The organism is Bartonella sp. AP19HLJMH (genome assembly GCF_042196245.1).
Taxonomy (GTDB): domain Bacteria; phylum Pseudomonadota; class Alphaproteobacteria; order Rhizobiales; family Rhizobiaceae; genus Bartonella.
In genome coordinates this window covers 1-57,671 of the sequence record NZ_JBHIPX010000011.1, presented here as the reverse complement: position 1 = coordinate 57,671, position 57,671 = coordinate 1, and the positions used below count along the sequence as shown (strand labels likewise).

Below are 57,671 nucleotides of genomic sequence, written 5' to 3'. Positions count from 1 at the left end.
AGTCTTGCACGCACAATACTATAGTCCTTTCCCACAAGCGAAAGAATAAGAACAATAAAAAATATCAAAAGTGGTAGATTGATAAACCCCGTCAAACGTTCTAGCCAAAAATGCTCTGTTCCTTCATGAGCACTGCCACGCCCCCGTACTTTTCCAAGTTCCGTTCGAAAATCTTTTTTCATGTCTCTTTTCACCCCCAGCTAAACAACGGTATATCCAATAATCCAAATCGCAAAAGTAACAATAAGAGAAATAAACACTGTCGCCCAAGCAGTGACTGTTGCCTTTTCTTTTGCCAAAAGGCAAGGCTTCAGATCCCAAACAATGTGGCGAACACCACCAACCATGTGATGAACCCCTGCCAAAGTATAAAGAAACAAAATACACAATCCAAACCAAGAACTATAAATTTCGTAAACTGTTCTAAATGTCTCCTCGCCACACGCAATAGCAATTAACCAAACAGCAAGAAAAACCGTTCCAACATAAAGTGCCATACCCGTAATGCGGTGTGCAATGGACATGGCCATAGTAATTGTCCAACGATAAATACTTATATGAGGGGAACGAGGGCGCTCTTTTATCCTAGTTGTCTCTATCATAAAATATCCTGACCTGGTTTATCATAAAATATCCTGACCTGGTTTTTGCAACCGCAATGAACGAGAAAGTTCGCGCAAAACGACTAAACATACTCTCTCGTTTTTACTTGTTTGGCATCTCAAGATACCGATATTACAGGTCGGTTGTCTCAAATAACGGATTAAAGGTCACGCATAAAAAAACCGATTACTCCCCGGATATGATCCGCAAAACTCGCCTTAATCTAATACACTTTTATCTTCACGTCAAAGGTCTAAAATCTTTTCCAAATATAAACAGACATTTTTTCAGATTAAACTTATCCTTTTGAGTATCCACGATATATGCAATGGTCTCTTAAATTGCACCCATGATTAAGAATAAAAAGAGGAAAAATTGATAGATTAAACATTTTTATGTCCCCTCCAAGCCTTTTAAAAGGCAAAACGAATCAAGAAAGACACAAATAAGCGGCATAAAAGCCGCTTTTGCATAAAGTTTAGCCGATATAATCTTTACTCAGAAACTTGCTTTTCAACATCTGTGCTGACAGATGCTGCTTCTATTTTCTCAACAACCTTTTCAGCTTTTTTCCGATAATCTCTCTTTTCAGCGATACGTGCAGCTTTACCTCTCAAGCCACGTAGATAATAGAGTTTTGCACGGCGCACTTTACCACGGCGCACCAGCTCAACACCTTCAATCAAAGGAGAATAAACAGGAAATACCCTCTCCACCCCTTCGCCATAAGAAATCTTGCGTACTGTAAAGGTCTCATTCAACCCACCGCCTGAACGCGCAATACAGACACCTTCATAAGCCTGAACACGCGTCCGTGTACCTTCTGTCACACGCACCATAACACGGACTGTATCTCCTGGCTGAAATGCTGGAAATTGGCGCTTTTCTTCAATTTTTGCACATTGTTCAGCTTCAAGCTGTGCGATAATATTCATTTCTTTTATCCTTCATGTTCTTTATCGAACAGTCAGAGCGCTCAACTCTTACCAAAAAAGCCTTTATTAAGAATAAGGAGCTCTTTAGGCTATGTCTTACACAGGAGCGAATACACCATTCCTTCATTTTAATTTTGGAACTACAGAAAACCTTTTATAAAAAACTCTCTAAAAAGAGAGCCATGCAATACACCACCTTATCATATGAATCAAGTTTTCTGATGATTTTTATTATAACGCGCATAAAGATCAGGGCGACGTTGACGTGTTAACAATTCGGCTTGGCTTTGACGCCAATCTGCGATCGCTTTGTGATGACCTGAGAGCAATACAGGCGGAATACCCCGCCCTTCGAAAAGAGAAGGGCGGGTATATTGCGGATGTTCCAGCAAGTCATTTTCAAAACTTTCACACCTTGCAGAAGCTGCATTCCCCATCACTCCAGGCAGAAGACGTATAATAGCATCTAAGATAACCAATGCAGCTGTTTCACCCCCTGAAAGAATATAATCACCAATAGAAACTTCTTCTAATTCTCGTGCTTCTATGACTCGCTCATCAACCCCTTCAAAACGTCCACAAACTAACGTTACACCCGTATCACGAGCCAAGCTATGCGCGTAAGCTTGGTCAAAAGGACGCCCACGTGGACTCATCAACAATCTTGGCGAATCCTGTGGACAGCAATCAAGAGCAGCCGCCAATACATCCGCCCGCATTACCATACCAGCTCCCCCACCAGCAGGTTTATCATCAACGCTATGGTGTTTGTCTAAAGCAAAATCCCTAATCTGTACCGTCTCCAGTGACCAAATTCCACGCTCTAAAGCTTGCCCTGCTAAAGAATACCCTAAAAAACCAGGAAACATTTCAGGATAAAGGGTTAAAACGCGCGCCTGAAATTTCATTTTATTTCTTATCCTTATTTTCTTAAACAGACTCTTAATAGCAAAAATAGCACAAACAAGACTTTTAACGCTATAGCGTTAATCTGAGTCTTCTTGATCTGCGCCATATTTAATACGATCCTTCTAAATACTTGCACTAAAAAAGACTCTAAAAATTCAGGACTATTTCGAGATAAAGCGCTTACAATATCTGCTCAAAAGAGCATTTTTAATATTTTCACACATTCCACTTTTTATTGACGAAATTCATCTGTTGTTTTTTACCTTCATCTTTATTTTTAGATTCAAGCTATTTCCTTTTTATCATTGTCTCCCCCATCAATTAAACCAGCGGCCATGGGATCAACAACAAGAAAACCAGAATCCATACAAATTTCTGGTACCGCCGCCTTACTAAAGGGAATAAGAACTCTTTTACCCCTATCCAAACGTATTTCAAGCAAATCACCAGCCCCGAAATTAAAAAAACCACACACTTCACCTAAGATTTTCCCCCCACAATCTTGGACACACAAGCCTATTAAATCGACTTGATAAAACTCATCCTCCATCAAATCATCAATTAATTGATCACGCGTCACATAAAGGCGAATCCCTTTTAAAGACTCAGCCGCATTACGATTTTCTACCCCTTTAAAACGTACAATCGCCTTATTTTTTTGTATGCGAAGAGTTACAATTTCATAAGAACGCCCCATATCATCATAAAGAGTGCTGTAAAACTTGAAACGCTGTGGCTCAGCACTTAGAATTTTAACAAAAACATCTCCTTTTATACCATGAGGCATACCAATAATGGCAAGATAGACTTTATTTTTAAGCTTTTCTTTATTATACTTCATGCAAAAATATTATCTCTCAAAAATGAACCCTTCAATCTTATAGTTTTCTATTCAATCTTGTTGCCATATGAGACAATCTTCTAAAAGACCTTTCTTGGTAACAAAAAACAAATTAATAAAGGAGAAAGTCTTATGGCAAATATTATGCTATTTTACAAAGATATCACACCAATCAACAAAATTTCCCATAAAAATCTAAAATTTGCTCCTCCAACTGATATGTCTTTTGCCAAGGATACTCATTGGGTTCCTTTAGCAAGTACTGAATATTTTCAAGCAGCGCTAGACTATCCTATTTTATTTATGTGCGCCGAAGATGAACAAAAAAAACGGCACTACACATCCGCAGCTCTTGTCGGTCTTTCTAATGACGAAAATGACTATATCGCTTCTGATAAAAGTTGGAAAAACAATACTTATGTTCCAGCTTTTGTCCGTCGCTATCCTTTTGTTTTGGCACAAATTAGCAATGAAAAAGAACTTTCTGTCTGCTTTGATCAACAGTCCGGTATGTTTAATGAAGTTGCAGGAACAGAACTTTTTAATTCCGATGGCTCTATTTCTCCTTTTATGGAAGAACGTATTCGCTTTCTTGAAAGTTTTAAAATCGCTATGGAGAAAACCTCTGAGTTTATTGATGCTCTTGTAGAAATGGATCTTCTAAGCCAAAAATCCATCAATGTGAAAAACGATAAAGGTCTCTCAGCGCAATTGGAACATTTTTGGGTTGTTGATGAAGAAAAATTGAATAAATTATCAGCAAGCCAACTTGCCAAACTTCATAAAAATGGCTTTTTAGGATTAATTTTTGCGCATTTGATGTCAACACACAATCTTGTGAAAATACTCTCTCTCAAAGGTGAAAAGCAACTTATCAATCGTGAAGAGCAACCCCAAAACAAGAATGGTCATTCTAACGATGAAAAAGCTAAAAAGAAAGAAACTCTCAACTAGATAATGCCCATCAAAAACGACAAGAGAAAAGATGAAAATATTCCTCTCATTCCAGCAGACCATGCAATTTTAAACGCAAGGAAAAATTGGTTAGAGTGTCTTACCCAAACACGTCGTATGTCAGCACAAACAGTGCAAGCCTATGAACGTGATACGCGGCAATTTTTGTCTTTTCTCTGTCAACACTTAAGCCATACACCAACCCTTACAGATCTTGCTCATTTACGCATCAGTGACTTGCGTGCTTATCTTGCTTATCGGCGTACAAACAATGTAAGTGCGCGCTCTTTAAGCCGAGGGGTGGCAGGCATCCGTTCTTTTTTCAAATACTTATCACGTGAAGGAATCGTCAATGTTCCCGCGGCTCAACTTATCCGAAGCCCCAAACACCCCAAATTGCTCCCAAAACCTTTAGCGATAAAATCAGCACTTCACATAGTCAAACAAGAAAATCAACTGGAAAATGAACCTTGGATTAGCGCTCGTAATGCTGCTGTCCTCATGCTTCTCTATGGCTGTGGAATGCGAATATCAGAAGCCTTAAGCCTCACACCAGAACAATTTTCTGATCCTGAAAAAACAAGTTTATTTATAACAGGAAAAGGCGGCAAAACACGCCTTGTTCCTCTCATCAAAATTGTTTACGAAGCTGTACAAAATTATCTCAAATGTTGCCCATATCCTTTAGTGGATAACCAACCCATATTTCGTGGGGCGCGAGGCGGTCCCCTACAGCCCGCCATTATTCAGAAAACTGTACGCAACTTACGAGCAAGCCTTGGTTTACCAGAAACTGCAACGCCTCATACACTGCGCCATTCTTTTGCCACCCATCTTTTATCACGGGGGGGAGATTTACGCACGATTCAAGAACTTCTTGGGCACGCTAGTCTTTCCACCACACAAATCTATACCCACGTCGATACAGACCATTTGTTAAAAATCTATCAAAAGGCCCATCCCCGTTCCTAAAAACGTCTCATCAAAAAATTAGAGTGTTTCAACCTCAAGTGCCAAAGCATGAACACAAGTAGCTAACTCTTCTTGTAAAACTTTATAAATCGCTCGATGTATTTCTACGCGTGTCATATTAGAAAAAGAAGAAGATAAAATTTTCACTCGAAAATGTGTTTCTCCTTTACCATCAAAAGCATGTTCATTATGAGGATGCCCCTCATGAAGATGACTTTCGTTAATCACTTCAAGCTTTTGCGGATGAAAAGCATCCTGAAGCTTTCTCTGAATTATTGTTTCTATAAACATTTTTCATTCCTCAAACAAAATGAACGTGCAAAGATACACCTTTTTCATAATAGAATAAGTGTGAAAACAAATTTTTCAAAAGTCAATTCTTGTAAAATTAATCAATTTTGCATAAACCAATAATATGACAATAACATCTAAATTATTCGATTCAATTCGCATAAGCTCAAATAAAAAACAAAAAGCTGAGCCAGAAGCACAACAGTGTCAGTGGGAAGGTTGTGAAAAAACAGGGGCCCATAAAGCACCAGCAGGTCGAAATCACGAAGGACAATATTTATATTTTTGTATTGAACACGTACGCGCCTATAATAAAAATTTTAATTACTTCTCTGGTCTTAGCAATAAAGATATCGCAAAATTTCAAAAGGATGCTCTCACAGGACATCGTCCGACATGGCCTACAGATCTGAGCAATGGTACATCGAAAAAAACAGCCGCGAATTATGCAAAGATTCGCTCTGGCACAGCTGCCTATCAAAATCGCATGCGCGATCCCTTCACGCTTTTTACTGGGCAGCATTCAAGCAATAAGTTCTCACGAAAATTAAAGCCCTTAGAAGCAAAAGCTTTTGATACACTGGGACTACAGGCAAACGCTTCAGCAGAAGACATCAAAATGAAATATAAAGAGTTGGTAAAAAAGCACCATCCTGATTCCAATGGTGGTAATCGTGCTTCAGAAGAGCGCTTTCGTGATGTTTTACATGCTTACAATTTGCTAAAAAAGTCTGGTTTGTGCTGAAAACATGCGCTTATATGAGTCTATTTTCATTTAGACCATCATTATTTGCGCAAAATGTTACTTTTTTTGCAAAACATTATAGAATACGTAAAAAAATCTTTCTTCAATATCTAAGGCTCTCATTATAGAGCATTGCATAAATACTTTAACTCTTGTATCGTTTCTAATGAATAAATAGCGTCCTCTCCCTTCCAGAAACATAATGACAAATCTTACCGTTGAAAATTTGCCCGATATTACACTTTGTGCTTGCGATCTATTTCATATTGAAACAGATCTGAAAGTCCCTGCTTTTAGCACAAAAAGTCCCCATGTTCCTGATATCGATCCTGATTATCTTTTTGATCAGCAAACAACTTTAGCGATTCTCGCAGGTTTTACCTTTAACCGCCGTGTAATGGTTTCTGGCTATCACGGTACAGGGAAATCAACGCATATTGAACAAGTTGCTGCACGTCTTAACTGGCCTTGTCTTCGAATTAATCTCGATAGTCATGTAAGTCGTATCGATCTTGTAGGAAAAGATGCTATCGTTTTAAAAGATGGCTTACAAATCACTGAATTTAAAGAGGGCATTTTGCCATGGGCTTATCAAAATAATATTGCTCTTGTTTTCGACGAATATGATGCGGGGCGTCCCGATGTTATGTTTGTTATCCAACGCGTTCTTGAAACCTCTGGAAAACTAAGCTTACTTGATCAAAGCCGTGTCATCTCTCCCCATCCAGCATTTCGTCTTTTTGCAACGGCAAACACCATTGGTCTTGGTGATACAACCGGTCTCTATCATGGTACCCAACAGATCAATCAAGCTCAAATGGACCGCTGGTCTATTGTTACGATACTCAATTATTTACCCCATGATAAAGAGGTTAATATCATTTGTTCAAAGGTCAAATCTTTTCAAACGGCTGAGGGAAAAAAGACAATTTCACAAATGGTTCATGTTGCTGATATGGTACGCCAATCTTTTATCAATGGAGATCTTTCAACTGTCATGAGTCCACGTACCGTCATTACTTGGGCAGAAAATACAACAATTTTTCAAGATGTCGGCTTTGCCTTCCGATTAACCTTTCTCAATAAATGTGATGAACTCGAACGTGCCACTGTTGCAGAATTTTATCAACGCGCCTTTGGACAAGAGCTTCCCGAATCACTCATTCATGGTGTTTCGCCTTAAGGAATCTATCACTCATGGCTACCGATATTGGCGACAACAAAAATCCGGCAAAAGACTCTTCAAACAACACTCTTAATACTGAAGCTTTTAAAAAAGCACTTTCCACCTGTATGCGTGCAATTGCAGGCACAAACAACCTTGAAGTTTCCTTTAGTCATAATCGACCATCTTTAAGCGAAAGTTGTGCGCGTTTACCAGAATTACCTCAATACGCAACGAATAAAGACATCACCATTACCCGCGGATTAGGTGATTCCATGGCTCTGCGCAAAGCATGGCATGACAACCGCATTCACATGCAATTTGCTCCACTAGAATCAGAAGCGCGTGCTATCTTTGAAGTCCTCGAACAAACACGTGTTGAAGCAATTGGTACTTTAGCCATGGAGGGACTTGCAAAAAATCTTGATGTCATGCTCGCCGATAAATACAAAAGAGCCCATTATCATAAAATTAGCAACCAAAGTGAAGCCCCCATCCAAGAAGCGATTGCACTTTTATTGCGTGAAAAAATAACAAAGCGCGCAGCTCCAAGAGAAGCGGGTTCTGTCTTAGAATTGTGGCGTAAAGAACTCGAACAAAAAGCAGCATCACAACTCAATGAACTCCCACATCATATTTACAACCAAAAGGCTTTTGCGCAGATCGTTTGCCAAATGCTTGTTACACTCAAAATGACAGTGCAACAAGATGAAGCTTCTAATAGTGAAAATAATAAAAAATTAAAAAACGAATGTGAACCTCAAGACCAAGCAGAAGAAGAAAGTAAAAACAAAAAACGCGCTCAAAGTGAAGAAAAAACCAGCACTAAACAAGAAAGTGATGTGCAAGATGATGGAAAAACACAAGCGACACAATCAAACAACAATGATCAAGCTGACGGCGAACAAAAAAATGGACCTTGGCAAGAAAAGCCGAGCAAACCCAAACACCTTTTTTCTGATTCGGAACAAATGGAAAGACTTGGCAATTATAAAATCTTCACCCGTCAATTTGATGAAATTTTGGAAGCAACAGATTTTTGTTCTGAAAACGAGTTAGATCACTTACGCCGTTATCTTGATAAGCAAATCAATCATCTCCAAAACATCGTTGGACGTTTAGCAAACCGTCTCCAGCGCCGCTTGATGGCGCAACAAAATCGCAACTGGAACTTTGACCTTGAAGAAGGATATCTTGATACAACACGGCTTCCACGTCTAATTATTGACCCCATGCAACCTCTTTCTTTTAAAATGGAAAGCAACACCCAATTTCGGGATACAGTTGTTTCACTTCTCATTGATAATTCAGGCTCAATGCGCGGACGCCCCATTAGCGTTGCTGCAAGTTGTGCTGATATTTTGGCACAGACTCTTGAGCGTTGTGGTGTCAAAGTTGAAATTTTAGGTTTTACCACCAAAACTTGGAAAGGGGGAAAATCGCGCGAACAATGGCTTACCCAAAACAAACTCCATAATCCTGGACGCCTCAATGATTTATGCCATATCATCTATAAAAGTGCTGATACCCCATGGCGTCGCGCACGACGCAATTTAGGTTTAATGATGCAAGAAGGATTATTAAAAGAAAATATCGACGGAGAAGCTTTAATTTGGGCTCATCAACGCCTTTTATCACGGCGTGAACAACGTCGCATCCTCATGGTCATTTCTGATGGCGCTCCTGTTGACGATTCGACACTATCGGTCAACTCCAGCAATTATTTAGAAAAACACTTACGCGCAGTGATTCAAGAAATCCAAACACACTCCCCTATCGAACTCATTGCCATTGGAATTGGTCATGACGTCACACGTTATTATCAACGTGCTGTAACAATTATGAATGCTGAAGAACTTGCCGACGCCATAACAAAACAATTAGAAATACTTTTTAGTGATAAAAGAACTCATATTCATAAGAAATAAACCTGCCTTGAATCAGCAACGATTACATTTTAAAAAATTATCTCTATCATTAAACCATCGGAATTTGATGGCTAACAACCTGAGAAGATAATCCCACAAATTGAATATCGAACTTTAAAGAAGCTTCTACTTTACTGGATGCATTATGAATTCTAAAAGAAATGCTCCAACCATCTTCAAAAATTGTAATGAGTTTGTTTTTACTTTCTGGTTATATTGCGACTGATAAAGTTTTGCTTAGAACTTTCCATTTACGACCATATCCCAGAGTACCCTTCAAATTAAAAGACTGAATAATCACCCATTTTTGTCTCGATCTTGTGTTATTTTATTATATTTAAATATTCAAATACACGTATATAGAAAAGTATCTCCTCTAGACATAGCTCTAAAATGCTGCTCTCACAGAAAATATAATGCCTAGACTTTCACCTTCAGTAACACAAAAAGATAAAAGCTGTATTTATTATACGCAAAAGAAGAATCATCCAAAGAGGATATTTTAAACACTAAGAATTATTTTATAAAAGAATCGGCATAAATGGATTCATAGCAATTTTTCGGCAAAAATCGCTAAAGCAAGCGAAAGCCAACCTGTTCCCTAACCTTCCCAAAACAGTACTCACCACGGGTGATCTATCAACATAAGCTCCCATCTCATGGATAAAAGAAAAAATCTTTACTCACATAAAATATAAGAAAAACACGAAAAAAATATTACTTCATTCACGAAAAAGAACACACCATTATATATCTTATCCGCACTCCTACTTTAAAGAAACATTCTTCCTTGCTTTCAAGCTTATTTCACGACAGCGCCCATATATGGCATAATGCAAAATCCAGAATTATCCTTTACTTTACAAGCTACAAGCCAAAAGCAGAATCCTACTTTCAAGTTTCCAATGTTTTTAAGATAAATCAATATACTTTCAGCGCCTAATATTGCACTTTTATTGCATTAAAGCTCTTCATAAGAAGTATTTCTTTCTCAAATGACGTTGTCCGCACGCCAATTCCTCTTATAACATAGGCAAGCAAATGATTTTTATTAACTCAATATAAGAGTATTTAAAACGCGTAAAATTTTATGATATTGGGCTCTTTCACTCAAATGAAAAATATAAGTTATCATTTTAAATCAATCTATTAATAAACATCAGTTGCAATTTCTGTCACATTGAATCATTTGTAAAAAGCATATTTAGCCCCTTCTCAAACAAATGACTTTATCTTTTCCTCACAAGAGAATTTTGAAATAAAAAAGCGTTTTGTGTTGGAGTTCTTACTTAAGTTGGTAAATGATAAAGTATCCATTATAACTAACGTGTCACACCAAGCATAGCGTACAATTTTCTTGGCTTCAGGAAAACAAAAAGACAAAAATCCTTATTTGTGACAAACAAAAGAGGAATCATCTTTTGAATGACATTGATAAAGAGGAAGCTTTACGATGTTAAGAATTGTCCCATAAGGAATCAACATCAACAGACTCATAATAATTTTTACCGAAAAATCACCAAAAGCAAGCGATAGCCAAACTGGCATGCCTATCCCTCCCAAAACAGTACTCTCCACCAGTGAACTATCTGCATACCCTGTTATCTTATCAAAAACAGCAAACGAGCTAGAAAAAGCAAGAGCAAAAAACAGCACTGTATCCAAAGCTGAACCAACCAACGCTGCTGCTAAAGGTGCTTTCCACCATGTTTTACGTCGCAAAGGAGTAAAAACCACAATATCAAGGAGTTGCCCAAATAAAAATGCAAAACTAGAAGCAAGTGCAAGCCGTGGTGTCGCCAATATCCAAGAAACAAAGACACCCGTAAAAAAACCAGCATAAACCACACGCCGCGCAGCAGATGGACCATAAAAACGATTGGTCAAATCATTGATTAGAAAAGCAAATGGATAGGTAAAAGCCCCGTAAGTCAACAGCTCATTCAAATCAAACCAATAGACAGGATATTGAACTAAAATATTAGAAGCCGTGACAGCAAGGCACATTGCAAAAATAGAAAAAACAACATACCTTTTCTTTTGCTGTTCTAATAAAAGACCGCTTGAAGACATTTTTTTTAACCTGGGATATGGAACCAATAAAATGAAACGATCAACCTGCAAAAAACTTAACTTCTAGAACAGAAAACCGAAATCAAAGCGTTAATAAACCAAAAAGAATGGCGCTAACAATTATGCTGCCTGTTCAGCCTTTTGCTCACCTTCTTGCTCAGCTTTTTTCTTAATGATTTGGCGTTTTAGCAAACGCGCACGTTGCGACAACTCTTTATCGTCTGCTTTAATCAAAAAACCATCAAGACCACCGCGGTGCTCAACAGAACGCAATGCATTTGCTGAAATACGCAAGCGATAACTTTGCTGTAACACCTCTGAAATCAATGTCACATTGCAAAGATTTGGTAAAAAACGACGCCGAGTCTTATTATTCGCATGGCTAACATTATTACCATACAGAACCGTCTTCCCTGTCAATTCACATGCACGAGACATAAACTTCACCCTTAAACTCTAAGAAACTTTCAAATCCCCATACCCAAAGGACACAATGAACGCAAAACACGCGCAATGCAACCTTGAACGGGCATCATTGGGAAGTTTCTTTCTAATAGGGGGTCGACAACAAAAGGTCAAGTCTTTTATAAAACCTTTTTCATCTCTTGTTGGCTCATTTTTCATCTTTTTCCTCAATAAGGCGTGCAAATTCTGCCAAAAAGCGTACAAAATGTTTTTTTTAATACATACCATGTTAGAATAAAAACCTATTGTCCTGAAAGGAAGCATAAATCATGAGCAAAAAAGAGCCCCCTATGACAAAGCTTCAGGGAAATTCTTGCCGTTTTTCTTCTTTTTTATTTGGAACTTTATGTATTTGTTTTTTTCTTCTTTTTAGCGCATTAGGTATATGGCAAATACAACGGTTAAACTGGAAAACAAATCTTATCACCAATGCCAATCAGCGCGTTCACTTGCCCCCCATAAAAGCCCCTCCAAAAAATCAATGGTCAGATGTTACTTTTGAAAAATATGAATATCAACCTGTTATTATCACAGGAAAATTTTTAACAGATAAAAATATTTTAGTCACTGCTGCCGCTCAAAATACTACAGGCTATTGGGTTTTGACTCCTTTACAAACTGCTGATAATACACTGATCTTTATCAACCGTGGCTTTATCCCCATGGATGAACGTAACAATTTTCAAAACACAGAGCAATCACATACAAATGCCTTATCTCAGCAAAATTCTACCACAGACACAGAACAAACAACGATTATAGGTTTATTACGCATGAGTGAAAAAAATGGATTTTTCCCGCGTAAAAATAATCCTGACAAAAATTTATGGTATACGCGCGATCTCCCCGCTATGGCACAAAAACTTGGTTTGTCCACTGTTGCCCCTTATTTCATTGATGCCAGAAAAACATCTCCACAAGCAAAACTTCCCGTCGTTGGTCTTACGATTATCCATTTTCGAAATAATCATCTCGTTTATGCAATCACGTGGTTTATTTTAGCTGCTGGTGTGTTAGGAGGTTTTCTTTTTCTGCTACGGCAAAAAAACTAAAAAAATACCTCTTCCATCTCAAGTAACAAAAATTTTTAGAATCTTGAAAACTGATAAAGAGAATAAAATCTACCAACTTGCGCCTTTGTTAAATAAAGATCATAGGCATACAATAGATCTTTATACCATCCACAAAAGATTTACGCGACACTCTTTAAAAAATCATCATAAACGCTTTTGAAAAATATAAAGTTAAATTTAAAAATGATAGGAAAGATGAGCACTCATTTTTGCCTTTATAATTTTATATTCTTGCTTCATTAGATTATTTCCCATTTCAGAGATTACTCCAATTGATATACGCAATACTTTCGCCTTCATCTAGTATAAAGGCTAATATAGCAGAGAACATACGGATGCATTTTTTGTTTCAAAACTGCTATGAAGATGAGATATTGAGTTATAAGCAACAAAAAAATATTTAATGTCTCAATGAGACTTTTATACCTATCACCACACCTCAAATGAGAGGTTTTTACAGGATAATAGAAAAAGGTGAATCATCCTATATTCTAAAAAGACAGTTTATCCTTTCAGTGTATTTTGCTAAAGGCTTATGCTATAAATGTATAAGCGTGTTTTACTAGAATTTTAACTCTTTCATTTTTAAGGCTGCTGTTATGGGTGTTGTTGCCAAAAATTTTCCCATACCTGATCTTCATCGGGTTCGTCGTGTTCTCTTTTCTGTGTCTGATAAAACGGGTGTGGTTGCTTTTGCACAAGCCCTTCATGCTACTTACAATGTTGAATTAATTTCAACAGGAGGAACAGCAAAAACCCTCATAGCGGCTGGTTTACCCGTAAAAGATGTTGCTGAAGTTACCGGATTTCCTGAAATAATGGATGGGCGTGTAAAAACACTCCATCCTTTGATTCATGGTGCTTTGTTAGGGGTAAGAGAAGATCCTAACCATAGGGAAGCTATGGAAAAGAACAGCATTCATGGAATTGATCTTTTAGTGGTGAATCTTTACCCTTTTGAAGAGACGATCCTTTCGGGAGCTGATGGGCAAACGACTCTTGAAAATATTGATATCGGTGGACCGGCGATGATTCGCGCCGCGGCAAAAAATTATGCTTATACCGGTGTTGTAACAGCGATAAAAGATTATGATTCGATTCTAGCTGAATTAAAGCAGCATAATGGATGTTTAAGCTTATCTATGCGTCATCAGCTAGCAATGCGCGCTTATGCACACACCGCTGCCTATGATACGGCAATAGCATCGTGGTTTGCACGGGATTTAAAAATTGAAACTCCATCATGGCAGAGTTTTTCCGGTCATCTTGAAAGTGTTATGCGCTATGGGGAAAATCCACATCAACAGGCAGCATTTTATCGCAATAATGAAAAACGTTTTGGTATTGCAACAGCAAAACTTTTACAAGGCAAAGCGCTTTCTTATAACAATCTGAATGATACAGATGCAGCCTTTGAACTTGTGGCAGAATTTGATCCGCAAAAAACCGCTGCTGTCGCTCTTATTAAACATGCCAATCCTTGTGGTGTTGCGGAAGGAGAAAATTTGAAAGACGCTTATTTGAAAGCTCTTATGTGTGATAATGTATCGGCATTTGGTGGAATTGTTGCTTTAAATCAAACCCTTGATGAGGAATGTGCTGAAGAAATTGTTAAAATTTTCACAGAAGTGATTATTGCTCCGGATGCCACAATGGCGGCACGTGAAATTATTGCCAAGAAAAAAAATCTTCGTTTGCTCATTACAGGTGGAGTTCCTGATCCACGCTGTGGAGGACTTCTTGCGAAAACACTTGCAGGAGGCATTTTAGTACAATCACGTGATAACGTGGTAGTCGATGATCTTAAATTGCAAGTAGTGACAAAGCGGGCACCAACTCAAGATGAAATGCGTGATCTTCAATTTGCTTTTCGTGTAGCAAAGCACGTTAAATCAAATGCTATTGTGTACGCGAAAAATAGCGCAACAGTTGGAATTGGAGCCGGACAAATGAGCCGCATCGATTCAGCAAAAATTGCTGCAAGTAAAGCAGCAGAAAGTGCGCAAAGAGCAGGCTTAACAGAAACTCTCACAAAAGGATCTGTTGTTGCATCAGATGCATTTTTTCCTTTTGCTGATGGTTTATTAGCAGCAGCTGAAGCAGGAGCAACAGCAGTTATTCAACCAGGAGGCTCCATGCGTGATGAAGAAGTTATCGCCGCTGCTGATGCACAGGGGTTAGCGATGGTTTTTACAGGAACACGTCACTTCCGCCATTAATAATTTTGCTGCTTTTCTTTTCGTATGAGACAAATGTTTCAAGGAATTTTTCATAATTATCGTATGACTATTGATAACTGTTGAAATGGAAGCAGTTATTCAATCCAAAGAAGCTACACGTGAAGAAGTTTATCACCGCAGAAAATGCACATAATTTAGCCAATGCACATAATTTAGCCATTGGTTAGGGATAAGATGTTCTTGTTGATATTTTTAATGGTTACCCTTTCGCATGAGAAAAATGTTAAAGGGACATTATCTTGTATTAGATGCATACCTGCTATGATATTATAACACAACTCTTTTTAGTAATATACTCTATTCTTAAACTAAAGAGTGTAATGAAAAGTTTGAGTAGAGGATATGAATATTCTACGTTTTTATAGTAATTGGCGCCGTTATCGTCGAACCGTTAATGCGTTAAGTCGTCTTTCAACATATGAACTCAACGATCTTGGAATTTGTCGAGGTGATATTGATTCAATTGCACGACGTTATTCGCGTAGATCTTTATGAAAGTTGTTTGAGATATTTGAGAGAATGCTTTGCTATGAAAAAGCGCGCATTTTGTGGTTTGTTATTATAACTTCATTTTTAGTATAATAACAAAGAGCAGAAGAGTTATTTTTCTCGGCCATTGTTATGTATTGTTTCTCGAATTTTCAATGCTTCTGTGATGTACAACATTTGATTTATAATGATAATTTAGCGTTATTCATATTAAATTAGAACCCCGAATACCGTAAAATTCTTCCATTTCAAATCTGTGTATGTTGAATCAACCAAAACCATTCGCCTGCACGTTACAAGCGGGGGAGCTGTATGGATAAAAGCTATTAAGAAAAGGCTAAAAATGCCTCTTATGAACTATCTCTAGTGCCAAGAGCTTGTTACAAACATTGGGCACTGATAAATAGTGTGATAGTGCCGAACTGCTCCTTCATAAGCATAAAGATGGGGGGTGCTTAATGGATTTACCGTTATACCCATCACAGGCATCGTCGCAAAATAGGCTTGGAAGCGTTAAGGGATTTTTCTTTAAAATAAGTCCGTGAATATACAATACAATAGCGCTCTGTTTTTCGTGAAGAGCGTAATCCTATTAATGCAACTCTCTCAGAGAGAAATATTGATCCCAACAGCACACTTAAAAACTTATCGAAGATAAGCAACGGCTTAATTTTCTCTCCATATCTTTAAAGGATCAAAATCCTTAACTAGTACTCATCTGTCAACAATGGTCTTTCAAAAAACCTTTTTTCTGGAGCCAATCCCTTTTAGCATCACCTCATGAGATTCTATGAGCAAACCTTGCCTAAAAACATCCAACCCATACTCTAACAAAACTCTTCATGTATAAAATTGATATGATCTTCAAATTTTGAGAATATTACCACAATAAACAATAATGTTTTGCGACACGCAAAATAAAACGCAATATACTATGGGTTGGAACAATGTTCTAATTTTTTATCAAACGCTTTACGGATAAAACGCCAACGAACTTTTTCCTGAAATGCAGGACGAAAATATAAAACAATCTGTTGTGTCCGTTGTGGACCTGTTAATTCTGCAAAATCAATCGAATCTTCAAGACAAATATCTGCGTCAGGCGATATAAAATACCATATTTGTTCACTCTTCACGTTCTCGTTCTTTACGGCTAAACACACACGTTTGCCATCATAGTTAACTTCAACTTGTGGATGAAGATGAAACCGAACAGCAACATAATTTTGTTCATTTTGCACACTCTTGTGTCTCTTTCTCCCTTTATTTGGCATAAAAAAGCGATCAAAACCTTCGATCGTATCTCCATTTGTCGCCAAAATAAGACCACGCTCATGAATAAGATTAAAGGGTCGCACATAACCATTATGACTCGCAATAAAACCTGTCTTCTCTGAATCCTCTATACGGCACACTTGAACATCTGTTGGTCCATCAAACAAAAATGGCGCGCCATTTTTCTTTTTATGATAAAAAGCACCCACTGAACAATCATTAAGCGTAGCTGTTGAATGTGCTGCAGTAACACGCCCTAAATGTCGATACTCTTCCCGCCCATCAGGATTAACACCGGCATTGATAATAAAACGGTGCCCTTGTGAAGACATTTCAAAAGACAAACACCCCGAACAAGCCTGCTGTGCTACAGAGCGGGGTGGAAACTTTCCTGTATCTGCAAGCACTATTGTTTGATTGGCTTTTAAGCGCTGAAATCCTGAATAACGGGCATAACTAAAAGGATGTCCTCCTGTTTCATCAAGCTCCAAAAGTGATGATAACCGTTCCGATACTAGGGGACCAACCCCATTAAAATGGGCCAACGTTTGATCCTCATGGATAAAAAATCGTAAAGCTGGCAACATACGCTCAACAGAATCAATCAAAATACGGGGTGCTGTTTCATTGCTACGCATAAAAAGATGCCGTAACGACAATAAATCCGATAACAAATTCAGCAAAATAACAGGACTACGGGAAATATGCCCACCATCAACTAGGATTTGACGGGAAAGCTCCTCTATAAGTGTGGTTTGTACCTTTTTTTTCACTGCCGCTGAAACAGGCAAAGCAAGAGATGCGAATGTCAAAGCCACTGCTGCTTGTAAACGTTGATCATTGTGCTCCATACTACAAACTGTTACGCGCAAATAACGAAATTGCAAACCAAGTGCACGTAAAAAGCGTTTTTCAAACCGTTCACTTGCCCCTTCTAACAACATTTTCGAATGACAAATCCATGAAATCAAGCGCCGCGCCACAACAGGATCACTCCAAGCAAGCCCTTTTACCTTCTTACCAGCATGGTCAAACCAGTCTTCTAAAAGAGAGCGTGCATGTGCAGAAGCTAAATCACTTCCTGCTGCCTCCATATGGCGCAACCAATGAAAATCATGTAGAGCCGCTTCCCATTCTAGCGTTGGTGGAACCAATGAAAACGGCGAAACAGCACCAGAATGAACAATGTGACCAGCAAAAGCAAAACGACCATGATAAAATTCATGCGCCATCATCGGATCAGCTACATGCAAATCCATGGGATGCGCTAAAATTTTATGAGGACGAAACCCTGAAAATCGCCAACGAAACAATGGTCCAACCCATAAACGCCGCATAACATTCTGTATCGTATCGATACAGGCTGCCACTTTTACCTGAGGAGCTTTTACCGCAACCGCCAAAATTTCATCTCCATTTATGCTGAATCAAATACAATTTCGACCATTTTTGTAAATGAAGCGTTAATTAAGCAATTTTTCGTAAGCGCGCAGCGAAAAAACCATCCATTCCTAAAAATACGGTTTTCTCAGCATCAAAATTTTTATGACAAAAATCCGCAGGCGTTGTCCGTAACATCCCCCCACAAAGCAAATGTTCCAGTGCTCCCATTTCCTCTGGATAAATAGGGTCTAAAACAATGTCATTGCGTATCGATAAAATTTTCTCAATAAGATCTTCACCTTCTTCTCTTGCCAATGAACAATTGGAAAAAACAATCCGCCCCCCCTCCTTTACCAAAGAAATTGCTGCGACAAGCAAATCATATTGCAACGCCGCTAACTTGACGATATCTTCCCTCGATTTCGTCCATAAAATATCTGGATGACGACGGATTGTTCCTGTAGAAGAACAAGGAGCATCAAGAAGAACCGCATCAAAAAGCTGTGTTGAATGGAAATTTTTCACATCGCCCTGCCAAATATGAACTGAAAAATGAAGCCGTTCCATATTTTCTTTTAAACGCTTTATGCGGTTAGCAGAAAGCTCAATTGCAGTCACCTCAGCCCCTTGCAAAGCCAATTGTGCTGTTTTTCCTCCAGGGCTCGCACAAAGATCAGCAACGCGTTTACCCTCAATACTCCCAAGTAAACAAGCAGGCAAAGCTGCTGCAAAATCTTGGACCCACCAAGACCCTTCACGATAGCCTGGTAAATCAGAAACAGAACACTCCAGACGCTTCAATCGAACAGAACCATTGGGCAATACCACACCGCCAAGCCTTTCAGCCCATCCACCACTATCAGATTTCACTGTCAAATCGAAAGGAGGTTCCACACTTTGAATTGCGATAATCTGATGTACCTTTTCTGTTCCATAAGCTGATATTAAAAGCTGTCCAAACCACGCTGGCACACCTTCAATGGTAGGAACTTGTTGGCGTAAAGGCTCTGCCTCACGTGCAACATTGCGCAAAAGAGCATTCACCACCCCTGAAAAACGGCGCATTCGAGGATCAAGTTTCGCCACACGCACAGCTAAATCAATAGCCGCATGATCGGGAATATCAAGATAAAGAATTTGTGCAACACTGATATGCAAAAGATGCTGAAGTGAAAGTGCTTGTGAAGGCAAAGGACGCGCCAAAAAGCGTGAGAGAGCCGCCATAATCTGCCCTCGATGACGCAATGAAGCTGTTAAAATAGCCCGACATAACAAACGATCTCGTTGTGAAAGCTTCAAATATTGTGGATGTCCGTGTTCATTATCCGTCAAACCAGACAGAGGCGTGTACTTATCAACTACCGCCCCCAAAAGACGCACACACACCTGTCGAACAGCTAATCCTGGAACATTTTTTTCAGACACATGCCCCGCTTTTTTGTGTTTCAAAACACCACCTTTATATCACAGTTTTCTCAAGAGCTCTCTCAATAATTCTATGAACGAGATCTTTTTGAATTTTCATAACGAAGCCAAGAAGGACGTTTTGTAACACGCTGAAAAGAACTGTTTTCTTGCTCACCTAATGCATGAGCCTGACCACTATGAAAATCTCCATAGTTCATCCCGCTGCTTTTTTCATGTATAGCGTCTTCTTTATTCCATCCCACACTTTTGGCAAGAGCCCCTTTCATCTCTTCTGCTTGCCGATAAAGAGCAGCGATACGATTTGCAGTTGCTGGATGTGTCGAAAAAAGACTATCCGCTCCCTCACCGCTCAAAGGATTAATAATAAACAGATGCGCGGTTGCTGGATTATGCTCTGCTTCTTCATTATATACCCCACGTCCCCCATCAGCAATCTTACGCAATGCCGAAGCCAACCATAAAGGATTACCACATATTTCAGCCCCTCTCCGATCCGCAGCATATTCCCGTGTACGGCTAATCGCCATTTGCACCAGCATCGCTGCAAAAGGCGCCACGAGCAATGCAATAAATCCTCCAATTGCCCCAGCGCCATGAGAATCTTCTGAAGAATTACGCTGTCCTCCCATAAAGAAAGCAAAATTACCAAGCATTGAAATTGCCCCTGCAATCGTTGCGGTTAGAGTCATTGTTAACGTATCACGATGCTCAATATGTGCGAGCTCATGCGCCATAACGCCGGCAATTTCCTCAGCGCTTAACCGCTCTAACAACCCAGTACTTGCAGCAACAGCTGCATTTTGCGGATTACGTCCCGTTGCAAAAGCATTTGGCTGTGCATTCTCAATAACATAAACCTTTGGTTGAGGAAGAGAAGCCTTTTGTGCTAAATCGCTTACAATCTTATAATAAACTGGTGCTGAATGCTGATCAACTTCACGCGCCCCGTACATGCGTAAAACGATTTTATCTGAATTCCAATAAGAAAAAAAGTTTAAACCACTTGCCATCAAAAGAGCAATGACCATGCCACCACCCCCTCCAACAAGATAACCAACTCCCATAAAGAGAGCAGTTAAAAAAGCCAAAAGCATAGCTGTACGCATTATATTCATTACTCAAAAAACTCCATGATAAAAGTCAATCAATACTATATGATGGTGTTTTCTTTCTGCTTCTTCAATGGAATAGGTGTAAAATGAATAAAAAAGATGAGAAAACAAGCAAAAAAAATGCAACTGTCATTAAACAGCAATCTCTTTCTCCCGCAGCACAACGCGCCCTTAAAGAAGCTGAAGAAAGACGAAAACGCGCAGCAAAAAAGGAACAACCTTTAGAAAACGGCGGACGCGGCGGCAAAGACCCTTCCCGCTATGGAGACTGGGAAATTAAAGGCCGCGCCATTGATTTTTAAAACCATTGATTAAAAAAACCAGCGCGGTTTAAACAAGCAGCTTTTTAAAGAAAATCCGTTTTTGATAGACAAAAACGGATAATATGTATTTTTCTAAAGCTTTTAAAAACACGTTGATTAAACAATCATGCTTCTTATGCTGTAGCAGATTCTGCTTCAGCCGCTGCCGCTGCTTCTTCTGCCGCTTGCTTTGCTGCTGCTATACGTTCTTGTGCTTTTTTACCCAGTTCACCTTTATATGGATTATTACGAGTTGGACGCTTTTTCAAGCCAGCTGCATCTAAAAACCGTAAAACGCGATCTGTTGGTTGAGCCCCTTGCCCAAGCCAATATTGGATACGTTCTTCATTAAGTTTCACCCTCGGTCCATCTTTAGGCAACATTGGATCCCATGCACCAACACGTTCAAGAAACCGCCCATCGCGCGGACTACGAACATCTGCAACGACGATATGATAGTAAGGACGTTTTTTTGAACCTCCACGGGACAAACGAATTTTCAATGCCATATTTTATCTCCTATTGTCAGCTCTGGCTTTCGTTTAAATTGACTTTTTTTATTTTTTGCTCTTCAGCAATAACTTCATGATGACTCACAACTTCTTTAATAATAAATTTTAAAAATCTTTCAGCAAAATCAGGATCAAGATCACTATCCATAGCCAATTGCCGCAAACGCGCTACCTGATATTGCTCACGCAGAGGATCTACTTTAGGCAAATCATAACGCGCTTTTAAGCGCCCAACAGCTTTCGTACAACGAAACCGCTCTGCTAAGATATGAATCAAGGTTGCATCAAAATTATCAATGGATGCTCGTAAATGTGCCAATTCGTTTAATACTGTTTCCTGCATTATATTCCTTTCCCTCTTTACATCTTATTTTTTCTTAGGATGCTGAGGAAAATTTCCCCCATCGACAATGCCATTGGAAAGACTAGGAAATGTAGGTCCACGCTTAGGAAGTCCGGGCAAGAGCTTCCCTCCATTACCATTTTCAATTTGCTTTTGAAGCATTGAGAATTTCTTTGGATCCAATCCCGACAAATCCGGCATAGCTGGAGAATCCCCTCCCAAGTTTCCCATACCACCCAAACCCATTTTGGAACCAAGGCCTCCCAACATTTTTCCCATAAAACCACTTTTTCCTTTACCACCCATGGCTTTCATCATATCAGCCATTTGGCGATACATCTTCAAAAGTTTATTAATATCAGCCGCTGTCGTACCAGACCCCTTAGCAATTCGTTGTTTGCGGCTATGTTTTAAAAGCTCTGGATTCGCCCGCTCTTTGGGTGTCATAGATGAAATAATGGCCAATTGACGATCAAACAAACGATCATCAAACCCCGCAGCCGCAATCTGCTCTTTGACCTTCCCCATTCCTGGCAACATGCCCATAATACCGCCCATTCCACCCAGTTTTTTCATTTTCTGCAACTGTTCTGCAAGATCATTCAGATCAAATTTTCCAGCTTGCATTTTTTTTGTAAAAGCAGCAGCTTTCTCGTGATCCATTGTTTCAGCAGCTTTTTCAACCAAAGAAACAATATCCCCCATTCCGAGAATACGATCAGCAATACGACTGGGATGAAATTCTTCTAAAGCATCTATTTTTTCACCAGTTCCAATTGCTTTAATTGGTTTACCTGTAACAGCACGCATAGAAAGAGCAGCGCCACCACGCCCATCACTATCCATCCGTGTTAAAATAATCCCCGTAATCCCTACACGCTCATCAAAAGAACGAGCAAGATGAACGGCATCTTGCCCCGTCAAACTATCAGCCACCAACATAATCTCATGAGGAAGGGAACATGCTTTAATTTCAGCCAATTCGAGCATCAAAGCTTCATCAATATGATTACGTCCTGCTGTGTCAAGAAGAAGCACGTCATAACCACCCAATTTAGCAGCCTGTACGGCACGTGATGCAATATCAACAGGCAGCTGACCCGCAATAATAGGCAAGCTTGCAAGTTTTGCCTGTTCTCCCAATTGGCGCAATTGCTCCTGTGCAGCGGGACGGCGTGTATCTAATGACGCCATGAGAACTTTTTTATTGTGCTTATCAGTAAAACGTTTTGCAAGCTTTGCTGTTGTGGTTGTTTTTCCCGAACCTTGCAAACCAGTCATCATGATAACAACTGGAGCTGGTGCATTTAAATCACTCAGAACGCTTTCATTTCCAAGAATATGAACCAATTCATCATGAACAATTTTAACCACCATTTGGCCTGGTTTAATTGATTTAACGATTTCGGCCCCAACAGCTTTTTCCCGAACTCTATCGGTAAAAGAGCGCACAACATCAAGAGCAACATCAGCTTCCAATAAAGCGCGACGAATTTCACGCAGCGCCTCTACAACATCCTGATCCGATAAAGCGCCACGTCCCGTCAAATGAGACAGGATAGAACCAAGTCGCTCTTGCAAGGATTCAAACATCATTTACCTCATTGTTGCATAACAAACAAACCAAAATAGCATCCGAGAACGCATCGCGCCGTCGGATGTTGACCTCTGAGATCTCTTTATACCCTTAAACTGGGGTCTCAGTCGGTGGCTCCAAGTTAATTTTGTCACTGAAAGCTTGCTCCTTCAAACAATAAAACCCCAGCTTTGTCAAGTTTTATCATAAAATATCTTTTTATACGAAGAAATAAAAACAACAAATACTATACTTCAAAACTTTCAACTTCAACACGCATAAAACAACCTGTTTCCTGTTCCATGCTCCATAATTTTCCGCTAGAGATATCAAACCAAACACCATGCAATGTCAAAAAACCTTGATCTTTGCGAAGCTTTATCCACGGAAACGTCTCTAAATTTCTCAACGAATGGCGAATAGAAAGCTGCTCTAATGCCGTCTGTTTTTCTGGCCAAGACAACGACTTATTATTCAAAACGATTTCTGCTGCTGGTGCTAAAAGACTTATCCATTGACCGATAAAATCATTTGATAATAAAGATTTATATGTCTCATTAAGAGCAGTACGAATGCCTCCACAATGGGCATGACCAAAAACGACAATATGTCTCACCTCAAGCAATTGCACAGCATATTCAAGAGCTGCTGATGTTGCGTGATATTGGTCATCAGGAGAAAAAGGAGGAACCACATTCGCCACGTTGCGCAGAGTGAAAATTTCCCCTGGCTTAGCATCAAAAATCATTTCTGGTACTGCACGCGAATCACAACAAGCAATGACCAAAACTTCAGGTTTCTGCCCCTCAATCGCCAATTGCTGATAATCTGCTATTTTATATAAAAAATGATTGTTTATAAAGTTTTGGTAACCACTTAAAAGTCTTTCTGGTAAATGCGCCATTCTCTCTTTACTTTTGCTTCTTTTTTTACTTTCATTTTGTATATTTTAAAAAACAAACTATTAACATACAAAAATACTAAAAGCGCCCTTTCCTTGAAGCAAAATATTTCTTTAAAGTACAAAATATTACTAAAAAATAGCAAAAACAAACTCATTCTTTCCAAATAAAGAGCTATTTTCTTTAGAAAGAAGGTGTTACAGTATATAAAAAATATAATGGTCTGCTTTTAATAAAGACCCCTTAAGAGCAAAAAGGGAGAGTGAATGTGTTGCAACAAAAAAAAACAGAGACAAAAAACACCCAAGATAAAATAGAACAAATCCTTTTTGCCCAAACCGATAAAGAAGATATTGCTTATTATGAAAATGAAGAACTTCAAAAAGCCACAGCCATCGCGGTAAAAGCTTTTAATCTCCATCAGACGGGAAAAAATACCATCTGCTTTGAGCAAAATTTAACCCGCAGTAACAAACCTATAACCGTTATCACGCTTGTCAATGATAACAAACCCTTCCTTCTGGATTCTATTTTAAATGTTTTTAATCAACACAAAAACCATATCTATTTGATTGCACACCCCATTATTGATTGTGCTTCTGGAAAACGCATCAGTCTGATGCAAATTCACATCGAGTCATTAAACAAACAGCAAATACAAAAACTTGAAAATGAACTCACCTTAGTTCTTGAACAGGTTAATGCTGCTGTACAAGACTGGAAACCTATGCTTGAAGAAGTTGAAAAGCATATTCATGCCTACCAAATAAGTCTTCCCCCGCACTACAAACAAGAAGGCGAAAAGGCCATTGAGTTTCTTCACTGGCTAATGGACGATAATTTTATTTTCCTTGGTATGCGCACTTACAACTTCATCAAAGACCAAAAACCCCTAAAATCCTTTACGGCAAGTAATATTGAACTTGGTATACTCACGGATGCTTCTATTCATATTGTTGACGATAAAAGTATGAAAGAACCTCCTCAAGAAGTTTTATCCTTCATGGAAAGCGATAATCTGTTTATCGTGACAAAAGCGAACAGCCGCTCCAAAATTCACCGTTCTGTTTGGCTCGATTATATTGGTCTTAAAATCTTTGATAAAGAAAACCAACTCTGTGGAGAATTACGCATTGTAGGGCTTTTTACCTCCTCAGCTTATACACGTTCTATTTTGCAAATTCCTTTCTTAAAAGAAAAAGCCCGAACTATTATTCAACGTCTTGGACACAATCACGCCGATTATTCAGGAAAAGCACTCATCAGTGCTTTAGAAACCTATCCAAGAGATGAAATGTTTCGCTCTGATGTTGATACATTGACAGAAAACACTAAGCTTATTCTACAATTAGATGAGCGCCCACGTTTACGGGTTCTTGCCCACACTGATTCTTTTGGACGCTTTGTTTCTATCCTTGTCTACGTACCGCGTGACCAATATAGCAGCAGCCTGCGTGAAAAAGTTGGCGAACATTTTGTAGAGCTTTATAAAGGTGACTTTTTTGAATCTTATCCGCTATTTTTGGAAAGCACCCTTATACGTGTCTATTATATCATCCATCGCAAAGGAAACGAAACTGTTCCCCTTCACGAGCGCTCCACACTTGAACAACATGTACGTTCGATTGCACGAAGTTGGGAAGACAGGGTTCAAGCCATCGCTCTTAACAAGAAAATAACAGAGCAACAAACACGTCTAGCCAGTGAATTCCCCAACAGCTATCGTGATTTATTTTCAGCTGAAGACGCTATTAACGATGCCGGACATATTCTAAGTCTTCATGATGAAAAGCCCCTTTTCGTGATCTTTTATCACGCACAAAACAAAGAAAAACAGTGCATTTCTCTTCGGCTTTTTCACCGCCATGAAGCACTTGCCCTTTCCAAACGTGTACCACTCCTTGAAAATATGGGGTTTCGCGTTATTGCTGAACAAACCCTTGAATTACCAGATGGCAATGGGCGCTCTGTGTATCTTCATGATATGCAGCTAGAAAGTACTTTCCAACGCTGTATCGATTTTGAAAAAGACGGTCAAAAACACGCCGAAACCTTTGAAGCCATTTGGGCACAAAATGCTGATAATGACGGCTTTAATGCTCTCACCCAAACAGCTGAGCTTGATTGGCATGAAATTGTTATTTTGCGCCATTATGGGCGCTATCTCCAACAAGCTGGAATTCCTTATTCGCAAGATCGCGTTGCCCAAACTTTAAATGCTTATCCTGACATTACCCAAGATCTTTATGCTTTATTTCATTTAAAATTTCATCAAAGCCATACAGAAAAAGAACGGAAAAAAAACCAACAAGTTATTCAAAAGCGCATTGAAGAAAAATTACGGAAAGTCTCTGGTTTAGACGATGATCTCATTTTACGCCGTTATTGTAACCTTATCGAGGCGAGTTTACGAACGAATGCCTTTACGACTCTTCCTGATGGAAGTCCACGGCGTATTTTAGCCACCAAATTAAATCCACGCCAGATTGAAGGTTTGCCTGAACCGCGCCCTTACCGAGAAATTTTTGTTTATGGACCAGAAGTTGAAGGGGTCCATTTGCGTTTTGGACCTATCGCTCGTGGCGGCATTCGTTGGTCTGACCGTGCATTAGATTACCGCACCGAAGTGCTTAGCTTAGTCAAAGCCCAACAAGTTAAAAATGCGGTTATCGTTCCTGCAGGTGCAAAAGGTGGATTCTATCCCCATCGGCTTCCCCAAACAAATGACCGTGCTGTCATCATAGAAGCAGCACGACAAGCTTATACAGACTTTATAACAGCTTTGCTCTCCATTACAGACAATCTGATTAACGGCAAAATAAGTTCTCCCCACAATGTCATCTGTCATGATGACCCTGATCCCTATTTTGTTGTTGCAGCGGACAAAGGAACAGCAACTTTTTCTGATACAGCCAACGCCATCAGCCAAGCAAACCACTTTTGGCTTGATGATGCTTTTGCCTCTGGAGGTTCAGCAGGTTACGACCACAAAGACATTGGTATTACAGCTAAAGGTGCATGGGAAGCCGTCAAAAGACATTTTAGAGAATCATTTAATCACGATATTCAAACAACGCCCTTCACCTGTGTCGGTGTTGGCGATATGTCTGGTGATGTCTTTGGCAATGGAATGCTGCTTTCCAAACAAACAAAATTGATTGCCGCTTTTGATCACCGCGATATCTTTATTGATCCAGATCCGAACATAGACGAAAGCTATGTAGAGCGTACGCGTCTCTTCAGACTACCTCGCTCAAGCTGGCAGGATTACGATAAAACCAAATTATCAAAGGGCGGTGGTATCTTCTCACGAAAAGAAAAAACCATTACTCTCTCACCTGAAGCAGCACAAGCCATTGGTTTCGAAAAACAAACAGGAACACCCTTTGAAATTATCTCTGCTCTTCTCAAAGCCCCTGTTGATCTTTTATGGTTCGGTGGCATTGGTACTTATATCCGTGCTGCAACAGAAAATGATGCCCAAGTAGGTGATCGCGCAAATGATGCAATACGCATTACCGGAGAACAAGTGCGTGCAAAAATTATTGGTGAAGGAGCTAATCTTGGTGTTACACAACGTGGACGGATTGAATATGTCTTAAATGGTGGTCGATGCAACACGGATGCCATTGACAATTCTGCTGGTGTGAATTGTTCTGATATTGAGGTCAATCTCAAAATTGTTCTTGCATCAGCACTACGTGCCAAAACGTTAACCCGCGAAGATCGCAATAAGCTCTTGAAAAAAATGACGCCTCAAGTCGAGCAACTCGTCTTGCGTAACAATTATCTACAACCTCTTGCGCTTTCTTTGGCGGAAAACCAAAGCACTACTGATTTGCCCTATCAAATACGCTTTATGCACGATTTGGAACAAAAAAAGCTTCTAGATCGCAGAGTTGAAATACTCCCTGATGAGCAAATTTTACGACAAAGAACAACCCAAGGCAAAGGTCTTCTCCGTCCAGAACTCGCCGTTATTTTTGCCTATGCTAAATTGACCTTAAAAGAAGAAATTGCTAATAGCCCCATTGTTGATGATCACTATTTCAATACAGCCCTGCTGAACTATTTTCCAACCCAAATTCAAGAAAATTTTAAGAAGGAAGTTATTAACCATCAATTGCGTCGTAATATTATCGCAACGCTGATTGCCAACGATATTGTAAATCGTGGAGGCCCCACTTTTGTTAATAGACTACACGATGCAACAGAACAAAAGACTGAAAATATTATTCGCGTTTTTATTGCCATCCGCGATGGTTTCGAAATTCCTCAATTGTCTGAGCAAATTGATAAGCTTGATAATAAAATACCCGGTCTTGTCCAAAATAAATTCTACGCAACAATGACCCCAATGCTCTTTGAAACAACCAATTGGGGTTTGCACAACATAGATCTCTCACGTCCACTAGAAGAAATTGTAAAAACAATAAAGCAAGCCCGTAGCGTTATTGAAAAAGAGCTTATGCATTCTCACGACAACGATATTAAGCAAAAGATTGAAGAAAAAGCATTACACTACAGCGAAGAGGGAGCACCAAAAGCATTAGCGAAACAATTAGCCCTCTTGGAAGCTGCTTCAACAATCTGTGATATTTCTTTAATTGCAAAAAAAAGCAACAGTGATCTTATTAAAACTGCAGAGATCTACTTTTCACTTGCGCAAATCATTCGTATAAACCGCATTAACGAAGCAAGTCGTATAATTCCTGTAGTAGATTATTATGATAGTATGGCTTTAAGCCAAGCCAAAGAAAATGTTTCTGAAAGCTTTCGGCAAATCGTTATGAAAATCCTCAAAAATTATGGAAAGAAAAAAGATCCTTTTGACACTTGGAAAAAAACAGAAGAAGATCATATTCACAACATTACAAACCGCATTAGCGCCCTTATTGAAAATGATCTCAATATTTCTCGTTTTACTTTTGCAGCAGGATTGATTTCTCAACTTCAAAATATTGGCTTTCAAACCTAAAGAAAATACAAAACGACCCTCTCAATCTCCCGTTCTATCCCACCACCAGAACAAACCAACTAAGACAGAGCAGAAGTTTGCATTTTAGACATAACACCAAAAATAAAAATCTCGCTATTTATCACAATAGAATTGTTTGCAACAATTTCAAAAAAACAACAGGATTGATTTCTCACCCTAAAAACATAAACTTTCAGACTTAAAAGCAGTACAAAACAGCTAAGCTTTTGCTCCGTTCTATCCATCCATGACGAAGCAGCAAGGAAAGAACGGAGGCGCTATCCCGCATTTTTAGACAGAGCACTAAAAATAAACTCAAATTTTACTGTCAAATATCCTTCATCATAAAAATATAATATATTGATTTACAGTTATAATTTTATCATTTTTATGATAACTGATAATCCGATATTCTAAATTTGTCTCATTTAAAATCTGTTTATATTCAATTAATTAACCCCATTTCCCCTTGCATATTGCAAATGGGAAAGCCAAATAGATAAAAACAGTAAAGAAAGGACTAAAAATGCCCCTCATAAACCGCCTCAAGTGCCAAAAGCTGCAGTAACATTGGGAGTTAGCAAATATAAGCAAATATAAATATGGTGATGTTTTCCCCTAGCTTGTTACTCCGTAACCGAAAAGATGATGGTGCTTAATGGCTTTATCCTTATACCATTCATAGGCGACATCGTGAAATAGGAAGCACTGAGAACTATTTTTTTAACAAATGCGTAAAATCGAATAAAAAATGACAGTAAAGATGGATGTTGATTTTCCCCTTTACAACTTCATATCTTCCTCCAACTAGGCTATTTACTTGTTTTAAGAGGTTACACCCAAACAGATATATGCAATATGCTCATTCCATACATAAAGACAAAGGTTCCTAACAAGAACCACACCACCTGTATAAAAAGGCAATTCAGCATACTTTAAAATGCCACTTTTTCCATACAAACACTGTTACTATATGTAGTTTGATATAAGATTTTGTACTAAGTGAAAAGAGGTTGGACGAGTTAGGAGTAGGTGGTAATTTTTTATTTTTATAGCTATTTTTTTACCATTAAATACGCATTTTGTTAAAATAGATTTTGACACTCTAAAATTGTAAAAAAGTATGAAAATCAGAAAAAATCGAAATTTGGTAGTAAAAATGAAAAAAGGCTTTGGTACAACACCTAAAGTGGAGCAAGACGACCAAGTTTTAAAAATCCCAGTTTTACCCACCCATTGTTAATGAGCAAGGAAAGAACGGGAGCGCCGTCCGCATTTTTAGGCAAAGCACCCAAAATAAAAAATAACGCTTGAAGATTATTGGCTTGCGCGGGAAATAAGCGCTGCAGAGTGTCAAGAAGCTTCATGGACTGAATAAGGACAAGTTCAAATTTTGCTGTCAAATATCCTTCATCATCAAAAGAAAAAGGTCCACTAATACGCACTGCACCACCTGTATGAAAAGTCAATTCACCTTGCTTTAAAAGTCCACTTTTTCCATACAGTCGCTGTTGCCAATTTTTTTCTTCATGTTCAAACAGAAGAGAGGCATCATTTAAAATCCATTTCAAATTGCCATCAATTTTAGGAATATCAACAAAAGAAGATTTTAAAAAGGGAGAAGCATCAAAACCGTCAAAAGTTATATGTCCCGATAAATCATTCTTTTCATGTTTAAGATCAAGTCGAAAAAATTCTGCCGTTATTTTTTGAGGCATGTCTTGTGGCTCTAACGGCTGAATAATCACGTCATGCGTATTTTGCAAAGATGCCGGATCTTCAATATTTTCTTGTGTCGTTTTTTTATCTGTCGTTGGTGCTCTTAATGCTTCTTGAAGCTTTTGATCTTCAGGGGAAGAGGAAAAAGATGAAATCTCAAGCCCTTCAGCTATAAACTTCAATGTTTTACCCGTTTTCCAATAAGGCTCTGTTTCAATCACCAAATTGCGCCAATGCGATACTATGGGAGTTTTTCCGGAAAAAACAATTAATGCAGGAGAATGAACATTAAACTCGACCAAATGAGGTGCGTAAATTGGTGCACCAGCTGTCAAACGCCCCGTCGATAAAGAAACTCCATGTAAAGGCCAAGAAAATTGAAACTTGTCACAAACAACACCGACACGTAAAGGATAACCATCCTTGTGCACATTCTCACATACCGCCGCCATATTATGGGAAGATACTTTTGTGAATATATTAGAAACATAGTCTTCTATTTTACGCGAAAAAAAAACCAGAGTGCGCTATAAATAAATATCAGAGCAAGACAAAAGAGCCCACAAATTAAATAACTCAAAGAAAAACTTTTTTGTGATGATGGTATTTGAAAGGATTTAGACAATATTCAAACTTTCTTTATCTCTTAACTTCCTCCCCACCCTAAAAAGGATAAAGATTCCCAACCACGTTCAGTTTATACACAATCCAACTTCTTAATCGACCGGATTTTATCTACTGATCACTTCAAGAAGTCCCTATACATCGTTCTAAAGTACAGTATCTCATAAGCTCAATAAACAAGATTTTCTTAAAAAAAACCCATTACACCCTTTAACAAAAAACACCTCATGTGTAAAGTTTTACATAGATTTTCTACCTCTAGCTTAAACCATACTGTTTTACAGCACAACAAAAATGATAATGAATAGTGTTTCTTAACGATAAAGCCATTGAGCCCCCCATCTTTACGCTTATGGAGACCCCAAAGCCAGCACCATCATTATATTTGGCTAGCCCCCAAATGTTGCGACAGCCCTTGGCACTTAAGACAGTTCATAAGAAGCATTTTTAGTCTTTTCTTATACAGTTTTTGCCCACACGCCAGCCCTACTTGTGACATGCAAACAAGAGGTTTTTATTGAGTCAACATACACAGGTTTGGAATGAAAAAACCTTACTATATTCGGGGTTCTCATTCAATATACAAAACTGTGAATTACCTATATAAATCAATTCGTTGTCAACAATCACACAAGTACGGGCGGTGTACAAAAAATCTGGTGTAATGCGCTTTCAAACCATTGGCTCAAAGCTCGATCATAGATTAAACGACCTTTCAAATGTGCACAAGCAGGTTGAGCACCTTTTTCAGTCAATTTATGTGCCGAACGCACGACCAAACGCCGCATCATAGCGCGTGTAAATTCAGCATGAAACTGCAAGCCCCATGCATTGTTTCCATAACGAAAAGCTTGTGTAGGATATGTATTCCCTGTTGCCAAAAGCATTGCCTCTTTCGGTAAATCATAAATACCTTCATCATGGAAATGGTAGACCATCTCTGGCCAATTCATCAATTCCTTCCCTTGTGGGGTTGCTTCTAGTGGATACCAGCCGACTTCAACAGTCCCATCACTTCTTGTACCAACGCGCCCCCCTAGATTTCGCGCTAACATTTGTGCTCCAAGACAAATACCCAAAAAAGGCTTATTTTCCTTTAGTGATAACGAAATCCAATCAATTTCCTCACCAATATAGGCTTCGCTGTCATTCACACTCATCGGTCCCCCTAAAATAACAACGCCGGCATAATGCTCTAATGTATCAGGGAGTTTTTGTCCAAAAATAGGACGATAAATATCAAGAACAAAACCATTTTGTTGTAAAAATTTTCCCAACCGACCAGTATAGGTAGAGCGCCGATGAATAACGACAGCAATCCTTGGTTTGTTATTTTTTTGTTTTTTATCAAGACATCTCTGATTTAAAAACATTTTTTAACCAATCACCTCTGCTACCAAGCAAAACTTTATTTTTAAAGCATAAGAGAATAATTTTATTGGACAAGACTAACGATATTTTTTCTTCTAGGTCAATTGTTTCTTCTGAGAAAACATTCGTATTATCACATTGGTGCAATTTAAAATAAACGAAATTTTTTCCTCGATAAAGATGTTTCTTCTTCTGTTTTAACCCCTGGATCATCAACATTTAAGTGAGTTTGACTGAACATTTTTACATCTTTTTCTTTTATATCTTGTTTCTCCACCTGCACATTATGCAAAAGAGAATCATCTATAGGTGTTAATTTTTCAAGCTTCTTATCTCCAACATCATCACTTTTTCCCATAACATACTCTTTGTCTTGCCTTTTCGACACAATATTGTCCGCCTCTAATGTGAGAGAAGGCATACAAGGAGGCGCCTTCCATTCAAAACAGCCCAAACGTCCACTGATTGGAGAAACCACTGACCAAGAAGAAAAAATGGCCCCATCACACATCCACACTGGATCACGTTCAGCACGAAGTGCTAAAGAAAGCCATTGACGCACAGCACCTTGATTGTTTCCCTGTGCCTCTTCAATATCTGCCAACAATAAATAAACACTTTCCCGTGGATGACATTGTAATGCTTTTTGTGCCTTCTCTCTTGCTAATGCCGTTTCACCAGCATCCAAAGCTGCTTTAGCAATAAGGAAAGCCGACTCAAATGCATCTTTATTATAAGAAGCAAGTGTCTTAGCCCTTTTCAATCGCCCAATGGCTCCTTCTTCTCTTTCAAGATAAAGCGCTCCCAAGTCAGGATGAGGCTCCTTTTGCCAAGCCGCTATAATCATTTTATCCGCTTTACGCGTTTCGTTTAATTTATAAAGAATATCAGCAGCAATAACTATTATTGGAACAAAATCAGGCGCCAATTTATGGGCTTTCAAAATAGCTTCACGTGCTTGTACAGGATGTGTATCAAACAAAGAAAGTGCCTGCCCACTTAGTAGTAAAACCTGTATATGCTGCCGCTCTGGAATCGCGCGAATAGAACGCGGGAGAGCTTTTTGCGTTCTTTCAAAAATAGTAAGTGCCTTATCCCATTTACCCTCAGTACTTAACCGATCAAGCACCGCCTGATGCGCCCATAAAAGTGCTGGCGATAAAGTCAGTGCCTCTTCGGCATATTGTTGCGCTGCTTCATAAGCTTTACTCTTCATCGCTTCACGAAACAAACCATAAAGTCCAACCAGTTTTGTCGGATCTTCCTTTCTCATCTCTTCATAAAGACCGATGGCGCGAACAGAGTCATTTTGTAAAGACAAGGTTTGCGCTTGTAAGAGTTTTACCAATGGCTCTTGTTTCCCTGCAAGATATTTAGCAACACGTGCTTCCATTTTTTGCGCAACCATACTATCACCAGCAAAAGTTGCAAGAATCCCCTTTGAAAGAGCTTCGTAACCACGCTTTTGATGGCGTTTATAAAAATAATTGGAAAGAGCATTCGGTATGGAAAAAAAGAAAGACAATAACCACCATAAAAGCACCAGCGTTACAAAAAATAAAATAAGCACACTTAACACTGTAAGAAATGAAGCAGAAAATCTGAAATGCAAAAATGTGAGAACAAAAATACCATTGTGATTAGCTACCCACGTGAAAGCTAAACCGAGGATACAAACAACAAAAATATAAATAAAAACACGTATCATCTTGGGCCTATTTACATCTTTGTTGCTTTAAAAGATCCTTGTTGCACAGACAATAACAATTGCTGCAACAACTGTTGAATAGCAATATGTCTTTCAAGCTGCTTAACAAAATCCATTGAAACATCTTTTGCACTTTGAGGCAATGATTGCCATTCGCTCAAAGCCTTTTCGTAATCACCAGTTTGAATGGCAACTTCCATGCGTGCCGCAATAGCCCCCAGCGTTGTCCCTTCAACATTTCCAATCGGTCGCGAAACAATGAGCCCTTTTATCCACGCTAAAATTCGGTCAAAAAAACCAGCATCTGACGCAACAAGATTTTGCGTACCAACAATTGCATCGGCAACATGAGAAAAATCAACTGAAAGTTGTGCTGAACTTGGAAGACCCACAGTAGCTGTTTTTTGCAACACATCAAGTCCATTAATCGAAGGCGATAATTGTTGTAACAGCTTTAATTCATTATTATAAGATCCACCACGCTCTATAGCATTTTTTAATGAACTAATTGCAGTAAAGAGCGCGGTATCTATTTCTTTTTTCTCACTATTTTTAACAGCAGTTTCTTCCTGTAGTGCTTCTAACTGTTGTTTTAACGCAGCAAGATCATTTGCATTGCTCTGCCCAACAGACAAAGCCGTCTCTATCTCTTTCGACTTTCTAACAAAAGTTTGTACAGTTTCTTCAAGAGCTTTTACTTTTTCCTCTAAAATCGCAAAAGCTTTTTTGCTTTCTTCTTTCGATAGTTCATCATTTTTCGTTGTTTTAAACTGTTGTGATGAAAAAGAAGAAAACTCTGTTTTTAACGTATCAATTTCTTGAAAGACCCGCCTCAATTGTTCCTTTGTGTCTTCACCTTGACTTTTTGCGGCTTCAGCAATCTGCAAAGCTTTTTCTCCTCCAGCAGAATTTTCCACAAAAGGAGAAGGAAAAAAACCAGCCCATTGAAGCCCCATAAAAACTCCCAAAGCAATGAATCCTCCCAAAATCCCAGAAAGGGACAAGAAAAGCCAAGTTGTACTAGAGATACTTTTATCCTGACCTTGCATATTCTGTTTTTCTCGCGCATGAGATTCTACAGAATTATGGATTTTTTCCTCTGAATCATGGGGAACAGCTTCATGTTCAATAACTGGTTTCTTACGGCGCGTACCAGCATAATGTGGTTTAACTTTTGGTTTTGAAGAATCGACCATCTCTGTCACTTTTCGTGCACACTTTTTTTAATGATAAAATAATAAAATGAAAAAAGTTTTAAAAACGCAGCTTTTCTCAATAATATTTACAATTATCGCCTTTAATAGACAAGTTTTAAAAAAACATTTGCATTTTATACTCGAAAATACAGCTTTATTTTTTAATCAATGATATCATAAAATTCAAAGAAAACGCCAAAACACATATTTTTCATAGAAAAAACAATTCTAAGAGAAATACTTTGCATCTTTTTCTGTTCATGGTACGCACGCAGGAAAGAAGCTTCAATATAAGGTTTTGTTTAAAATGCGTCTGCTGGGAATAGAAACAAGTTGTGATGAAACGGCAGCGGCTGTCATTGAATATAACAATGAATCAAACAGCCGAATTCTTTCCAATGTTGTTTGGAGTCAAATTGATCACCATGCACCTTACGGCGGTGTTGTTCCTGAAATTGCTGCTCGTGCCCATGTTGAAGTTCTTGATCATTTAATTCTGCAAGCACTAACAGAAGCAAACACAAAATTAAAAGATATTGATGGCATTGCAGCCACCAGTGGGCCTGGTTTGATAGGAGGATTGTTGGTAGGCGTTATGAGCGCAAAAGCACTCTCTCTTGCCACTGGCAAACCATTTATTGCGGTAAATCACTTAGAGGGACATGCTTTAACAGCTGTGTTAACGCACAACGTCAGCTTTCCTTATTTATTACTTTTAGTTTCAGGAGGTCATACACAAACAATTATTGTTCATGGAGTAGGCAACTATCAACGTTTAGGAACCACTATTGATGATGCATTAGGAGAAGCCTTTGATAAAACAGCAAAACTTTTAGGTCTTCCTTATCCTGGTGGACCAGCACTTGAAAAAGCAGCTTTATTTGGTGATAAAAATCGCATCCCTCTTCCACGACCTTTAAAAGGTGAAAAACGGTTAGACTTTTCTTTTTCAGGACTCAAAACTGCTGTTCGACAAGCCGCAACAGCCATAGCTCCTCTTACAGAAAATGATATTGCTGACATTGCCGCAAGTTTTCAAGCCGCCGTGACTGATACGGTACGTGATCGTGTTCACCTAGCTTTACAACACTTTGCCCACCAATATCCTCTCTCTCATGATCAAGAAAAGCATTCTCCTGCTTTAGTTGTTGCGGGCGGTGTTGCCGCAAACCAAGCCATTCGCTCTACGTTGCAAGAACTTGCCCGTCAACATGGTTTTGAATTTATAGCCCCTCCTCTTTCCTTGTGTACCGATAATGCTGCAATGATTGCTTTTGCCGGTGCACAAAAACTCGCACGAGGAGAAACAAGCTCTCTTGACATTGCACCCCGCTCACGCTGGCCATTAGATGAAAAAGCCCCGCCCTTGATCGGGATGGGACGCCGTGGAACAAAAGCATAATAAAATTGACGTCCCACACACATCTTAAAGAACGAAGATTTCTACTCAATCCGGTCTATAGATAGTCCGAATTCTCTATCGAGCAGATTCCACCTGCTTCCCACTCACACAATTCACTTAACCCAAAGATCGACACGTAAACCTAAATATTCACCACACATTCTTAAAAACTTCATGTTTCAAAAAATTGCTTTATATCATTACACTTCAAATGACGGTATTTTACAGCATAATAAGACGCACTCTATCCCACAAAGCATAGATATGAATGCCATTCGTTGACCTCATCATCTTTGACCATTTATTCGTTTCATTGTCATTGTAATTTTAAAGCTTTTTAGAACCAATTTTCTTGCTAAATTCTCTCCAACGCAATGCTCCAATGATCCTATAGTAACTACATTTCAAACAGCAGCTGAAAAGATGATTAAGCTTCCACATGGCTGAGCAATTTTAAGTCTATTACTTCGATACACTGATATATTTTTCTGCTACAAGATAAGCAAAATACCTTTATACAACATAAAATATCAATGGAGCGCATTTTTCTATATACAAGTTATTTTGAAATAAGAAAAAACAGATAATGCCCGTTCTTTACTCCATTTTAAAAATCACCCTTGATGATATTACAAAGATACTTATAAAAAATTGGACATGACGAATGCATAACAATCTATGAAAAAGGTGAACACATGGCTTATTGGCTTTTTAAATCTGAACCCCATAAATGGTCATGGGAGATGCAAAAGAAAAAAGGAGCTGATGGCGAACAATGGGATGGTGTACGCAATTATCAAGCTCGTAATAATATGCGCGCTATGAAATATGGTGATAAAGGTTTTTTTTATCATTCAAATAAAGGTTTAGAAATTGTAGGAATTGTAGAAATATGTGCTGAAGCGCACCCTGATTCTACAAGCTCTGATCCACGCTGGGAATGTGTGGATATCCGTGCACTTTGTGACATGCCAACACCTGTTTCATTAAAACAAATTAAAGCTAATCCCAAACTAGCAAATATGGTGCTGGTCAAAGCCAGCCGCTTATCAGTGCAACCCGTGACAGAAGATGAATGGAAAGAAGTCTGTTTGATGGGCAACCTTAAGAGGGAAATGCTTTTATCTTAAAACAATAATTTTTATTCATTAACTCATATAAAAAGATGCTTCATAGCGCAGAAGAATAAGCACAACACCTCCTTCTGTTGAGGTATTCTCATGCTAAATGCATAAATATGATATTTTTCTTTGTCATTTTTTATCCTGCACTCTTTCTCAATACAGTCTCCTTCCAAATTACACAAAAAACCTCTTTATGATGCATCTTTTCGGCATTGCTAAAGGCAAAGCTTGCTCAACGATTATAATAAGCAACACCACGAACATAACACACAGCCCCTTCACACACAAATGCAACAAAAAAACAAAACTGAACGTGGATAAAAAACAATAAAAATGATCGTGAAATTCTCCTAAACAGTGCATATGTGCTAGGTGTTGCACAATTCTCTTCACGCTTAAAAAACGCATCATATTGCGTGTTCATTGTTTTGCATGTTGGACGAGTGCGCCTCATACCGCAGGATTCTCTCATTCCCAACCTGTTTATTGAATCAATCAAAAGCTATTTGCTTGCACATTCTAAGCGGAGAAAGTCCCATATAGATAAAAAACGTGAAAGAAAGGACTAAAAATTCCTCCTATGAATCGTCTCAAGTGCCAAGGACTGTCCGCAACACCCACGAGCTGGCAAAGTGAATGATAGTGCCAGCTTGTTTCTCCATAAGCGTAAAGATGATGACACTCAATAGCTAAAACACCTTCTAGAACATAAAAAACGCTTCCAACCAATACGTAAAATACCCTGCAGACGGAATACCTTCTTTTCAGCAAGCAACCATTAGAAATTATAAAAGTTTATTTTTTAGAAGCGCTCTTTTTTAATTTTCCTCTTTTAATTTTTCTTGCATGAAATCTTATTTTTCATGAAACTATATCAATCAGTGCATCAACATGCCTATAAGGAAAAACATGAACCACTATACTCTTTTAATCGTTGAAGACGATGATCTACGCCCCATTTTAGTAGAACAATTGCAAATGCATCAAGAGTTTAAAATTTTCCAAGCAAAAACAGCAGAAGCGGGAATAAGAATAATCCAAGAAGAAAATATTGATCTCACTATTTTGGGATTTCAACTTCCTGATCTTGATGGCTACAAAGCCGTTAAACAATTACGCACCCAAGGATTTCGTGCCCCCATTATCATGATAATAAATTATGATACAGACTGTGATAATATTTTAGATCTTGAAACAGGCGCCAATGATTATGTAACAAAACCCTTTCGCTTTGCGGTGTTATTGGCGAGAATTCGAGCACAGTTGCGCCAATATGAACAAAATGAAGACGCAACCTTTCATATTGGTCCCTATACTTTTAAACTAAGACAAAAACTTCTTCTTGATCAATGCAACAATAAAATCTGTCTCACAGAAAAAGAAGCAGCGATCCTTAAATGTCTCTATCATGCCAATGATAAAATTGTCAGCCGTGAAACATTGTTAGAACAAGTTTGGGGATATAATGAAAATATTATCACCCATACTTTAGAAACCCATATCTATCGTTTGCGACAAAAAATCGAAAACGATCCCTCCAATGCACAAATTCTCATAACAGATCAAAATGGTTACCGTTTAAATCTTTAATTCGAGATTTACTGTTTCAAAAATAATTTTAATATCCTAAATGAAAACAGAAACGAGATGAAAAAACTTCACGTATAATTCGAATGCTATTACATAGAACTTACTTTTATGACAAAATATATAACATTATGAATAAAAAACGAAATATTCCAACATGAGAACCAGAAACAAAAATGCTTTCAACCCTCACGATATACTTTGTAACTTCTGTTTCACATACTTTTGTTCTTTCTAAAGTTTTTAATATGTTTCGCATATAAATAATCGTGATATCTTTTAGCAACATTCTTGATCATAACTATCATCTTTAGATGAGTACTATTTATGATTATTTTTTTCAGAAAAACCGCTCCACGCACTGCTTTATCTGACATTCACTAACCTAACTTGAGAGATGTTTTTTATCTTTATAGTTTTCCTCCATTCTTTATGACTTTATCTCCTCTTAAGAGGTTATATAATTCATGATATAACGCTAAATGTTTATCCTAACGATAAAGCCACTGAGCACCACCATCTTTACGCTTATAAAAGAACAAGCCAGCACCATCACACACTTATGTTAGATCTCGATGTTGCAGAGGAGCCCTTGATACTTGAGATGGTTTATAAGAAGCATTGTAATCCTTCCTTGTACAGTTTTTAACCACCATAAACCATATTATGTAAGATCTCTTGGACTCTGCTACTTTTACGTTTACGAAGATACCAGCATTTTTTTCTTTTAAAATGTTTCCACTATTCATGAAATATGGTTCGGTATATAGATACTTGAGATTTTTATTCACATACCAATTCCACATATTAATGTACAAAAGAATATTTTTTAATTGTAAATGCAAAAAATTGAAATAAGAGAATTCTTCTATACTTGCGGTTCTTATGACAATGACAAAATGATTAATTATCTTTATAAATTAAAATATTTCTTGTCTGTGGTGATAAAGCAGGAATAAAAATACGTCGCGACTGACGACGCTGTACGAGCAAACCCTGATAAACACGTTTTTGTGCCTGACACATTAAGAGTCCACCAAAATAAGGCAAAAGATAGCGAGCAAATGGCTCGTAAAAAAATGAGAACAACCGCGAAAAATACCCCGTAGAGGGCATATAGTGTACAATTTCTTGTATTGGCCCAGAAACAAAATTTGTTTTTTCGAACAAACGAGTAATTTGTTGCCGACTATAGGGTTCGCCATAACCAAAGGGCGTAGTAATATTGCGCGCCCAAAAGCCAGAGCGATTAGGTACAATAACGATCAAGTGGCCATTGGGTGCTAAAACACGCCATATTTCATTCAACGTTTCAAATGAATTTTCTGTATATTCTAATGCATGTACCAATAAAATACAGTCAACTGACGCATCCGGAAGCGGCAAATCTTCTTCAAAAACAAGCGCTGTAGCAACTTGCTCAGAACAAGGCCAAGGCGAAACACCCTGAGCAGCAGGCATAAAAGCAAAACATTGTTGGGCACGTTCACGCAATGTAGAAAGATAAGGAAGTGCATAACCCAATCCCATAATCCGTTTATCCGTAAGATCAGGCCACCATAAATTCAATTGGTCACACAGCGTCTTTTGCACACGCAGTCCAAGTGCAGAAGCATAAAAATCTTTCAGCGTAACGATATCCAACTCAACATACCATGTAGAAACAAATTTCAAACATTACAGATTTTCATATACCAAACCTATATGGACTTCTGCTTTTTTTCCGCAATAGCGAACATTTCAATATTGCATATCTTAAACTTAAATGATTAAAAAATCAGTACAACAGGATGATTATTGCCTTACAAGCACTTTAATCATTTTTTTGGAGATAAACCCCATAGAGGTTCTTCATACACTGTTTTTGACATCAATTAAGAAAAAAGCCAACACTGGTTAATTAAAATGAAGCAATCTTTCAAGATAGTTTTTTTCTTCTTCTGAAAGATGCTCTTTACCAAGACGTTTGCGAATTTCATCCAAAATCTGCCGCGTACGCATTTGATCACTTTCTTGTGGTAGTGCCTCGCCTTCTTGTTCTTCATCTGTTGTTGAAGAAAGTGGACGTCCTAACGGATCTTTAGGACCAAAATCAGCATTTTGATCATCTCCCGTTTCTTTAAGTGTTTCGCGCATTTTTTTCAAAACATTTTGTGCACCTTGCCTCAAAGATTCCAAAGCATCAGACTGATTTTGTATAGATACCTGATGATTTCCATTATCAAGAGCATTTTCCGCAGAATTCATTTTTTCTTCTGCCCTTTTCAACGCCCCCCCTGTTTCAAATCCTTGTTCTGATAATTCTTTTTCTAATGTTGATAATTCAGATTGCAATTCAGCTTGACGTTTTTTTAAAGATTTTTTTTGTGTTTCCGGTACATTTTCTCCGCGTTTTTGTTCCATCTCTAACTGATGTGTTTCATTGAGAATTTCTTGCTGACGACGCATTAAATCTCCAAGCTGGTCCATCTTTTCTTTCATTTGTGCAGATTGGCTTTTTTCTCCCTCATTTTGATTGCCTTTTTGCACATGCAAATGATCAAGCGTCTGTTCAACTTCCGCCAAGAGTTGTTCAGCTGCTAAAGAAGAGCCCGTTTTAGCCATTTCCTCAATTAAATTTAGCTTTTCTTGTAATGTAGATTCAGAAAGATTAGGACTTTTTGAGCTTTTAGAATTTTTAGAAACTTGACTATCCGGTGCTTTTTCAGCCAAAGCACGAATATACTCATCCATAGCTTGACGTAAATCTGCCATAAGCCGTTCAATTTCTGCCGCTGAAGCACCGTAACGCAATGCATCACGTAAAGCAGCTTGTGCTTGTTTTAACTTTTTTTGCACGGATTCAAGCTGATTATCTTCAATACCCAAAGCAATTTGCCATAAATAATCCACCACATCGCGCAAATCCTCGTCTGTTTGTGCTAAAGAAAGTCTTGTCCACGCACTTTGTAGAACAATAAAATGCGATGCATTTTGCAACCCCTTTTCTGGACGCACAAGCAAAGCAGAAAGCATATCCAATACACGCTCTTTCACAGAAGCATCAAGAGCTAATAGACGACGCAATTCAACCACTGCGCGTGCAACAGGATTCGAAAAAACACGCTGTGGTAATATCATAACAAAAGTTTTGCTACGCCCTTTCTGCCCCGCACCATCTTCTGCCACCAAAGTAATTTTGACTTGCGAACCTGCCCATGGATGCGCTGATATATCCTGCACCATTCGCATTTTCCCCTTTCCACCACGCGGAAGAAGAAGTTCTATTTCCGGAGCATTATAAAGAGAAGAAGCACTTTTATTCTGAGGAAGAAAAGGCTCTATTTCAACAAAAGCCTTTGTCACACCATAATCATCATCCACCACATATCGTAACTCCAATGATCCCGTTAAAATCCTCCCTGGTTTTTCCAACCAATGAATTGTTGGACGCGTGTCCTTAATTATCTGCAAATGCCATTGCTGTTTTTTACGACGTGATGATACAAATAAATTTATTGAATGGTTTAAATGTGTTTCAAAATGAACAATTGGATCATTCAAAGCTGTTTGTTCCGTTTTCTCTGAAAACGAAACTTCCCTCCCATCTTCTACAGACTTTGCTTTTACTGTAATGCCAGCCCCATTGACAACACGCACAACAACATTACTCCCTTCAGGGATTTCTAGTTGTGTTTTCTCATCTTTTGTCAAATAAATCGGTGCCACACCGGTATAAGCAGGTGGTGTTACCCAAGCATCAATACGCATGAGTTTTTCATCAACGACAGGACGAAAATCAAAGGCATCAGCCAAACGCCCCCCTTGTGAACCAAAAGAAAAACTAAAAGCGCACACAAAAAGAAGAGCACACAAAGCCCTCAAAGCCAAAGGATCATAATCCGCACTATTAAGAGAGATAAATCCAGTTTTTAAATGGTATAATTGCTTTGCCATTCGGCGTTGATGTTCACGCCAAATAACAGCACTAAAATCTTCATCATTTTCAGAACATAAACGATCTGTCTGAATATTCAAAGGCTGGTGTCTAAGATCATTGACGCGTTCAAGGCGGCAATTTACTTCCCGCATTGTGGGAAACCGAAAACGAATAAGAAAAAATAAACTCGCCCCAGCACAAATAAGTATAACCCCAAGTAAGAGCAAATGTGACCAATAGCCCAAAATACCAAAAAGTCCCAACCAGCTAAACGAACAAAAGAGACTAAGAACGAGGAAAAATGGCAACAACCGTACCCACATCCGTTCAAATGAAAGGATCCCCCACATCAAAATGCGCACACACAAAAGCTTCATTGCAAAACCTTTGATGTTTTTATTTTTCATAAACAAGCATTTATCCCCTTTTATCGTGGTGCATTAAGATCATAAACCCCATACAAAACAATTTCTAGAAAATAAATTGTTTCATCAAAGTTTAGTAAAAATAAGACCCAAAATATTTAATAATGCTCAATCTAATTTGGGCTCAATCCAATCTGGAATATGATCACAGCCTATCAATTGTGCATAATCAAGGCGTGGACGAATGACTGCATAACGCGTATCCTGAACCAGAACTTCCGGCACCAAAAGTCGACTATTATAAGTGCTTGCCATCACTGCGCCATAAGCCCCTGCTCCTGTTAACATCAAAACATCACCCGCTTTCAACACTGGTAAAGAACGTTCCAAACCTAAATAATCACCAGTTTCACAAATAGGACCGACAATATCAGCATTAATCAGAGGGGCATCTATTGGTGTTTTTTTCACTGGCATTACATTTTGCCACGCATCATAAAGCGTTGGACGCATGAAATCATTCATCGCCGCATCAACAATAACAAAATTTCGTCCTTCCCCCTTTTTTAAATACACAACCGATGTTACCAACACACCGGCTTCACCAACAATACTACGCCCAGGTTCTAGGATAATATTGATCCCTAAAGGCGCAATATGTTTCTTTACCAGTGCTGCATACTCAAAAGGAGAAGGTACTGGATGCTTCTCATAACCATAAGGAATACCAAGCCCGCCCCCAATATCGATATGGGTTATCGCATAACCATTATTCCATAATTGACGCACAAAATCTGCAACAATAACAAATGCATCTTCAAACGGTTTTAAATCACAAATTTGACTGCCAATATGGAGATCAACACCACACACATGAAGACCAGGCAATTGAGCTGCTTTTTTATATGCATCACCCGCCAAAGACAGTGGAATACCAAATTTATTCTCAGACTTACCTGTTGTAATTTTCTTGTGAGTCTTAGCATCCACATCAGGATTAATGCGTAAAGAAATACAAGCCGTTTTTGAAAGCGCAGCAGCCCGCGCCGATAATTGTTCAAGTTCTGGCTCTGATTCAACGTTAAAACAATAAATATCTTGTGCAAGAGCAAAATCTATTTCTCTCACTGTTTTACCAACACCAGAATAAACAATATTCTGCGCAGGAATACCAACAGCAAGTGCACGCCGTAATTCCCCTTCTGAGACCACATCAGCTCCCGCTCCATTGTTAGCTAAAAGTTGTAAAACTGCTTGATTGGAATTCGCTTTAACCGCATAAGCAATTAAACTCGGCATATCATGAAATGCATTCTGATAATCTTTAAAATGTGCAACGATTGCGCTAGCTGAATAACAATAAAAAGGTGTTTCAACTTCTCGCGCAAGTTCCAAAAGAGAAAGACCTTCAGCGTGAAGCACACCCTGATGATAAGAAAAAAAACGCATAAAAATTCCTATTGTATTAACCGATCAAGAATAAAAGGTTTATCTGTTTTACCTTGAGAAACAAAAGTTCCTTGTGAAGAATTCACTCCTGTTGAAGGAGGTAACTCTAATGACCCTTTACGCCCACACCCAACGATACCCAAGCCCCCAAAAAGGACAATTATCAACCCCTTTAATATAATTTTCATCTGTCCTCTTTCCTCATCTCGATCTCTTTGTTACCTTTAAAATACAATCACTCAAGCGCTCACGAGACGCTTTTTCCAATACGCAATTTGCCGAAGAACCTCTGAAGGCGCTGTTCCCCCAAAGCTTTTACGACTTTCAACAGATTTTTCAACGGTCAAAACATCAAAAAGTGCCGCATTGATATCAGGACAAATTGCTTGAAGTTCATCTAATGATAAATCATGAAGGCGACACTGTTTTTTTTCTGCCAATGCCACAGCACACCCTGTGATGTGATGTGCTTCGCGAAAAGGAATCCCTAAATTGCGTACAAGCCAATCCGCAAAATCTGTAGCTGTTGCATACCCTAAATCCGCTGCTTGTTTCATGGCTTTTTTATTCACTTTCAAATCAGCAATCATCCCTGTCATTGCTGCTAGTGATAATTCCAAACTCAAAGCCCCATCAAACACATATTCCTTATCTTCTTGCATATCCTTTGAATAAGCAAGCGGTAATCCTTTCATCACCGTTAACAATCCCATAAGTGCACCATTCAATCGACCTGCTTTCGCTCGTACTAACTCTGCCGCATCAGGATTTCTCTTTTGTGGCATAATGGAAGACCCTGTTGAAAAAGCATCTGATAAATGAATAAAACAAAACTGTTCACTTGACCAAAGAATTATTTCTTCTGCTAAACGCGAAAGATGTGTTGCACAAAGAGCGCCAGCGCTTAAAAATTCCAATGCAAAGTCACGATCTGAAACACTATCAATTGAATTGCGTGTAGGTTCGCGAAAGCCTAGCGCTTTTGCTGTCATAAAACGGTCAATTGGAAAGCCTGTCCCCGCTAAAGCAGCCGCCCCTAAAGGCGATTCATTCATTCGCTCAAGAGCATCACGCATCCGCGATAAATCTCGACCAAACATTTCAACATAAGCCATCATATAATGACTCAATGTTACGGGTTGAGCCAATTGTAAATGCGTAAAGCCTGGCATAAAGGTATCAACATGTTGTTCTGCGCGAATAAGTAATTGCTCTATCAATCCTTTTAAAGCTTGTGCTATCTTTTGCGTTGCTTCACGTACCCACAAGCGAAAATCAACAGCAACTTGATCATTGCGTGAACGCGCCGTATGCAAACGCCCAGCTACAGGACCTATCAATTCGCTCAGCCGCGCTTCAATATTCATATGAATATCTTCAAGCTTTCGTGAAAAAACAAATTTACCGTCTTCAATTTCTTGGCGAATAAGTTTCAAACCATGAACAATTTTTTCATAATCTGATTGTGAAATGATTTTCGTTTGCGCTAACATAGCTGCATGAGAAAGAGAACCTTCAATATCTTGTCGATAAAGTTTTTGATCAAAATCAATAGAAGCATTAATTTCTTCCATAATTGCAGCAGGGCCTGCCGCAAACCGACCACCCCACATTTGGTTCTTTAACTTCTCATCTGTCATATTCTGAAAACACCCATCCAAAGGACAAAATTATGATTTTTCAAATTTTCATCAGCGAAAAAAACAATAAAAAAAGGCAACTCTCCCTTGCATTCTTTATCATTGCACTGAGTTTATACGCAACCATAAACTACGATACCAAAAGAGAGTTTTTTCTTTTCAATTTCATTTCAGCAGCACAAGCACAAGAAATAAACATTAATAAAGCACGAGCAGAAAAAATGATGGCGATACGAAAAGCAGCAAAAGGCTTTTTTAGCCACATACGATTTGCTGATACGCTCTCAGATATGAATAAACTCTCTTTCAAGGATATTCAAGGAAAAGAGCACACACTCAGCGAATTTACCGGAAAACCAATGCTGGTCAATCTATGGGCTATTTGGTGTGCACCTTGCCGCACAGAAATGCCTGAACTTGCGCAATTAAAACGTGAATTAGGTGGAGAAAACTTTGATGTCATAGCTATAAATATCGATAAAACTGCTTCTCTTGAAAAAATTCAGCAATTTTTACAGAATATTCATTCAGATAATTTGCTTTACTATCGCGATGAAACAATGGATATTTTCAACAATGTTAGAAAACAGGGGCTCGCTTTAGGACTCCCCATTACATTGCTCATTGATAAAGAGGGATATCTCATTGCTTCCTTCAATGGTGCAGCTCCATGGGCCAATGACGATGCCAAAGCACTTATAAAAGCAGTCATTAAAGAAGCCCTATAACTTTAATAACCGCGTCTTTTTAAACGTTGTATAACAAGATCCAGTGCTGACAAAAAAGCAGAACGGTCTTTACGAGAAAAAGGACGGGGACCACCTATTATACTGCCCTGTCCACGCAAATCTTCCATCAAATTGCGCATCGCCAAAGCCTGACCAATTGAATTTACATCAAAAATACGCCCCGTTGGCGAAAGACAAAAACCCCCAGCTTGCACAACCCGCGCTGCTAAAGGAATATCACTGGTAATAACGATACTTGCCTCATGCACATGTTCTACGATCCAATCATCAGCACCATTGAATTCACCAGCAACGACCACTCTTTCAATGAGCGCTTCATCTGGAAGGGACAAAGAACGATTTGCCACAACAAATGTCTTAAGCTGATAACGATTCATCACACGATAAACTTCATCTTTTACAGGACAAGCATCTGCATCAATCAACAAAGTGATAGCAGGCTTTATTGGGATAATCATACCTTGGCTTTCAAGCAATAATAAGCTCTTTCATTTATCTGAATGTTGCAAATCCTTGCGATAAAACATTATCGCCGCGTTTATTTCTCCTCCCAAAATAAAAATTGCACTCAATATGTACATAAAAATAATAGCAACCATAATAGATGCCAACCCTGCATAGGTAGAAATATAATCAAACATCGTTAAATATTGCGCAAAAGCGATAGAAGCCATAAACCATATAAACATTGTCACCACTATCCCTGGTAAAATATCTATAATTTTCCGCCGCCCTGCTGGAAGCCATTTATGAACAATCAAAAGACTGATAAACAAAATAACGATTGCAACTGTATAACGCCATACACGAATAACAGCAATATATTCAGTCATAAAAAAAGAATGATTTTGCATAATTTTGATCAACAAAGGCGCCAGAATCAATAAAAAACTAATCACAACAAGACCAACAGCTCCAAGGATTACAAAAAACAGACTTTGAAAACGACAAAATAACAAACTCCGTCGATCAGTAACACGGTAAGCTTTATTTAAAGCCGTACGCAAAGCCTCTATCCCATTAGAAGCAAAATAAGCCGCTCCAATGACAGAAAGCGTCAACACACCTCCTCGATGAATGGTTAAAACATTAACAATTTCCTGAGATAAAGGCTCTGCAATAACATCAGGCAATAACTGCACCAGTGCTTTAATTTTTTGCGGTGTATAAGTAAAAGCACCTAGAAAACGAGCAAAAGATGTTCCAAAAATAAAAAAAGGGAAAAATGCTAAAAGCCCCGATAGCGCAACATGGCTTGCAAAAGCACTCCCATTATCACGCCAATAATGACTTACTGCGTCACACAAAATACGATAGCTATACCAAAAGATATTTTTTAACAAAACTCAATACTTTCTGGTAAAACTCTTCCTCAGTCTATTTCAAGTTTTATAAAAATCATCAAAACTCTGCAAATAAACATTTTGCAATGTTGCAATATAACGGTCAATAATCAATACGGTCAAGCCCGACTTTATACCAAAACAAAAACAATAACCCACTCTATGAAGTTCTACAACGACCTCATTTTTTTGTTACTTCTACAGATCAGTAACCTCTTCTGTACATCATATGCCCTATAGAGAACTAAGCAAGATGATCGTGCACACATAAAACCTTTTGAAGTCATGGTTATCTATATCGGAACAATCGCCACTCTTTTTTATTGCAATCTATGACTGAGTAGAGAAAAAACTTCTTATCGGTTTTTAGAAAAAACCAACGAAATTCAACAAAAACCTCTTGTTTTTACTCACCCTTTTTTAGAAACATTCTGACGCCCAAAATCAGGAGCATCAATTTCCTGTCCAGCATCAATAATATTGCGGCGTACAGCACGCGTACGTGTAAAAAAGTTAAACAGTGTCTCACCATCTCCTAAATGAATTGCCCGTTCTAAAAAAGCAAGCCCCTCACTAAAACGGCTCAACATTTCTAAAATAGCATCCTTATTATGCAAACAAATATCTCGCCACATAACGGGATCAGAAGATGCTAAACGCGTAAAATCACGAAAACCGGAAGCGGAATAAGCAATCACTTCCGAATTTGTTACTTTTTCTAAATCACTCGCTGTCCCAACAGTATTATACGCAATCAAATGGGGTAAATGTGAAACAATAGCCAAAACAAGATCATGATGCTTAGGTTCCATCTTTTCGACACGCGCACCACAAGCTTCCCAAAACGCTGTTAATTGTGCGACAGCAGCAGCATCGCTATCCGCAAAAGGCGTTAAAATACACCAACGATTCATAAATAAATCAGCAAAACCAGCATCCGGTCCTGAATATTCCGTTCCAGCAATTGGATGCCCTGGAATAAAATGAACCGTTTTTGGCAATAAAGGTGCCATTTCCGCAATAACCAACGCTTTCGTAGAACCAACATCACTCACAATCGCTCCAAGTTTTAAATGATCACGAATGGTTTTTGCCACTTCTGCACTAGCCCCAACAGGAACAGAAAGAATAACCAAATCTGCTCCTTCAACAGCTTTTGCATTATCTGTCGTATAAAAGTCCCCAAGCTCCAATTCACGCGCTCTTTTCAGGGTTTCTGGACGACGTGTTGCAATAGAAATCTGAGCCGCAAGATTTTTCTTTTTAATCACTCTTGCTAAAGAAGACCCAATCAGACCGATCCCAATGAGTGCTATTTTTTCAAACTGAGTATGGAGCATCTTTCACCTTCAAAGATTCTTTGCAAATGGCAATAAAGACTAATTGTAAAATCACAATTTTCTTGTTTGTTTGTTCAAGAGTTATGCGTAAAACATTAAAAAATGACAACTAGGGAATAAAGAATAACGCAGTTTACCAATTATCACCTGCGCAAGCTGACAACAGATCACTTTACCTAGAAAACACATAAAAAATAAATGACGAGAAATCTAACATCACGCTCTAAAACTCCCTCTTAATTACTGATCAAAGCGCATCACCGAAACAAAATAAAATGCACTCTCAATTAGGATAACAACGACTCTACATAAAATCCCATCAGTTTACTTTATCTTACTAATTTACTCACAAAAAAACACATCAAAAGCGTAAGCAGACACTAACTCTTCTCCAATTATCCCGATACGTTCATTAATTTGTACATTAGACCTATATAAAACGTATTGCGCCTCCACCTACAACATCAACATAAGTTTCGCGAATATTGAAAACACCGTAAAACAACGCATACCAAAAGATACCATTAAAAACATTTTCCTCTCCCGATTCCGGATACCGTAAATCAAATAAATATGAGAAAAACACGCCCTCTCAATAAAGAAAAAGTTTGATAACAAAAACACCGAATATCCCTTTAATGGAATCACACCCCTCACGTAAAACAGAACGCCCTCAACAGAATAAATTTGGATTACAAATTCATGGGTTTGTTTTAAAAGACATCTCGCTCCCTAGCCTATCTCACGACAGTGTTCGTAAATGTTATAACTATAAATCTATTAAGCACGACCCTCTTCACACTTAAATAAAACACTATCATTATATTTTCCTACCCCCAATGTTGCAAAAAACCTTGGAATTTGAGAGCATTCATAAGAGGCATTTTTAGTGCTTTCTTGTACAGTTTTTATCCACACGCCCCCCACTTATGACGTGCAAAAGACATTGTTCTGATTGATTTAATATGAAAAATAATAAATTATTAATAATAAACAATGACTAGCTCTGTTTATGAGACACATTCATTGCTAAGATAATCATCTCTGTATCAAACATAAAAGTTTCCCCATAGGTGCTGTGGTTTTCATCATAATCTATTTTGACTTTCTTCTCATCCCATGAAGATTCTTAATTCATACCGATCTGCAAACAATTCATTTTCTTGTCTAAAAGATTCCTCTGGCTCACTATTTTAAGTGATTCAATTAATCTATAATACATTGATTTATAAAAATAATACTTTTTTTCAATTTGAATCATAACTTCGAATACTGTAAAATTCTTCCATCACAAACCCTCTTATCAATTAAAATCTCTTGGCTACACGTCACAAGAAGACATGTGAGAAAAAATGATGAAAAACGCTCTCTAATGCTAAAAACTGTAGTAACATTAGAGGCTAGCAAAGTATATAATGAGTGTCGACTTGCGCTTTTATTAAGCATAAAGATAGAGTTGCTCTATGGGTTTTATATTCTTCACAAGGAACTTTACTTCTACACCATTCATAAACACCGCCGCGAAATAGATATGACGCGCATTGAAAAATATTTCTAAGAACGCGTATGAATCTACCATACAAGTGTCTTCTGTTGTTTGAGATACTCTGTTTTACATGGGGGTGTTACTCCATTAAGACTCTATGAACCAACCTAATATTCACCAAATACCCACACAAAAAACATCGAACACATAAAATTTGATATGGGCCTCGTATCACTATCCTAAAAACAGTATTTTACGACACAACAAAATAATAAAACTGTTTCAAAATGGCCTTTTGAAAATAAACTATTTCTTTTGAAGAAAAATTTCTATCAAGCTTTCAAGCTCCTAAAATGCATCCTCAAAAATACAAGTTCCATCAACCTCTACTTGATAGCATAACAGTTTTAATTACTGAAAATACCTCTGTGGTATACCAAAAATAAAAAATCATTATATTTCTAGGCTGTTAAGCTGCCATCTGGCGTCGTGCAATAATTGTAAGCCCTAACAAAACTTGACGAATGATAGCTTCGCCCAAAAGTGGATTTTTACGACTGTCTAAAACAGCACTCTGAATTCTTTCCATTGCATAAGAAATTTGTTCTAACTTCCAATATTTTAAAGCTTGTTCAACGATCTTTTTCCGTTGAAAAAAAATGGGAGGGCGTGCCTGAGAAACCACCGTAAAAGGTGAATTTCCTTCAACCTCTACCTGATAACGCAATAGCTGTAATTGCTGAAAATGCCTTTGAGCTGTACTCAAAATTAAAAAAAGTGCCCCCTGCACTGCTGCATGTCGGTTAAAATGCGCTTCAAAGCCTGATATATCGCCCAATAAAAGAGCATCAATGACTTCATCTTGAGAAAGAGCACTGACATCGCTTACAACAGCTTTCACATCTTCAAGAGTAATATGAACATTTGCAGCGTAAAGACAAAGCTTTTCTAATTCACTGCGTGATACAAGGCGATCCGCCCCTAAACATTCATGCAACCATCTACGTGCATCTAAAGAAAGAGTCTTCTTAAACTGTCCTAAAACCTCATCAATCAAACCGTCAAGAGACCGCATATCATCGGCAAAACAGGGCAAAGCCATCGCTTTTGATGCTGTTTCAATAGCATTGCGCAACCCTGTTCCTTTTTTTAAATCCCCTGCCTCAATGAGAATAAAACAAGCTTCTGGTGGTTTCTCAATTAAAAGTTTTAAGGCAGCAAGAAAACCTTTTTGGTTAGCAGCATTAGAGATCCATATCAAACGATCTCCCCCAAAAAGCGATAACGTACGCGCTTCATTTTCTAAACGTGCAGGATCTTTATCAATTTCAGCAGCATCCAAACGAATTGTCGAAAATGGATCTTCTATTGCTACCCGTGTAAGTTTTGCAAAACATTGTGCACGCTCACAAATAAGACCACGATCTGACCCATAAATGAGAACAATAGGAAAAGCACGTGAAAAACGCATTAGAAACTGATCAACTTCATGTGCTTTTTTCTGAGCCACACTATTAATCCATTAACAGTTCATCATCATCAAGAACTTCCCCGCGAACTTTCTGAAACATGCCAATTAAATCATTGACATCCAAGCCCTTACGCTCTTCATGACAGACATCCAAAATCACTTTTCCACCATGCAACATCAAGGTACGATCGCCATAATCAAGAGCCTGACGCATAGAATGAGTCACCATGATAGTCGTTAATTTTTTCTCTTCAACGATTTTTTCAGTCAACCGCATCACAAAATCAGCCATTCCAGGATCAAGCGCTGAGGTATGTTCATCAAGCAATAAAACATCCGCATGTGCTAATGTTGCCATCACAAGACAAACTGCTTGGCGTTGTCCACCTGATAAACTATCCATAGGATTATGAATATATGTTTCAAGACCAATGCCTAATTGAGCAATTTTCTCTCGAAAAAATTGCCGTTTCTCATGATTTAAAGCCGCACGCAAACCACGACGACTTCCTCGAAGAGCAGCAAGAGCCAAATTTTCTTCAATTGTTAAAGAACCACAACTTCCCTCTAAAGAATCTTGAAAAACACAAGCAATCTTTCCAGCGCGTTCACTGACTGATTGCCTAGAAACATTTTGTCCATTGATAACCACTTTCCCTGTTGAAGGAAGCGTTGCACCCGCTAAAACACTAAGCAACGTTGATTTACCAGCACCATTTGAACCAATAACCGTAACAAAACTACCCTGATCAATTTTCAGGTTAATATCAATTAAAGCCTGTTTTTCCAGAGGTGTTTGCGGTTTAAATGTGACCCCAACATGAAAAAACTCAATCACGTTTATGCCTCCTCCAATAGCGTGGCACAATAAGGGTTAAAACAACCAACAGCGAAGTAATCAACTGAAGATCTGTCGACGTATCAATGCCAATGCCATTTGCTTCAAATGCAAATTGCACCGCCACACGATAAAGCACAGACCCTACAATACAGCTGATTATAATCCAAAAAATATTGCGCGTACGAAAGAGAGTTTCACCGATAATCACGGCTGCCAACCCAAAAACAATTGTTCCAATTCCACCGGTAATATCTGTTGCAATCGCAGTTTGAATATAAAGAGAACCACCAAGTGCCACACACGCATTGGAAAGCCCCATTCCAAAATATATCAATGCTGATGTATGGACACCTTGCGCCGTCGCCATGCGTGGATTAGCGCCCATTGCACGCATAGCAAGACCAATTTCACTTTCCAAAAAGCGCCAAATCAAAAACGCCATAACGAGCAACACAATACCAACGAAAAGAGGACGCACAAAAATATCGGACAAACCAAACAGATTATAAAAGGGGGTTAACGCCGTATCAGCAAGTGCTAAATTAACATTAGACCCTCCCATAATTCCCATAATACGAAGATTAACTGTATAAAGTGCTGACATTGTTAAAATAGAAGCTAAAAGATTCAAAATGCCAAAACGCAAATTCAATAGAGCTGTTAATAAACCAGCCGCCATACCTGCACAAAAAGCGCATGCCATAGCTGTCCATGCATTGAAACCCAAGAGAATCAAAACACCACAGACACAGGAACCAAGAAGAAACGAGCCATCAACCGTTAAGTCAGGAAAATCCAAAACCCGAAATGAAAGATAAACCCCTATAGCAACAAACGCATAAATAAGGCCTAATTCCACAGCACCAGAAAACGCAAATATATTCATGTAAAGACAATCCCCATGAAAACTTAACGTATTTTTATTGTATCAACACTCTATCAATAAAAGTTATTGAATCACTTTTGTTGCACGGTCAATAACTGCCTGCGGAATAATAATCCCTGCTTTTTGGGCTGCTTTCAAATCAATTCGAATGTCATTATTAGCCGCCTGCACAACATCAATATCACCAGGCTTTTCACCCTTTAGAATACGCACAACCAATTTCCCAGCATCAACCCCTACATCATAGAAATTCACACCTTGCGTCATAAAAGGCCCACGCCCGATAGTATTAGCATCAACAGTAAATACAGGCATATTGGCTTCCTCTGAGACCTTTATTGCACCTTCTAAAACAGATAAAATCGTATTATCAGCAGGAACAAAAATAATATCGACCTTACCGATTAAAGCGCGTGTTGCTGCCTGAACATCTGAAGGCTTTGGTGCCGATGAGGGAATAATTTCAATTCCAGCTTTTTTTGCTACATCCTTTAACGTTTTAAGTGTCGAAACAGAATTTGCCTCAGAAGCATTATAAAGATAACCAATTTTTTTCAAATCTGGTTTTACTTCTTGTAAAAGTCTAACACTTTCTGCAACATCTATACGATCAGAACTCCCCGTCATATTACCGCCAGGTTTGGTAAGTGAAGAAACGATTTTAGCTCCGATAGGATCAGAAATTGCTGCAAAGACGATAGGAATTGTTTTTGTTGCCGCAAGCATCGTTTGTGCTGAAGGCGTGGTAATTGCTACAATAACATCGGGTTTATCACCAACAAATTTACGCGCAATTTGCGTTGCTGTTGAAATATTACCCTGCGCTGATAAAAAGGTAAGTTGAAAATTTTCACCTTGCTTATAACCATTTGCTGCAAGCACATCTTCCACACCTTTACGAACAGCATCCGCAGCAGGATGGACCATAATTTGCGTTATTGCAACTTTAACGTGTTTAACTTGGTCATCGGCCTTTGCAACACTGTTCATCATAAAAACAGTTGCAATGATAATCCCTAATATATTTATTCTCTTCAACATTATATTCCACCCCTCTCCATGCAAAAATTAAAAAAGGAATAATCTATTACTGAAGAATTTTCTAAAATCAATCTTTATTTCATTTTATTTAAACATGGACAAAATAAATCAAACTAAAATGATATTTTTTTGTTGCAATTCGTAGAAGCCTACGCCATACAGACAAGACATATATCGAATCGGTAAGCGGGTGTAGCTCAGGGGTAGAGCACAACCTTGCCAAGGTTGGGGTCGTGGGTTCGAATCCCATCGCCCGCTCCATTGAATTTTGTATTTATTCGTTCTTGTGTGGAGTTATAGCTTGTCATCGGTTGTTGTAGCTGTATGTATGTAGCTTGCCAGCAGGTTTTGTATATTTTGCCACTAGGTTTTGTACCAATTTATTTTTTTCAAAGAGTTTTTAAGGGGTTCTCAAAGGGTCTTCAAAGACCTTTCAAAGATCATTTAAAGCCTCTTTTTCTTTTCTGCTCAAAATCGCAATTTGAGATGATCAATCATTGAGTTGGAATCGTATTATTTGAGAAGCAGCGTATATAAGATGTGTTCACCTCTTTTAGCATAAATTGACTGATGATTTTTCTGTATCCTAAGCACATTATTCAGGACATTATTAAATAAGAGAAGCGTTTAAGGAATTCGGTCAACTTGACCAAATTGCTCTTCAGTCTGCAATTGTGCAATGTTTGCACCATTGCTCCTTTTAGGAATTGGGTAAACATTACCCTATTGCTGTACTCATGCAATTGGTGCAAGTTTCACCTATTCCTCATCACGACCGATCAAAGGGTCAAGTTGTCCCTTTGATTTTCTGTCACTCAGAGGTTTCCTTTTCTCCTGCCTCTTTTCCCTTGTTTGGTGCCTCGAGTGTGATTTCTGTGGTGTATCCGCTTTGTTTTTCATAGCGGTGGGTGACGGT

At 38.5% G+C, this 57,671-nt stretch carries 45 protein-coding genes, 1 tRNA gene and 2 pseudogenes (1 of these 48 running past the window's edge); 15 read left to right on the top strand and 33 right to left on the bottom strand.

All coding sequences use genetic code 11. The features are described from left to right. The 5 genes from sdhD to rimM all read right to left on the bottom strand — a co-directional run. On the bottom strand, positions 1-182 hold the 5' end (the start) of the coding sequence (gene sdhD, locus ACFINR_RS06390; RefSeq protein WP_375612246.1) for a succinate dehydrogenase, hydrophobic membrane anchor protein. 205 nt of this gene lie to the left of the window's left edge; 182 of the gene's 387 nt are visible here — the first part of the coding sequence; the start codon lies at positions 180-182; the stop codon falls past the left edge of the window. Positions 183-200: 18 nt separating this feature from the next. Beyond that, positions 201-602 (bottom strand): succinate dehydrogenase, cytochrome b556 subunit, encoded by a 402-nt coding sequence (gene sdhC, locus ACFINR_RS06385; RefSeq protein ID WP_375606014.1) that lies wholly within the window; start codon positions 600-602, stop codon positions 201-203. Positions 603-1,097: 495 nt separating this feature from the next. Beyond that, a complete protein-coding gene (gene rplS / locus ACFINR_RS06380; RefSeq protein WP_375653391.1) occupies positions 1,098-1,538 on the bottom strand; it encodes a 50S ribosomal protein L19 in 441 nt (146 codons plus the stop codon). A 209-nt stretch (positions 1,539-1,747) separates the two neighbouring features. Further along, on the bottom strand, positions 1,748-2,446 hold the full coding sequence (gene trmD, locus ACFINR_RS06375; RefSeq protein WP_375612244.1) for a tRNA (guanosine(37)-N1)-methyltransferase TrmD: 699 nt from the start codon (positions 2,444-2,446) through the stop codon (positions 1,748-1,750). Between the two features lie 284 nt (positions 2,447-2,730). After that, positions 2,731-3,288 (bottom strand): ribosome maturation factor RimM, encoded by a 558-nt coding sequence (rimM, locus tag ACFINR_RS06370; RefSeq protein ID WP_375653385.1) that lies wholly within the window; start codon positions 3,286-3,288, stop codon positions 2,731-2,733. Positions 3,289-3,420: 132 nt separating this feature from the next. On the opposite strand from rimM, the gene ACFINR_RS06365 reads away from it, so the two are divergent. Continuing rightward, positions 3,421-4,242: a SapC family protein gene (locus tag ACFINR_RS06365; RefSeq protein ID WP_375632437.1), complete on the top strand. Its 822-nt coding sequence runs from the start codon at positions 3,421-3,423 to the stop codon at positions 4,240-4,242. Positions 4,243-4,245: 3 nt separating this feature from the next. Further along, complete coding sequence (locus ACFINR_RS06360) at positions 4,246-5,214, top strand: tyrosine recombinase XerC (protein WP_375653380.1); 969 nt, start codon at positions 4,246-4,248, stop codon at positions 5,212-5,214. Positions 5,215-5,232: 18 nt separating this feature from the next. On the opposite strand, the gene ACFINR_RS06355 is transcribed toward ACFINR_RS06360, so the two are convergent. After that, on the bottom strand, positions 5,233-5,505 hold the full coding sequence (locus ACFINR_RS06355; RefSeq protein ID WP_375612716.1) for a BolA family protein: 273 nt from the start codon (positions 5,503-5,505) through the stop codon (positions 5,233-5,235). A 124-nt stretch (positions 5,506-5,629) separates the two neighbouring features. Here ACFINR_RS06355 and ACFINR_RS06350 point away from each other — a divergent pair, with 124 nt between their 5' ends. From ACFINR_RS06350 to cobT, 3 genes are all read left to right on the top strand, one after another. Continuing rightward, positions 5,630-6,250, top strand: a complete 621-nt coding sequence (locus tag ACFINR_RS06350; protein ID WP_375639821.1) for a J domain-containing protein — start codon at positions 5,630-5,632, stop codon at positions 6,248-6,250. 202 nt (positions 6,251-6,452) lie between these two features. Continuing rightward, positions 6,453-7,433, top strand: a complete 981-nt coding sequence (cobS, locus tag ACFINR_RS06345; protein ID WP_375636542.1) for a cobaltochelatase subunit CobS — start codon at positions 6,453-6,455, stop codon at positions 7,431-7,433. A gap of 14 nt (positions 7,434-7,447) precedes the next feature. Further along, entirely contained in the window at positions 7,448-9,343 is a 1,896-nt protein-coding gene (gene cobT, locus ACFINR_RS06340; protein ID WP_375612718.1) for a cobaltochelatase subunit CobT, read from the top strand. A gap of 49 nt (positions 9,344-9,392) precedes the next feature. On the opposite strand, the pseudogene ACFINR_RS06335 reads toward cobT, so the two are convergent. The 3 genes and pseudogenes from ACFINR_RS06335 to rpmB all read right to left on the bottom strand — a co-directional run. Next, positions 9,393-9,539: pseudogene (locus tag ACFINR_RS06335) on the bottom strand (HaeIII family restriction endonuclease); the annotation flags it as partial. 1,193 nt (positions 9,540-10,732) lie between these two features. Continuing rightward, positions 10,733-11,416, bottom strand: coding sequence for a VUT family protein (locus ACFINR_RS06330; protein ID WP_375612236.1), 684 nt, complete (start codon positions 11,414-11,416; stop codon positions 10,733-10,735). 120 nt (positions 11,417-11,536) lie between these two features. After that, positions 11,537-11,854 carry a 50S ribosomal protein L28 gene (gene rpmB / locus ACFINR_RS06325; RefSeq protein ID WP_375612235.1) on the bottom strand — a complete coding sequence of 106 codons (318 nt, stop codon included), beginning with the start codon at positions 11,852-11,854 and terminating at the stop codon, positions 11,537-11,539. Positions 11,855-12,150: 296 nt separating this feature from the next. Between rpmB and ACFINR_RS06320 the strand changes: the two genes are divergently transcribed. The 3 genes from ACFINR_RS06320 (at position 12,151) to ACFINR_RS06310 (ending at position 15,689) form a co-directional block, all read left to right on the top strand. Continuing rightward, entirely contained in the window at positions 12,151-12,933 is a 783-nt protein-coding gene (locus tag ACFINR_RS06320; RefSeq protein ID WP_375653370.1) for an SURF1 family protein, read from the top strand. Between the two features lie 620 nt (positions 12,934-13,553). Further along, a complete protein-coding gene (gene purH / locus ACFINR_RS06315; protein ID WP_375638442.1) occupies positions 13,554-15,173 on the top strand; it encodes a bifunctional phosphoribosylaminoimidazolecarboxamide formyltransferase/IMP cyclohydrolase in 1,620 nt (539 codons plus the stop codon). A gap of 363 nt (positions 15,174-15,536) precedes the next feature. Next, positions 15,537-15,689, top strand: a complete 153-nt coding sequence (locus tag ACFINR_RS06310; protein ID WP_375612232.1) for a DUF1127 domain-containing protein — start codon at positions 15,537-15,539, stop codon at positions 15,687-15,689. Positions 15,690-16,615: 926 nt separating this feature from the next. Here the strand turns inward: ACFINR_RS06310 and ACFINR_RS06305 are convergent. The 3 genes from ACFINR_RS06305 to htpX form a co-directional block, all read right to left on the bottom strand. Then, positions 16,616-18,361 carry a heparinase II/III family protein gene (locus ACFINR_RS06305; RefSeq protein ID WP_375653361.1) on the bottom strand — a complete coding sequence of 582 codons (1,746 nt, stop codon included), beginning with the start codon at positions 18,359-18,361 and terminating at the stop codon, positions 16,616-16,618. A gap of 64 nt (positions 18,362-18,425) precedes the next feature. Beyond that, positions 18,426-19,790, bottom strand: coding sequence for an RsmB/NOP family class I SAM-dependent RNA methyltransferase (locus ACFINR_RS06300; RefSeq protein ID WP_375612722.1), 1,365 nt, complete (start codon positions 19,788-19,790; stop codon positions 18,426-18,428). A gap of 47 nt (positions 19,791-19,837) precedes the next feature. Continuing rightward, positions 19,838-20,884, bottom strand: coding sequence for a zinc metalloprotease HtpX (gene htpX, locus ACFINR_RS06295; protein WP_375612723.1), 1,047 nt, complete (start codon positions 20,882-20,884; stop codon positions 19,838-19,840). 83 nt (positions 20,885-20,967) lie between these two features. On the opposite strand from htpX, the gene ACFINR_RS06290 reads away from it, so the two are divergent. Then, positions 20,968-21,183 (top strand): DUF1674 domain-containing protein, encoded by a 216-nt coding sequence (locus ACFINR_RS06290; RefSeq protein ID WP_375653355.1) that lies wholly within the window; start codon positions 20,968-20,970, stop codon positions 21,181-21,183. A gap of 134 nt (positions 21,184-21,317) precedes the next feature. Here the strand turns inward: ACFINR_RS06290 and rpsP are convergent, their stop codons facing one another. The 4 genes from rpsP to ACFINR_RS06270 all read right to left on the bottom strand — a co-directional run bounded on the left by rpsP (position 21,318) and on the right by ACFINR_RS06270 (position 24,518). Then, a complete protein-coding gene (gene rpsP / locus ACFINR_RS06285; protein WP_375653349.1) occupies positions 21,318-21,692 on the bottom strand; it encodes a 30S ribosomal protein S16 in 375 nt (124 codons plus the stop codon). Between the two features lie 16 nt (positions 21,693-21,708). Further along, positions 21,709-22,038 (bottom strand): chorismate mutase, encoded by a 330-nt coding sequence (locus ACFINR_RS06280; protein WP_375638439.1) that lies wholly within the window; start codon positions 22,036-22,038, stop codon positions 21,709-21,711. Positions 22,039-22,062: 24 nt separating this feature from the next. Next, entirely contained in the window at positions 22,063-23,631 is a 1,569-nt protein-coding gene (ffh, locus tag ACFINR_RS06275; RefSeq protein WP_375653404.1) for a signal recognition particle protein, read from the bottom strand. Positions 23,632-23,861: 230 nt separating this feature from the next. Continuing rightward, a complete protein-coding gene (locus ACFINR_RS06270; protein WP_375612226.1) occupies positions 23,862-24,518 on the bottom strand; it encodes a carbonic anhydrase in 657 nt (218 codons plus the stop codon). 266 nt (positions 24,519-24,784) lie between these two features. Here ACFINR_RS06270 and ACFINR_RS06265 point away from each other — a divergent pair, with 266 nt between their 5' ends. Further along, a complete protein-coding gene (locus tag ACFINR_RS06265; RefSeq protein WP_375653343.1) occupies positions 24,785-29,494 on the top strand; it encodes an NAD-glutamate dehydrogenase in 4,710 nt (1,569 codons plus the stop codon). Positions 29,495-30,678: 1,184 nt separating this feature from the next. Here ACFINR_RS06265 and ACFINR_RS06260 read toward each other — a convergent pair. From ACFINR_RS06260 to ACFINR_RS06245, 4 genes are all read right to left on the bottom strand, one after another. Next, on the bottom strand, positions 30,679-31,665 hold the full coding sequence (locus ACFINR_RS06260; RefSeq protein WP_375632429.1) for a DUF2125 domain-containing protein: 987 nt from the start codon (positions 31,663-31,665) through the stop codon (positions 30,679-30,681). A 798-nt stretch (positions 31,666-32,463) separates the two neighbouring features. Continuing rightward, positions 32,464-33,210: a glutamine amidotransferase gene (locus ACFINR_RS06255; RefSeq protein WP_375606037.1), complete on the bottom strand. Its 747-nt coding sequence runs from the start codon at positions 33,208-33,210 to the stop codon at positions 32,464-32,466. A gap of 146 nt (positions 33,211-33,356) precedes the next feature. Beyond that, positions 33,357-34,916: a heme biosynthesis protein HemY gene (locus tag ACFINR_RS06250; protein ID WP_375632428.1), complete on the bottom strand. Its 1,560-nt coding sequence runs from the start codon at positions 34,914-34,916 to the stop codon at positions 33,357-33,359. Positions 34,917-34,927: 11 nt separating this feature from the next. Next, positions 34,928-36,112 (bottom strand): COG4223 family protein, encoded by a 1,185-nt coding sequence (locus ACFINR_RS06245; RefSeq protein WP_375653338.1) that lies wholly within the window; start codon positions 36,110-36,112, stop codon positions 34,928-34,930. A gap of 307 nt (positions 36,113-36,419) precedes the next feature. Between ACFINR_RS06245 and tsaD the strand changes: the two genes are divergently transcribed. The 3 genes from tsaD to ACFINR_RS06230 all read left to right on the top strand — a co-directional run bounded on the left by tsaD (position 36,420) and on the right by ACFINR_RS06230 (position 40,228). Next, positions 36,420-37,514: a tRNA (adenosine(37)-N6)-threonylcarbamoyltransferase complex transferase subunit TsaD gene (gene tsaD / locus ACFINR_RS06240; RefSeq protein ID WP_375632426.1), complete on the top strand. Its 1,095-nt coding sequence runs from the start codon at positions 36,420-36,422 to the stop codon at positions 37,512-37,514. 695 nt (positions 37,515-38,209) lie between these two features. Further along, complete coding sequence (locus ACFINR_RS06235) at positions 38,210-38,644, top strand: EVE domain-containing protein (RefSeq protein ID WP_375632425.1); 435 nt, start codon at positions 38,210-38,212, stop codon at positions 38,642-38,644. A 903-nt stretch (positions 38,645-39,547) separates the two neighbouring features. Then, positions 39,548-40,228 carry a response regulator transcription factor gene (locus ACFINR_RS06230; protein WP_375632424.1) on the top strand — a complete coding sequence of 227 codons (681 nt, stop codon included), beginning with the start codon at positions 39,548-39,550 and terminating at the stop codon, positions 40,226-40,228. A 900-nt stretch (positions 40,229-41,128) separates the two neighbouring features. Here ACFINR_RS06230 and ACFINR_RS06225 read toward each other — a convergent pair. The 5 genes from ACFINR_RS06225 to argH form a co-directional block, all read right to left on the bottom strand. Beyond that, the gene (locus ACFINR_RS06225) at positions 41,129-41,899 is read right to left on the bottom strand and encodes a class I SAM-dependent methyltransferase (protein ID WP_375632423.1); all 771 of its coding nucleotides are present in this window, start codon (positions 41,897-41,899) and stop codon (positions 41,129-41,131) included. A gap of 222 nt (positions 41,900-42,121) precedes the next feature. Continuing rightward, complete coding sequence (locus ACFINR_RS06220; protein WP_375653334.1) at positions 42,122-44,551, bottom strand: TIGR02302 family protein; 2,430 nt, start codon at positions 44,549-44,551, stop codon at positions 42,122-42,124. 126 nt (positions 44,552-44,677) lie between these two features. Beyond that, positions 44,678-45,958 (bottom strand): diaminopimelate decarboxylase, encoded by a 1,281-nt coding sequence (gene lysA / locus ACFINR_RS06215; protein ID WP_375653328.1) that lies wholly within the window; start codon positions 45,956-45,958, stop codon positions 44,678-44,680. A gap of 8 nt (positions 45,959-45,966) precedes the next feature. Further along, on the bottom strand, positions 45,967-46,146 hold the full coding sequence (locus ACFINR_RS06210) for an LPS translocon maturation chaperone LptM (RefSeq protein ID WP_375622099.1): 180 nt from the start codon (positions 46,144-46,146) through the stop codon (positions 45,967-45,969). Positions 46,147-46,197: 51 nt separating this feature from the next. Next, positions 46,198-47,598: an argininosuccinate lyase gene (argH, locus tag ACFINR_RS06205; RefSeq protein ID WP_375653321.1), complete on the bottom strand. Its 1,401-nt coding sequence runs from the start codon at positions 47,596-47,598 to the stop codon at positions 46,198-46,200. A gap of 32 nt (positions 47,599-47,630) precedes the next feature. Between argH and ACFINR_RS06200 the strand changes: the two genes are divergently transcribed. After that, complete coding sequence (locus ACFINR_RS06200) at positions 47,631-48,326, top strand: TlpA disulfide reductase family protein (protein ID WP_375632419.1); 696 nt, start codon at positions 47,631-47,633, stop codon at positions 48,324-48,326. Positions 48,327-48,328: 2 nt separating this feature from the next. Here the strand turns inward: ACFINR_RS06200 and ACFINR_RS06195 are convergent, their stop codons facing one another. The 7 genes from ACFINR_RS06195 to ACFINR_RS06165 all read right to left on the bottom strand — a co-directional run bounded on the left by ACFINR_RS06195 (position 48,329) and on the right by ACFINR_RS06165 (position 56,755). Next, positions 48,329-48,805 (bottom strand): YaiI/YqxD family protein, encoded by a 477-nt coding sequence (locus ACFINR_RS06195; protein WP_375612882.1) that lies wholly within the window; start codon positions 48,803-48,805, stop codon positions 48,329-48,331. A 30-nt stretch (positions 48,806-48,835) separates the two neighbouring features. Continuing rightward, on the bottom strand, positions 48,836-49,690 hold the full coding sequence (locus tag ACFINR_RS06190; RefSeq protein ID WP_375653315.1) for a YihY/virulence factor BrkB family protein: 855 nt from the start codon (positions 49,688-49,690) through the stop codon (positions 48,836-48,838). A 410-nt stretch (positions 49,691-50,100) separates the two neighbouring features. After that, positions 50,101-51,030: a prephenate/arogenate dehydrogenase family protein gene (locus tag ACFINR_RS06185; protein ID WP_375612737.1), complete on the bottom strand. Its 930-nt coding sequence runs from the start codon at positions 51,028-51,030 to the stop codon at positions 50,101-50,103. Between the two features lie 1,955 nt (positions 51,031-52,985). Continuing rightward, positions 52,986-54,026, bottom strand: coding sequence for a DNA polymerase III subunit delta (gene holA, locus ACFINR_RS06180; RefSeq protein ID WP_375653313.1), 1,041 nt, complete (start codon positions 54,024-54,026; stop codon positions 52,986-52,988). A 4-nt stretch (positions 54,027-54,030) separates the two neighbouring features. Next, positions 54,031-54,825, bottom strand: a complete 795-nt coding sequence (locus ACFINR_RS06175; RefSeq protein WP_375620925.1) for an ABC transporter ATP-binding protein — start codon at positions 54,823-54,825, stop codon at positions 54,031-54,033. Then, positions 54,818-55,714 (bottom strand): ABC transporter permease, encoded by an 897-nt coding sequence (locus tag ACFINR_RS06170; RefSeq protein WP_375612740.1) that lies wholly within the window; start codon positions 55,712-55,714, stop codon positions 54,818-54,820. The genes ACFINR_RS06175 and ACFINR_RS06170 overlap by 8 nt, the downstream gene beginning before the upstream one ends. A 63-nt stretch (positions 55,715-55,777) precedes the next feature. Next, the gene (locus ACFINR_RS06165; protein ID WP_375620923.1) at positions 55,778-56,755 is read right to left on the bottom strand and encodes an ABC transporter substrate-binding protein; all 978 of its coding nucleotides are present in this window, start codon (positions 56,753-56,755) and stop codon (positions 55,778-55,780) included. A gap of 186 nt (positions 56,756-56,941) precedes the next feature. Here ACFINR_RS06165 and ACFINR_RS06160 point away from each other — a divergent pair. Continuing rightward, positions 56,942-57,016, top strand: a tRNA-Gly gene (locus tag ACFINR_RS06160). A 550-nt stretch (positions 57,017-57,566) separates the two neighbouring features. Here ACFINR_RS06160 and ACFINR_RS06155 read toward each other — a convergent pair. Further along, positions 57,567-57,671, bottom strand: a pseudogene (locus tag ACFINR_RS06155) (late control protein); the annotation flags it as partial.

Excerpts from the sequence above, each read along its gene's own strand:
- sdhC (WP_375606014.1), bottom strand. The coding sequence starts at position 602 with ATGATAGAGACAACTAGGATAAAAGAGCGCCCTCGTTCCCCTCATATA.
- rplS (WP_375653391.1), bottom strand. The coding sequence starts at position 1,538 with ATGAATATTATCGCACAGCTTGAAGCTGAACAATGTGCAAAAATTGAA.
- trmD (WP_375612244.1), bottom strand. The coding sequence starts at position 2,446 with ATGAAATTTCAGGCGCGCGTTTTAACCCTTTATCCTGAAATGTTTCCT.
- rimM (WP_375653385.1), bottom strand. The coding sequence starts at position 3,288 with ATGAAGTATAATAAAGAAAAGCTTAAAAATAAAGTCTATCTTGCCATT.
- ACFINR_RS06365 (WP_375632437.1), top strand. The coding sequence starts at position 3,421 with ATGGCAAATATTATGCTATTTTACAAAGATATCACACCAATCAACAAA.
- ACFINR_RS06360 (WP_375653380.1), top strand. The coding sequence starts at position 4,246 with ATGCCCATCAAAAACGACAAGAGAAAAGATGAAAATATTCCTCTCATT.
- ACFINR_RS06355 (WP_375612716.1), bottom strand. The coding sequence starts at position 5,505 with ATGTTTATAGAAACAATAATTCAGAGAAAGCTTCAGGATGCTTTTCAT.
- ACFINR_RS06350 (WP_375639821.1), top strand. The coding sequence starts at position 5,630 with ATGACAATAACATCTAAATTATTCGATTCAATTCGCATAAGCTCAAAT.
- cobS (WP_375636542.1), top strand. The coding sequence starts at position 6,453 with ATGACAAATCTTACCGTTGAAAATTTGCCCGATATTACACTTTGTGCT.
- cobT (WP_375612718.1), top strand. The coding sequence starts at position 7,448 with ATGGCTACCGATATTGGCGACAACAAAAATCCGGCAAAAGACTCTTCA.
- ACFINR_RS06330 (WP_375612236.1), bottom strand. The coding sequence starts at position 11,416 with ATGTCTTCAAGCGGTCTTTTATTAGAACAGCAAAAGAAAAGGTATGTT.
- rpmB (WP_375612235.1), bottom strand. The coding sequence starts at position 11,854 with ATGTCTCGTGCATGTGAATTGACAGGGAAGACGGTTCTGTATGGTAAT.
- ACFINR_RS06320 (WP_375653370.1), top strand. The coding sequence starts at position 12,151 with ATGAGCAAAAAAGAGCCCCCTATGACAAAGCTTCAGGGAAATTCTTGC.
- purH (WP_375638442.1), top strand. The coding sequence starts at position 13,554 with ATGGGTGTTGTTGCCAAAAATTTTCCCATACCTGATCTTCATCGGGTT.
- ACFINR_RS06310 (WP_375612232.1), top strand. The coding sequence starts at position 15,537 with ATGAATATTCTACGTTTTTATAGTAATTGGCGCCGTTATCGTCGAACC.
- htpX (WP_375612723.1), bottom strand. The coding sequence starts at position 20,884 with ATGAATATAATGCGTACAGCTATGCTTTTGGCTTTTTTAACTGCTCTC.
- ACFINR_RS06290 (WP_375653355.1), top strand. The coding sequence starts at position 20,968 with ATGAATAAAAAAGATGAGAAAACAAGCAAAAAAAATGCAACTGTCATT.
- rpsP (WP_375653349.1), bottom strand. The coding sequence starts at position 21,692 with ATGGCATTGAAAATTCGTTTGTCCCGTGGAGGTTCAAAAAAACGTCCT.
- ACFINR_RS06280 (WP_375638439.1), bottom strand. The coding sequence starts at position 22,038 with ATGCAGGAAACAGTATTAAACGAATTGGCACATTTACGAGCATCCATT.
- ffh (WP_375653404.1), bottom strand. The coding sequence starts at position 23,631 with ATGTTTGAATCCTTGCAAGAGCGACTTGGTTCTATCCTGTCTCATTTG.
- ACFINR_RS06270 (WP_375612226.1), bottom strand. The coding sequence starts at position 24,518 with ATGGCGCATTTACCAGAAAGACTTTTAAGTGGTTACCAAAACTTTATA.
- ACFINR_RS06260 (WP_375632429.1), bottom strand. The coding sequence starts at position 31,665 with ATGGCGGCGGTATGTGAGAATGTGCACAAGGATGGTTATCCTTTACGT.
- ACFINR_RS06255 (WP_375606037.1), bottom strand. The coding sequence starts at position 33,210 with ATGTTTTTAAATCAGAGATGTCTTGATAAAAAACAAAAAAATAACAAA.
- ACFINR_RS06250 (WP_375632428.1), bottom strand. The coding sequence starts at position 34,916 with ATGATACGTGTTTTTATTTATATTTTTGTTGTTTGTATCCTCGGTTTA.
- ACFINR_RS06245 (WP_375653338.1), bottom strand. The coding sequence starts at position 36,112 with ATGGTCGATTCTTCAAAACCAAAAGTTAAACCACATTATGCTGGTACG.
- tsaD (WP_375632426.1), top strand. The coding sequence starts at position 36,420 with ATGCGTCTGCTGGGAATAGAAACAAGTTGTGATGAAACGGCAGCGGCT.
- ACFINR_RS06235 (WP_375632425.1), top strand. The coding sequence starts at position 38,210 with ATGGCTTATTGGCTTTTTAAATCTGAACCCCATAAATGGTCATGGGAG.
- ACFINR_RS06230 (WP_375632424.1), top strand. The coding sequence starts at position 39,548 with ATGAACCACTATACTCTTTTAATCGTTGAAGACGATGATCTACGCCCC.
- ACFINR_RS06220 (WP_375653334.1), bottom strand. The coding sequence starts at position 44,551 with ATGAAAAATAAAAACATCAAAGGTTTTGCAATGAAGCTTTTGTGTGTG.
- lysA (WP_375653328.1), bottom strand. The coding sequence starts at position 45,958 with ATGCGTTTTTTTTCTTATCATCAGGGTGTGCTTCACGCTGAAGGTCTT.
- ACFINR_RS06210 (WP_375622099.1), bottom strand. The coding sequence starts at position 46,146 with ATGAAAATTATATTAAAGGGGTTGATAATTGTCCTTTTTGGGGGCTTG.
- argH (WP_375653321.1), bottom strand. The coding sequence starts at position 47,598 with ATGACAGATGAGAAGTTAAAGAACCAAATGTGGGGTGGTCGGTTTGCG.
- ACFINR_RS06200 (WP_375632419.1), top strand. The coding sequence starts at position 47,631 with ATGATTTTTCAAATTTTCATCAGCGAAAAAAACAATAAAAAAAGGCAA.
- ACFINR_RS06195 (WP_375612882.1), bottom strand. The coding sequence starts at position 48,805 with ATGATTATCCCAATAAAGCCTGCTATCACTTTGTTGATTGATGCAGAT.
- ACFINR_RS06185 (WP_375612737.1), bottom strand. The coding sequence starts at position 51,030 with ATGCTCCATACTCAGTTTGAAAAAATAGCACTCATTGGGATCGGTCTG.
- ACFINR_RS06170 (WP_375612740.1), bottom strand. The coding sequence starts at position 55,714 with ATGAATATATTTGCGTTTTCTGGTGCTGTGGAATTAGGCCTTATTTAT.
- ACFINR_RS06165 (WP_375620923.1), bottom strand. The coding sequence starts at position 56,755 with ATGTTGAAGAGAATAAATATATTAGGGATTATCATTGCAACTGTTTTT.